At 43.0% G+C, this 57,671-nt stretch carries 50 protein-coding genes and 1 tRNA gene (2 of these 51 running past the window's edge); 20 read left to right on the top strand and 31 right to left on the bottom strand.

What is annotated here, in order from left to right:
- Positions 1-859, bottom strand: the 5' portion of a protein-coding gene (locus ABMY45_RS00825) for an NAD(P)-dependent oxidoreductase (RefSeq protein WP_029215781.1). 29 nt of this gene lie to the left of the window's left edge; 859 of the gene's 888 nt are visible here — the first part of the coding sequence; the start codon lies at positions 857-859; its stop codon lies beyond the left edge, outside the window.
- Between the two features lie 128 nt (positions 860-987).
- On the opposite strand from ABMY45_RS00825, the gene ABMY45_RS00830 reads away from it, so the two are divergent.
- Together ABMY45_RS00830 and ABMY45_RS00835 are read left to right on the top strand one after the other, a co-directional pair.
- Positions 988-1,503 carry a glutathione peroxidase gene (locus ABMY45_RS00830; protein ID WP_010373899.1) on the top strand — a complete coding sequence of 172 codons (516 nt, stop codon included), beginning with the start codon at positions 988-990 and terminating at the stop codon, positions 1,501-1,503.
- Complete coding sequence (locus ABMY45_RS00835; RefSeq protein ID WP_174168710.1) at positions 1,469-2,449, top strand: 2-hydroxyacid dehydrogenase; 981 nt, start codon at positions 1,469-1,471, stop codon at positions 2,447-2,449. The genes ABMY45_RS00830 and ABMY45_RS00835 overlap by 35 nt, the downstream gene beginning before the upstream one ends.
- A 79-nt stretch (positions 2,450-2,528) precedes the next feature.
- Here the strand turns inward: ABMY45_RS00835 and ABMY45_RS00840 are convergent, their stop codons facing one another.
- Both ABMY45_RS00840 and ABMY45_RS00845 read right to left on the bottom strand, forming a co-directional pair.
- The gene (locus ABMY45_RS00840) at positions 2,529-3,116 is read right to left on the bottom strand and encodes an ABC transporter substrate-binding protein (RefSeq protein WP_010373895.1); all 588 of its coding nucleotides are present in this window, start codon (positions 3,114-3,116) and stop codon (positions 2,529-2,531) included.
- Positions 3,117-3,438: 322 nt separating this feature from the next.
- The gene (locus ABMY45_RS00845; protein WP_233525161.1) at positions 3,439-4,419 is read right to left on the bottom strand and encodes a zinc-binding dehydrogenase; all 981 of its coding nucleotides are present in this window, start codon (positions 4,417-4,419) and stop codon (positions 3,439-3,441) included.
- 155 nt (positions 4,420-4,574) lie between these two features.
- Here ABMY45_RS00845 and ABMY45_RS00850 point away from each other — a divergent pair, with 155 nt between their 5' ends.
- On the top strand, positions 4,575-5,546 hold the full coding sequence (locus ABMY45_RS00850) for a LysR substrate-binding domain-containing protein (protein ID WP_010605058.1): 972 nt from the start codon (positions 4,575-4,577) through the stop codon (positions 5,544-5,546).
- A 61-nt stretch (positions 5,547-5,607) separates the two neighbouring features.
- Here the strand turns inward: ABMY45_RS00850 and ABMY45_RS00855 are convergent, their stop codons facing one another.
- Positions 5,608-7,173, bottom strand: a complete 1,566-nt coding sequence (locus tag ABMY45_RS00855; protein WP_248298609.1) for a bifunctional diguanylate cyclase/phosphodiesterase — start codon at positions 7,171-7,173, stop codon at positions 5,608-5,610.
- Positions 7,174-7,362: 189 nt separating this feature from the next.
- Complete coding sequence (locus ABMY45_RS00860; protein ID WP_088530365.1) at positions 7,363-7,605, bottom strand: DUF465 domain-containing protein; 243 nt, start codon at positions 7,603-7,605, stop codon at positions 7,363-7,365.
- A gap of 386 nt (positions 7,606-7,991) precedes the next feature.
- On the opposite strand from ABMY45_RS00860, the gene purM reads away from it, so the two are divergent.
- From purM to ABMY45_RS00875, 3 genes are read left to right on the top strand one after another with little or no spacing between them, the layout of a single operon-like run.
- Positions 7,992-9,044, top strand: a complete 1,053-nt coding sequence (purM, locus tag ABMY45_RS00865) for a phosphoribosylformylglycinamidine cyclo-ligase (protein WP_349288286.1) — start codon at positions 7,992-7,994, stop codon at positions 9,042-9,044.
- The gene (gene purN, locus ABMY45_RS00870; protein WP_349288287.1) at positions 9,044-9,694 is read left to right on the top strand and encodes a phosphoribosylglycinamide formyltransferase; all 651 of its coding nucleotides are present in this window, start codon (positions 9,044-9,046) and stop codon (positions 9,692-9,694) included. Before purM ends, purN begins: the two co-directional genes overlap by 1 nt.
- Positions 9,695-9,707: 13 nt before the next feature.
- The gene (locus ABMY45_RS00875) at positions 9,708-10,403 is read left to right on the top strand and encodes a DUF3108 domain-containing protein (protein ID WP_017219540.1); all 696 of its coding nucleotides are present in this window, start codon (positions 9,708-9,710) and stop codon (positions 10,401-10,403) included.
- A 64-nt stretch (positions 10,404-10,467) separates the two neighbouring features.
- Here ABMY45_RS00875 and ABMY45_RS00880 read toward each other — a convergent pair whose 3' ends face one another.
- The 4 genes from ABMY45_RS00880 to ABMY45_RS00895 all read right to left on the bottom strand — a co-directional run bounded on the left by ABMY45_RS00880 (position 10,468) and on the right by ABMY45_RS00895 (position 13,543).
- Entirely contained in the window at positions 10,468-11,232 is a 765-nt protein-coding gene (locus tag ABMY45_RS00880; RefSeq protein WP_349288288.1) for a class II glutamine amidotransferase, read from the bottom strand.
- Positions 11,233-11,564: 332 nt separating this feature from the next.
- Positions 11,565-12,047 carry a YbaK/EbsC family protein gene (locus ABMY45_RS00885; RefSeq protein WP_349288289.1) on the bottom strand — a complete coding sequence of 161 codons (483 nt, stop codon included), beginning with the start codon at positions 12,045-12,047 and terminating at the stop codon, positions 11,565-11,567.
- 204 nt (positions 12,048-12,251) lie between these two features.
- The gene (locus ABMY45_RS00890; protein ID WP_010605066.1) at positions 12,252-12,536 is read right to left on the bottom strand and encodes a hypothetical protein; all 285 of its coding nucleotides are present in this window, start codon (positions 12,534-12,536) and stop codon (positions 12,252-12,254) included.
- 119 nt (positions 12,537-12,655) lie between these two features.
- Positions 12,656-13,543, bottom strand: coding sequence for a LysR family transcriptional regulator (locus tag ABMY45_RS00895; protein ID WP_010605067.1), 888 nt, complete (start codon positions 13,541-13,543; stop codon positions 12,656-12,658).
- A 147-nt stretch (positions 13,544-13,690) separates the two neighbouring features.
- On the opposite strand from ABMY45_RS00895, the gene ABMY45_RS00900 reads away from it, so the two are divergent.
- Both ABMY45_RS00900 and ABMY45_RS00905 read left to right on the top strand, forming a co-directional pair.
- Positions 13,691-14,407, top strand: a complete 717-nt coding sequence (locus ABMY45_RS00900) for a haloacid dehalogenase type II (protein WP_349288290.1) — start codon at positions 13,691-13,693, stop codon at positions 14,405-14,407.
- A 113-nt stretch (positions 14,408-14,520) separates the two neighbouring features.
- Positions 14,521-15,126 (top strand): sensor histidine kinase, encoded by a 606-nt coding sequence (locus ABMY45_RS00905; RefSeq protein ID WP_211866426.1) that lies wholly within the window; start codon positions 14,521-14,523, stop codon positions 15,124-15,126.
- 61 nt (positions 15,127-15,187) lie between these two features.
- On the opposite strand, the gene ABMY45_RS00910 is transcribed toward ABMY45_RS00905, so the two are convergent.
- Positions 15,188-16,708 carry an aldehyde dehydrogenase family protein gene (locus ABMY45_RS00910; protein WP_010373868.1) on the bottom strand — a complete coding sequence of 507 codons (1,521 nt, stop codon included), beginning with the start codon at positions 16,706-16,708 and terminating at the stop codon, positions 15,188-15,190.
- 158 nt (positions 16,709-16,866) lie between these two features.
- On the opposite strand from ABMY45_RS00910, the gene ABMY45_RS00915 reads away from it, so the two are divergent.
- The gene (locus tag ABMY45_RS00915; protein ID WP_349288291.1) at positions 16,867-17,778 is read left to right on the top strand and encodes an AraC family transcriptional regulator; all 912 of its coding nucleotides are present in this window, start codon (positions 16,867-16,869) and stop codon (positions 17,776-17,778) included.
- Here ABMY45_RS00915 and ABMY45_RS00920 read toward each other — a convergent pair.
- The 3 genes from ABMY45_RS00920 to ABMY45_RS00930 all read right to left on the bottom strand — a co-directional run bounded on the left by ABMY45_RS00920 (position 17,714) and on the right by ABMY45_RS00930 (position 21,834).
- Positions 17,714-19,231 carry a trehalase family glycosidase gene (locus tag ABMY45_RS00920; RefSeq protein ID WP_349288292.1) on the bottom strand — a complete coding sequence of 506 codons (1,518 nt, stop codon included), beginning with the start codon at positions 19,229-19,231 and terminating at the stop codon, positions 17,714-17,716. The two genes, ABMY45_RS00915 and ABMY45_RS00920, sit on opposite strands and share 65 nt — an antisense overlap.
- A gap of 8 nt (positions 19,232-19,239) precedes the next feature.
- Positions 19,240-20,502: an MFS transporter gene (locus tag ABMY45_RS00925; protein WP_349288293.1), complete on the bottom strand. Its 1,263-nt coding sequence runs from the start codon at positions 20,500-20,502 to the stop codon at positions 19,240-19,242.
- A 330-nt stretch (positions 20,503-20,832) separates the two neighbouring features.
- Positions 20,833-21,834 (bottom strand): LacI family DNA-binding transcriptional regulator, encoded by a 1,002-nt coding sequence (locus tag ABMY45_RS00930; protein ID WP_235367662.1) that lies wholly within the window; start codon positions 21,832-21,834, stop codon positions 20,833-20,835.
- Between the two features lie 253 nt (positions 21,835-22,087).
- On the opposite strand from ABMY45_RS00930, the gene ABMY45_RS00935 reads away from it, so the two are divergent.
- Entirely contained in the window at positions 22,088-24,340 is a 2,253-nt protein-coding gene (locus tag ABMY45_RS00935; RefSeq protein ID WP_349288294.1) for a TonB-dependent receptor, read from the top strand.
- 109 nt (positions 24,341-24,449) lie between these two features.
- Here the strand turns inward: ABMY45_RS00935 and ABMY45_RS00940 are convergent, their stop codons facing one another.
- The 9 genes from ABMY45_RS00940 to rlmE all read right to left on the bottom strand — a co-directional run bounded on the left by ABMY45_RS00940 (position 24,450) and on the right by rlmE (position 34,170).
- Positions 24,450-24,854 carry a PaaI family thioesterase gene (locus tag ABMY45_RS00940; RefSeq protein ID WP_010373862.1) on the bottom strand — a complete coding sequence of 135 codons (405 nt, stop codon included), beginning with the start codon at positions 24,852-24,854 and terminating at the stop codon, positions 24,450-24,452.
- Between the two features lie 324 nt (positions 24,855-25,178).
- The gene (locus tag ABMY45_RS00945; protein ID WP_206470975.1) at positions 25,179-27,422 is read right to left on the bottom strand and encodes a TonB-dependent receptor; all 2,244 of its coding nucleotides are present in this window, start codon (positions 27,420-27,422) and stop codon (positions 25,179-25,181) included.
- Between the two features lie 488 nt (positions 27,423-27,910).
- A tRNA-Leu gene (locus ABMY45_RS00950) sits at positions 27,911-27,995 on the bottom strand.
- Between the two features lie 23 nt (positions 27,996-28,018).
- Positions 28,019-28,366: a preprotein translocase subunit SecG gene (gene secG, locus ABMY45_RS00955; RefSeq protein WP_010373860.1), complete on the bottom strand. Its 348-nt coding sequence runs from the start codon at positions 28,364-28,366 to the stop codon at positions 28,019-28,021.
- Between the two features lie 4 nt (positions 28,367-28,370).
- Positions 28,371-29,111 (bottom strand): triose-phosphate isomerase, encoded by a 741-nt coding sequence (gene tpiA, locus ABMY45_RS00960; protein ID WP_206470976.1) that lies wholly within the window; start codon positions 29,109-29,111, stop codon positions 28,371-28,373.
- 79 nt (positions 29,112-29,190) lie between these two features.
- On the bottom strand, positions 29,191-30,531 hold the full coding sequence (gene glmM / locus ABMY45_RS00965; protein WP_010373858.1) for a phosphoglucosamine mutase: 1,341 nt from the start codon (positions 30,529-30,531) through the stop codon (positions 29,191-29,193).
- Positions 30,528-31,373: a dihydropteroate synthase gene (gene folP, locus ABMY45_RS00970; protein WP_045987617.1), complete on the bottom strand. Its 846-nt coding sequence runs from the start codon at positions 31,371-31,373 to the stop codon at positions 30,528-30,530. The genes glmM and folP overlap by 4 nt, the downstream gene beginning before the upstream one ends.
- A 147-nt stretch (positions 31,374-31,520) precedes the next feature.
- The gene (gene ftsH / locus ABMY45_RS00975; protein WP_102057007.1) at positions 31,521-33,473 is read right to left on the bottom strand and encodes an ATP-dependent zinc metalloprotease FtsH; all 1,953 of its coding nucleotides are present in this window, start codon (positions 33,471-33,473) and stop codon (positions 31,521-31,523) included.
- Positions 33,474-33,540: 67 nt separating this feature from the next.
- Positions 33,541-34,170 (bottom strand): 23S rRNA (uridine(2552)-2'-O)-methyltransferase RlmE, encoded by a 630-nt coding sequence (gene rlmE / locus ABMY45_RS00980; RefSeq protein ID WP_010605081.1) that lies wholly within the window; start codon positions 34,168-34,170, stop codon positions 33,541-33,543.
- A gap of 86 nt (positions 34,171-34,256) precedes the next feature.
- On the opposite strand from rlmE, the gene yhbY reads away from it, so the two are divergent.
- On the top strand, positions 34,257-34,553 hold the full coding sequence (gene yhbY / locus ABMY45_RS00985) for a ribosome assembly RNA-binding protein YhbY (protein WP_010373854.1): 297 nt from the start codon (positions 34,257-34,259) through the stop codon (positions 34,551-34,553).
- Here yhbY and ABMY45_RS00990 read toward each other — a convergent pair.
- Positions 34,550-35,797 (bottom strand): serine hydrolase domain-containing protein, encoded by a 1,248-nt coding sequence (locus ABMY45_RS00990; protein WP_010605082.1) that lies wholly within the window; start codon positions 35,795-35,797, stop codon positions 34,550-34,552. The two genes, yhbY and ABMY45_RS00990, sit on opposite strands and share 4 nt — an antisense overlap.
- Positions 35,798-35,895: 98 nt before the next feature.
- On the opposite strand from ABMY45_RS00990, the gene ABMY45_RS00995 reads away from it, so the two are divergent.
- The 4 genes from ABMY45_RS00995 to ABMY45_RS01010 all read left to right on the top strand — a co-directional run bounded on the left by ABMY45_RS00995 (position 35,896) and on the right by ABMY45_RS01010 (position 40,403).
- Positions 35,896-36,699, top strand: coding sequence for a hypothetical protein (locus ABMY45_RS00995; RefSeq protein ID WP_010605083.1), 804 nt, complete (start codon positions 35,896-35,898; stop codon positions 36,697-36,699).
- A 119-nt stretch (positions 36,700-36,818) separates the two neighbouring features.
- Positions 36,819-37,526: a response regulator gene (locus ABMY45_RS01000; RefSeq protein WP_010605084.1), complete on the top strand. Its 708-nt coding sequence runs from the start codon at positions 36,819-36,821 to the stop codon at positions 37,524-37,526.
- A gap of 21 nt (positions 37,527-37,547) precedes the next feature.
- Complete coding sequence (locus tag ABMY45_RS01005) at positions 37,548-38,834, top strand: HAMP domain-containing sensor histidine kinase (RefSeq protein WP_174168691.1); 1,287 nt, start codon at positions 37,548-37,550, stop codon at positions 38,832-38,834.
- Between the two features lie 222 nt (positions 38,835-39,056).
- Positions 39,057-40,403 carry a sodium-dependent transporter gene (locus ABMY45_RS01010; RefSeq protein WP_102057009.1) on the top strand — a complete coding sequence of 449 codons (1,347 nt, stop codon included), beginning with the start codon at positions 39,057-39,059 and terminating at the stop codon, positions 40,401-40,403.
- A 35-nt stretch (positions 40,404-40,438) separates the two neighbouring features.
- Here ABMY45_RS01010 and ABMY45_RS01015 read toward each other — a convergent pair whose 3' ends face one another.
- Both ABMY45_RS01015 and ABMY45_RS01020 read right to left on the bottom strand, forming a co-directional pair.
- Positions 40,439-40,885: a GNAT family N-acetyltransferase gene (locus ABMY45_RS01015; RefSeq protein ID WP_349288396.1), complete on the bottom strand. Its 447-nt coding sequence runs from the start codon at positions 40,883-40,885 to the stop codon at positions 40,439-40,441.
- 106 nt (positions 40,886-40,991) lie between these two features.
- On the bottom strand, positions 40,992-41,735 hold the full coding sequence (locus ABMY45_RS01020) for a sporulation protein (protein ID WP_010605088.1): 744 nt from the start codon (positions 41,733-41,735) through the stop codon (positions 40,992-40,994).
- 131 nt (positions 41,736-41,866) lie between these two features.
- On the opposite strand from ABMY45_RS01020, the gene ABMY45_RS01025 reads away from it, so the two are divergent.
- Together ABMY45_RS01025 and ABMY45_RS01030 are read left to right on the top strand one after the other, a co-directional pair.
- Positions 41,867-43,438: a cation:proton antiporter family protein gene (locus tag ABMY45_RS01025; RefSeq protein ID WP_010605089.1), complete on the top strand. Its 1,572-nt coding sequence runs from the start codon at positions 41,867-41,869 to the stop codon at positions 43,436-43,438.
- Positions 43,439-43,714: 276 nt separating this feature from the next.
- Entirely contained in the window at positions 43,715-44,002 is a 288-nt protein-coding gene (locus ABMY45_RS01030; protein ID WP_088530338.1) for a hypothetical protein, read from the top strand.
- A gap of 149 nt (positions 44,003-44,151) precedes the next feature.
- Here ABMY45_RS01030 and ABMY45_RS01035 read toward each other — a convergent pair whose 3' ends face one another.
- The 6 genes from ABMY45_RS01035 to ilvY all read right to left on the bottom strand — a co-directional run bounded on the left by ABMY45_RS01035 (position 44,152) and on the right by ilvY (position 52,595).
- On the bottom strand, positions 44,152-45,138 hold the full coding sequence (locus ABMY45_RS01035; RefSeq protein WP_349288295.1) for a sterol desaturase family protein: 987 nt from the start codon (positions 45,136-45,138) through the stop codon (positions 44,152-44,154).
- 117 nt (positions 45,139-45,255) lie between these two features.
- Positions 45,256-47,463: a TonB-dependent receptor gene (locus ABMY45_RS01040; protein WP_227387038.1), complete on the bottom strand. Its 2,208-nt coding sequence runs from the start codon at positions 47,461-47,463 to the stop codon at positions 45,256-45,258.
- Positions 47,456-48,724 carry an imelysin family protein gene (locus ABMY45_RS01045; RefSeq protein ID WP_206470982.1) on the bottom strand — a complete coding sequence of 423 codons (1,269 nt, stop codon included), beginning with the start codon at positions 48,722-48,724 and terminating at the stop codon, positions 47,456-47,458. The genes ABMY45_RS01040 and ABMY45_RS01045 overlap by 8 nt, the downstream gene beginning before the upstream one ends.
- Positions 48,725-48,806: 82 nt before the next feature.
- The gene (locus ABMY45_RS01050; protein ID WP_206470983.1) at positions 48,807-50,633 is read right to left on the bottom strand and encodes an Ig-like domain-containing protein; all 1,827 of its coding nucleotides are present in this window, start codon (positions 50,631-50,633) and stop codon (positions 48,807-48,809) included.
- A 309-nt stretch (positions 50,634-50,942) separates the two neighbouring features.
- On the bottom strand, positions 50,943-51,638 hold the full coding sequence (locus tag ABMY45_RS01055; RefSeq protein WP_010373828.1) for a response regulator transcription factor: 696 nt from the start codon (positions 51,636-51,638) through the stop codon (positions 50,943-50,945).
- 63 nt (positions 51,639-51,701) lie between these two features.
- A complete protein-coding gene (gene ilvY / locus ABMY45_RS01060; protein ID WP_010605095.1) occupies positions 51,702-52,595 on the bottom strand; it encodes an HTH-type transcriptional activator IlvY in 894 nt (297 codons plus the stop codon).
- A gap of 105 nt (positions 52,596-52,700) precedes the next feature.
- On the opposite strand from ilvY, the gene ilvC reads away from it, so the two are divergent.
- The 3 genes from ilvC to ABMY45_RS01075 form a co-directional block, all read left to right on the top strand.
- A complete protein-coding gene (gene ilvC / locus ABMY45_RS01065; RefSeq protein ID WP_206470984.1) occupies positions 52,701-54,173 on the top strand; it encodes a ketol-acid reductoisomerase in 1,473 nt (490 codons plus the stop codon).
- A 270-nt stretch (positions 54,174-54,443) separates the two neighbouring features.
- Positions 54,444-56,345, top strand: a complete 1,902-nt coding sequence (locus tag ABMY45_RS01070) for a methyl-accepting chemotaxis protein (RefSeq protein ID WP_211866448.1) — start codon at positions 54,444-54,446, stop codon at positions 56,343-56,345.
- Between the two features lie 195 nt (positions 56,346-56,540).
- On the top strand, positions 56,541-57,671 hold the 5' portion of the coding sequence (locus ABMY45_RS01075) for a tetratricopeptide repeat protein (protein WP_174168680.1). It continues 72 nt past the right edge of the window; only the first 1,131 of its 1,203 coding nucleotides appear in the window; its start codon is at positions 56,541-56,543; its stop codon lies beyond the right edge, outside the window.

A 57,671-nucleotide genomic window follows, 5' to 3' on the forward strand; every position in this document is an offset into this window, starting at 1 on the left:
GCCTAGCCAGTAGACTTGAGGTATCAAAACGGTTGCCGCCAAGCGCTTGAACATCCGCATAATATTGATCCACTAAAGCTGTAAGCGCCAAATTTGCGCCGTTACTTCTTGACTCGTCTAGTGCAATGCCTAAATCTTTTCTCATCCAATCGACTGCAAAACCAAAGTCATATTCGCCTGCCAACATGGTTTTATAACGATTCTCCATTTGCCAAGAGCCAGCTGCACCCTTAGCAATCGTTTCAATTACCTTTTCACCATCAAGACCCGCCTTTTTAGCAAAGTGTAAGCCTTCTGCGAGCCCCTGTACCACACCTGCGATACAAATCTGATTGACCATTTTACAAAGCTGCCCAGCACCCACTTCTCCAATTAATTGGCTAAAGCGAGCAAACGCGGCCATGATTGGTTGTGCTTTTTCAAACGTACTTTCGCCTCCTCCAACCATCACCGTTAACACGCCATTTTCTGCACCAGCCTGACCACCAGATACAGGGGCATCTAAGAATTCAACTTGTAATTTTCTGGCTTCTTGCGCTATTTCACGGGCAACTTTTGCAGATGTTGTCGTATGGTCAACTATCACCGCTCCCGGCTTTACCCCCGCTAACACACCACTCTCGCCATATACGACTGAGCGTAAATCGTCATCATTGCCAACACACATAAACACAAAATCACAGTCAGTCGCTGCATCTTTAGGTGTAACTGCAAAGTTGCCAGCATACTCAGCGGCCCATTTTTCGGCTTTGCTGGTGGTACGATTGTATACCGTGACTTGGTAACCCGCCTTTTGCAAATGCCCAGCCATTGGATACCCCATGACGCCTAATCCTATAAATGCGACTTTCACTGACATATTTCTGTCCTATTTCGTTGTTATCTTAATAAGAATGGAGTTTTTATACCCGACCACCTCTGTCATAGCAAATGAAAAAACCGCTTTGATACCGAATAACATGAATAAATCACACGGAGCCTGAAAGGATGGAGAATATTTATCGTTTTAGTGCACAACTTATTGATGGCCAAGTTTTGCCATTACAGTCTTTAGCGGGAAGACCGCTATTGATCGTTAACATTGCGAGCAAATGTAGCTTTGCTCCGCAACTGTCTGCACTTGAAAAGCTATACAGCAAATACAAACCTTTTGGATTTGAGGTATTGGCCTTTCCTTGTAATCAGTTCGGTCGCAATGAACCACTTGAAGATGAAATGCTTAAAGAGTTTTACAATACACATTTCAATTTAAGCTTTAAGATCTGTACTAAAACACAAGTCAACGGACCTGATGCACATCCATTATTTAGCTATTTAAAATCTCACACCCGTGGTATCGCGCAAAACCGCGCAATTAAATGGAATTTTACCAAGTTTCTAATAAACTCTGAAGGCATGCTAGTATCAAGATATGCCCCAAGAACAAAACCAGAAACGCTTAAGTCAGTGATAGAGAGCCACATTAATCATGAGAATCGCCCTATTCAGTTCGCAAAACTATGAAGTGCCGTTTTTTGAGCAAGCCGTAAATACCTACTCAGAACTTGAAATAAGTTTTATTAGTGAGTCACTCAATGAAAAAACGGTTTCGCTGTGTCAGCACTATGACGCGGTTTGTGTATTTGTAAACGATACTGTAAATGCACAAGTGATTGATAAACTGGCTGACTATGGCGTTAAAACCATCGCCCTACGCTGCGCAGGTTTCAATAACGTTGATATTCAACAGGCAAAACAGCGTGACATAAAGGTTGTCCGTGTTCCAGCCTACAGCCCAGAAGCGGTTGCAGAACACTGTATCGCGTTGATGCTAACGCTCAGCCGCAAGACACATAAGGCCTACAATCGAGTTCGAGAAGATAATTTTGATCTCAACGGCTTACTCGGTTTTAATATTTACAATAAAACGGTTGGTATCATCGGCTGTGGCAAAATTGGCCAAGCCTTAGTCAGTATCTTAAACGGCTTTGGTGCCAATGTCCTAGTTTATGACCCAAACATAGGGGAAGGTCCTTATACCTTGGTCTCTCTAGATATCTTACTGGCGCAATCGGATATTATTAGCCTACACTGTCCGCTTAATGAACATACTCATCATATTATTGATGATGCTGCGTTTGCCAAAATGAAAGCGGGTGCCATGCTTATTAACACTAGTAGAGGCGCCCTGTTAGATAGCAAAGCCTGTATCGCCGCGCTTAAGTCTAAACGACTCGGTTACCTCGGCTTAGATGTATATGAGCAAGAGTCAGAGCTATTTTTTAAAAACCACAGTGAAGAAATAATTCAAGACGATGTTTTCTCGCGTTTGGTTAGCTTCCCCAATGTGCTAGTTACTGGACATCAAGGTTTTTTTACCAAAGAAGCACTAAAACAGATTGCAACAATAACCTGTGAAAACCTCGACGCAGCAAGACTTGAAAGGCCACTGACAAACCAAGTAGTCTGATTTCAGAAACCAAAAAAAGAGCATATCAGCCATGATGTGCTCTTTTGGTTACTTCAAAGTCGGGGGGAAGTAATTTGATTTATGCTTTACTCTTCAATTCAGCCGTAACCTGAGCCAAACCTACTTCTGAGATTCTCATCGTGATTTCTTTTTGCTTAGCGCTCAATAAAGAAATACCCTCAGCAACCATGTCATACACTTTCCAGTCTCCATCTTTGCTTTGACGAAACTTAAAATGCATGTCTATATCTGGTTTTGATTGCTCTCTTATTACCACCTTTACCGTCGCAAAATCAGCACCATCAGAAACTGGTAACTCTTCAAACAATACGTCTTGGCCTTTGTACTGTAAAAGTGCATTAGCGTAGGTAGATACAAGATAGTTATCAACCGCACCAATAAACTCGATGGCTTCGTCTCTTTTTAGCCCTTTAATATGTTTACCAAGCAATTTAAAAGATACAAACTTCACATCGATGTGTGGCATCAAGCGACTACGTACTATGCCCTTCATCTGAGTTTCAGTTGCTTTGCCATCTTGATTAACCGTTTTTATATCAGCAAATAGCTTATCGCCAACTTGGTTAATTAATTCATAAGGTGTGTCATTCGCAAACGCAACACCTGAGAAGATGAGAAAACTGAAAATAACAAGTAACTTTTTCATTGTTTAATCCTTATTAAACTGATGACACTAGTCTATCCAATTTGACGAGTGCAAATAAACATATCAATTCGCACCAAATTGATGCCTCTCCGACATCAATTAACGCAATGTAAAATTTCGCCTTACGATGACAATGACTCTTTATGAAGTCGTAAAGGAAAGGCGTATTCCCTTCATGGCGAGGCCTGGAGGGAAGTATACGGTGTTCAAGCGATGAAAAATGTCAGAAATTGTATCAATTTATTTGGACGCTGAGCCCAGCGAATATTGCCAAGCTCAGTATTGTTGCGTGAAGAGGATAAATTATCGCTACTGATGGGGGCTACAGATTCATATCTGCCGCAAAAAACGTGATGTTATCGTTGTTTTCTAGCTTTTTCAGCGTTTCAATTATCGCATCATGCTGCGGTGAAATTGATTCAAGTTGCTGCAAAGTAATTTCATTTTTTTCAAGCTTTTCAGCCAGAGTATTTCCGATGAATGCCATTCTCTGCTGCGCACAAACACTATTGGAAAGCCAACTACCACACAAAGAAACAATGCCTATGTTTGGCGCTTTCTTCATTAAGAGGTGTTGCTCAATAGCAGGTAATCCCGCTAAGCAACTTACTCGACCACAAAATATCAAATGCGCAATCAATTGTTGGGTATGTGTACCTGTTAAATCTAGTGCGCCTTGCACCTCTGCTGCGCCAAAATGAAGCTGCAGAGCATCGGCTAAGCCGGCAAAGTCAGACTGGGTATACACGAGATCTGCACCTAGCTTTTCAAGCAGCTTTTTATATTTAGACTCGGAACATGCCGCCACCCCAAGCCCCACCTGTTTGGCAAATTGTATTGCCATTTGGCCAACTGGATGATGAGCTGATTCGATTAAAATCGTATCACCTGTATTCAGTTGAAGCTTAAATAGCGCAATCAATGCACACATAGCAGGTGCGATTGCCGCTGAGGCGAGCTTACCATCAACATTTTCTGGTAGTACAGTAAGTGCGTGACTTGGCACCAAGGCAAATTCACTCATCGTGCCTTGCTCTCGAATGTCTCCATGCCAAAAAACCCGCGTACCTGGTTCTGGAAATCCCGTTTTACATGCTTTTTCCACAACACCCACAGCATCCACACCAAACACTCTATTCGGTGTTTCTTCACAGGGACAATTGGCCACTTTGGTATCGATAAAGCTTAAACCAACGTATTCAACTTTGACCAAGACTTGATCATCGGTTGCCTCAGGTAAGTTAATTTCTCCCTGCTCGAAGGTAAGTCCATTTGTGTGATTGAATCGGACTGCTTTCATCATATGCCTTTGCGTTAGGTTAAAAATAAAGTAGTGAGACTAGATTCATTAAACCATTGTTAGCATTTTGCCACAACTTTATTAGTGTAAATATGCCCCTCGCAATTCCAATTGTTTAGTGTCACAATGGCATCAGTCTTAGTGAACTTTCTCGCATTATGGATATTAGCAGCAGATTATTAATCTTTTTAGACGTTGTAGAGCGTGGTTCCTTTGCCAGTGCCGCACAACTGAGAAATATCGATCGCTCTGTCATTTCAAAGCAGATGACCAAGCTGGAAGAGGAACTCGGTGTAAGATTAATGAATCGTACGACTCGTTCCTTCTCGCTCACCTCTGCAGGTTCCGAGATGGTGAAAAAAGCAGAAGAGCTAAGGCTGCTACTAAACGACACTCAGCGCATCGCACAGAATTATCACACCGAGCCTAAAGGTTTGCTTAAAATTGCCAGCTCAACTGTGGTAGGTCGACGCTACGTACAACCTGTTATCAATGACTTTCAAAAACGTTTTCCTCATGTTGAGGTTGAACTTAGGCTTGAAGACAGACTCGTGGACTTAGTGGGTGAAGGCTTTGATTTAGCTTTTCGTGTCGGCGAGCCGAAAGATTCATCACTTATCGCCCGCAGAATTGCACGCAATCGATTGCTCATATTAGCAAGCCCGACGTTCTTAAAAACTCATGGCACGCCAAACTCGCTTGAGGAGCTCAGCGAATTACCTGCAGCAACCTACGCCAGTGATGCGTTAAGGTTTACCAGTATCACCTATCAAGACGAGCAAGGCATCGAGCAGCAAATGCCTGTAAAGAGTATCTTCAGAACCAACGACGGAGATACATTGATGGAAAGTGTGCTGTCTGGTACCTGTTATATTGTTGCACCAGCCTTTCTAGTCGGTAAAGAAATTACTGAAGGCAAATTACAACCGATTTTAACTAACACAAAACTGGTCGATTTTGCTGCGATGTATGCGCTCTATCCTCATCGTGATTTACCAGTCAGAACTAGGCTGTTCCTTGATGCATTCCGTGCATATATCGGTGAAGAAACCCCAATATGGGAAACAGAGATCCCTGGATTTGAACAAATGTACGGTTTTATCCCACCTAAGCCGATGTTAACTTTCTAGTCGACAGCAATTTATTCGTATATCTGGATATCAAGCTTTTTGCAGAGAGAGGTTATAGACCTCATCCGTCTAACCTTTTCATTGCGCCTTTCACCATATTCTGGGAATTAATCCACTTTACGCATTCGCTTAGCGAAAGTGGTTCACATATCTGAAAGCCCTGAATATACGGACAATTCAAGCTATACAAATACTGCAAACAAGCATCGCTTTCAACACCCTCAGCAACAATACTGCAGTTCAATTTACGTGCTAAAAACATACTGGTTTCTACTATGGCTTGATCTTTTTCACTTTCATGACTTAGCCTTACAAACGAACCGTCTATTTTGATCTGCGAAATTGGTAACTCTTTTAAAATAGAAAATGAAGAAAAACCAGTGCCGAAGTCATCAATACTCACTGCAAATCCCATATCTATTAATGTTTCAATTAGGCTTCTCGCTTTTTCCACTTCTTCCATTACGGTGCTTTCTGTAAGCTCAAATACTATATGAGTTGGGTCGACTCGGTGAGTATCCAGTAGCATAGCAAGGGTATTAATTAGATTCTGTTCAGCAAAATCTTGGCAGGAAAGGTTGATATGCACAACTAACTTGTCATCTATTTCAATCAATATTGCAAGGTCTTGGAATACACGGTTAATCACAAATGCACTCAGCTGCCGGATAAGATTATTACGCTCCGCTAACTCAATAAACTGATCTGGCATTATCATTGTACCGTCGGGCTGAGGCCACCTTAGTAGCGCTTCTACTCCATGAATATCACCACTTTGAGAACACACTATCGGTTGATAATAGAGCGCCAATTCACCTCGAGCGAGCGCAACTTTGAGATTAGCTAAAAGTTGGAACTCGGCCTCAATTCCCTCATGAAGCTCTTCATCAAAGATGACGATGCTTTGACGGCTATGCTTGGCCGAATACATGGCGATATCAGCTTGCTTCAAAAGGTCAAACACATCAAGTTGGCGCGATTTAGTCCATAAGCTTGCTCCTGCGCTGTAGGTCACATCCAGTTGTAACTCCTCAATTTCTATCCCAGACTTTAATTCGCTCAGTAGTGCATTGTTTTGAGAGTAAATACAGTTTACGTCTGTAACGTCCATCAGGATAATGAATTCATCGCCGCCCATGCGATATAACTTGCTACGAGGAAGCAGTGCTGCACGCATTTTGTGTGCAAGTTCCACCAACAATTTATCACCAAAGAAGTGCCCTTTTGCATCGTTGATCTGCTTAAAATTATTCAGATCAACCAAGATAACACTAAAGTCGAGCTGCTGATGCTTACGTTCATTAATGGCGTCAATGCAGCGCTGGCGATTCTCTAAATCCGTTAAAAAATCATGTTCAGCGTTATATTTGGCCTGCGTTGCAATTTCATTTAATTCTTGCAGACTTGTTAGACTTAGACAATTCACCACAAAAACAAAAATGGAGCCAAGAAACAGGATTAAACTTAAGCCTTGCTCAATGAAACTAGCGCTATTGTGATCGTACAGAAAGTAGGCAAAGCTCAAGTATCCGAGTTCAAACAGAGCCATAAGAATTAACAACACTCGCCACCCGACCGAAGAGGTTAATCGACATATCTTAAAGGCCGGAGAAAAAGCTAATCCCATGATAAAGCTGCCAGCTAATACTAATATAAGTGCAATCAAAGGAATCGTCGTGGATGGAATACAATGGTTAGAGTATAGATTATAAATCTGCCCTTGCTCGGGACAGGCTAAATTATTCAACAATTGGTGGAGAATATAGCAGCGGACTTGGCAGCCCGCTCACATCGGCCGGTTGGCCTTGATTAACAGTTAATCTGCACTTTTTAGAATTCGGTAAAGTTGATCTTTTAACCACAGCCTCTTTTTCTTCAGTGATTCAAGATACTCATCACTTGAGTGCTCTACACCGTCTTCAATTCGAATAACTTCATTGTCTACTTCATGGTAATCTTTAAATAACTTTGAGAAATGTCCATCAGACAGTTTCAAGTCGTGAATTCTGTCTTTAAATTCTGGGAGTTCTTTAGCTAGGCTGTGGCGTTCAATATTCATCGTTTTATTCCCATAATTAGCTAGGTAATCTGAGTTTAGGTTCAAACCTCAGGTTAAGGCTGAAAATGCATTTGAGTTTTGGGTAGACCCAATCAATGCGCCGTTAGTGACAGTGATTTCGAATACATTTTTTGAAGTTACTGTCTGATTGGGTCTGTATTCATAGTACGCTGCTACCTTCCTTGAATATTGATCTAACGCAAATCACATTCAGTTATAAACAATCAAAGTTTTTGTCGTTTCTTTATACTGTTCGAGATACAAAATCGAGGACCTTTGACCACATTCTTAGGGTTTCTCGCAAAGTCGCTAGCCGCCTAGATGCAATTGTTGTAAAATGTCGGCGTTTCTAAGCAAATCTATCTAGCAACTTTTGAGGAAAACCTGTGAGCGAACAAAAACAGTCTCTTAGTTATAAAGACGCTGGCGTTGACATCGATGCGGGCAACGCATTGGTCGAAAGAATTAAAGGCGTAGTGAAAAAAACTCGTCGCCCAGAAGTAATGGGTGGCATTGGTGGTTTTGGTGCACTATGCGAACTTCCAACTGGATATAAAGAGCCTGTTTTGGTTGCTGGCACTGACGGTGTTGGTACTAAGCTACGCTTAGCTATCGATTTGAAAAAGCACGACACAGTAGGTATTGACCTAGTTGCTATGTGTGTTAACGATCTTATTGTCCAAGGCGCTGAACCCCTATTTTTCTTGGACTACTATGCTACAGGCAAGTTAGACGTTGATGTTGCGGCGGACGTAGTATCTGGTATTGGTAAAGGCTGTGAACTATCTGGTTGTGCGCTTATCGGTGGTGAAACGGCTGAAATGCCAGGCATGTACGAAGGCGATGACTACGATATGGCTGGCTTTTGTACTGGCGTGGTAGAAAAGTCTAAAATCATAGATGGAACTAAAGTTGCGGCTGGCGATCAGCTGGTTGCGTTGGGTTCAAGCGGTCCGCACTCAAACGGCTACTCTCTAATCCGTAAAGTACTAGAAGTATCTGGCGCAGATACTAACGCAGAGTTCGAAGGCAAAACTCTAGGCGAGCACCTGCTAGAGCCAACGCGTATCTACGTGAAGCAAATCTTAGCGCTATTAAAAGAAGTTGATGTTCACGCACTTTCTCACATCACTGGCGGTGGTTTTTGGGAAAACATCCCTCGCGTGCTACCTGAATCTGCAAAAGCGGTGATCAAAGGTGATAGTTGGCAATGGCCTGCAATCTTCAACTGGTTACAAGAGAACGGTAACATTGCAACTCACGAGATGTACCGCACATTCAACTGTGGTGTTGGCATGATCTTAGTTGTTCCTGCTGACAAGCTTGAGCAAAGCCTTGACATCCTGAAAGCACAAGGCGAGAACGCTTGGCACATCGGTGAAATTCAAGACGCTCAGGCTGGTGAAGAGCAAGTTGAGATCTTAGGTGGTGCCGAGTAATGGCACCCACTCGCCTTGTTGTTCTGATCTCTGGTAGTGGTTCAAATTTGCAAGCAATCATTGATGCTTGCAAATCTGGCTATATTCAAGGTGAAATTGCTGCCGTTATTAGTAATAAAGCGGACGCATACGGCCTAACCAGAGCGCAAGAGGCTGGTATAGCAACATCTGTTTTAGACCATAAACAATATGCTTCTCGTGAAGAGTATGACGTTGCGCTTGGTCAACTAATTGATAGCTTTACACCAGATTTGGTTGTATTAGCTGGATTTATGCGTATTCTAACTCCAAACTTGGTGCAAAAATTTAGAGGAAAAATGTTGAACATTCATCCTTCTTTGTTGCCTAAGTATCAAGGGCTGAACACCCACCAAAGAGCAATCGATGCAAACGATGCAGAACATGGTGCTAGCGTTCACTTTGTCACAGAAGAGTTAGATGGTGGTCCTGTGGTCTGTCAGGCCAAGGTCGCTGTTCTTCCAGATGATACGGCAGAGTCACTGGCGCAACGTGTGCATAAGCAAGAACACATTCTTTATCCTTTGGTGGTCAAATGGTTCAGCGAACAAAGACTAACAATGGAAGCAGACTATGCTGTTTTTGATAACAAAACCTTACCAGTTCAAGGTGCGCCGTACCCAGAAAAATAAAAAATGGAGCGCTGTGCTAATTGGTATTAGCGCTCTACTTTCCACTTCGACATTTGCGAACTCTCTCACTGAATATCACGCCGAATACCAAGTTTCACGCAAAGGTAAGGTTCATGGTAGTGCCACGCGAGACCTCACAAAAATAGCCGATGCAACATACGCTGTACGTTACAAAAGCGATATCGAATGGATGATTTTTTCAGACGTAAGAACTGAGGAATCATTGTTTAAAGTCGCTGAACATACCGTCAGCCCACTACATTACAGTATGACCCGTGAAGGGACTGGTCCAGATAAAAGCTACAAAATTAAGTTTGATCATCAAAACCAAGCAATTACCTCCAGTGAAGAAAAGTATCCACTGAAAGTGAAGTGGCTTGAGAATCAGCAAGATTTAATTAGTTATCAAGTACAGCTGCGAGAGGATTTAAAGGCGGGAAAGACCAAGTTTAGCTATCCTATCATAGACAAAAAAGGCGACCAGCGAAGCTATGATTTTGAGGTGGCTGGCGAGGAAATGATCACTCTACCTTTTGGCAACGTCAAAACCATCAAAGTTAAACGCGTTTATGATGATAGCGATCGTCAAGCCATTGCTTGGTTTGCACCAAGTTATGATCATATGCTGGTTAAAATGTACAAAGGTAAAGATGGTATGGAGCAGTTTCAGATAGAGCTTAAAACCTACCAACCCAAATCAGAGATTTGATAGCAACATCGTTGATTCATCAAGGCGGCTCAACTAAGCCGCCTTTGCTTACAAAAACTCAGAACTACACCTTCTCACCTAATTTGAATAAAGCAAACTCGCCGGACTCAAGTTTCTGCCACTGTTCATCGTTGGTCAGCGGTCGAGTTGCAATAACAGTGACAACATCATCTGGTGTGGTTTCCTTTTGAAAATCCACCACCATATCCGCATCAATTAAGGTAGCCTTACCAAATGGGGCTCTACGGGTTATCCAATGTAGATTATTGGTGCAATACGCCAACACATAAATACCATCGGTTATCAACATGTTGAATACCCCTTTGTCTCTCAATGTGTGCGCTAGCTTTGCGATATACCTGAAAACTGAGACCATGTTTGACGGACGACTTGGGTATTTTTCTCGTACTTTGTCCAAAATCCAACAAAAAGCAAGTTCACTGTCTGTATTCCCAACTGGTCGGTAGAAATCAGTTTTTAAGTCTTTATAGTCCGAAAGCTGGCCATTATGGGCGTACGTGATCTCCCGACCCCATAATTCTCGAGTGAATGGGTGGGTATTTTCAAGACAAGTTCGTCCCCTATTTCCCTGTCGAATATGACTTATTACGGACACGCTTTTAATCGGATATGCTTTGACTAATTTAGCAATTTCAGACTGACAGCTAGGCTCTGGATCTTTAAAGGTTCTACATCCTTTCCCCTCGTAAAAGGTGATACCCCAGCCATCTTTATGAGGACCCGTATTGCCACCGCGCTCCAACAAACCAGAAAAGCTAAAACAAATATCCGTCGGTACGTTCGCCGACATCCCCAAAAGCTCACACATAAATCACTTAAACCCTAAATATCATAAAGTTATGATTAAAATACAAATCACAAATATCAAAAGGTCACACGTTTGGTCACACTTATGACTAGTAGCTCGATTATCTTAGATAGTCATACTACTGAATTATTGGCGGTAAGTTTATCATGTATCTCTGTGTCTTTACTTTTTTAAATTCAACTACCTTGAGAGCGGTATTAATACGATTATTTTGAATGACTATCGGGCTGTTCTCATCTAGAAAGCACTTTATTGGTTGAAAACCTTAATGACCACCCCAAGTTGACTGATAGATGGATCACATAGACACAAGGTCGATTACGAACTGAGGATTACTTCGCAATATCTATCCAAGTGCCACCCGTAAGCGTATCTAGATCATGCGCTTTTAACTCAAAAACCGAGTTGGGCGTGCCTGCAGCAGCCCAAATACGATCGTATTGCTTTAAATCTTTATCAATTATCGTCAACACAGAGTCAGTGTGCGCCACAGGAGGCACACCGCCAATGGCAAAACCGGTTTTTTCCCGTACAAAGTTTGCGTTCGCTTTTTCGAGCTTTACATTAATTGCTGCTTCCACTTTTTTCACGGACACTTGGTTGCTACCAGAAGCAATTATCAAGACCGCCTTTTCAGTATTGCTATCTTTAAATATCAGAGACTTGGCGATTTGAGACTCAGTGCAACCAATCGCATTTGCAGCATCTTTCGCGGTACGAGTAGAGTCTGCAAGCTCTGTAACGGTGAAGTTATGCCCATGACTGGCTAGGAACTCTTGAACACGTATTGATGAGGATTTTAACGGCTGTGACATTCAATTGCTCTTCCATGCTATGGTAGTTAAAACCAATCTAACAGCTAGTGAGCGGATTTTAAACATCATGTATGTTTTATACTATTTGTGATATCAGGCTAACCCTATCTCGGGGGTAGCATTGAAAAATATCCGAGTATCCCATTAAGAGAAACTCGGATCATGGCTGTATATAAACACTCAAGATATTAAGTTCAGTAAAGTCTATATTGTTACCACATGCCATTGATACGCAAGGCTAGCGCCAGCCAATGAGCATGCTAATAAAAAGTTCATTACCTCTTTTGAGCTAAGTGAACGAGACTCCCGAGAAAAATGCTTAGCATGTAATCTCATACCTAGTGGTTGCAATTCTTTTTCATGTTTTGGCAATGCTATCAATCCAGCAAGTAGCATGACTAAACAAAGCATATAACTACCTTGCACGATAAAGAATAGAGTAAGTGAAAATGCGGTGACAGAAAAAATCCAAGAAATGAATTTGAACATAGCAGCTCCGTTTGCTATCTGTGTTACCAGTTCGATTTTACAATCATCAAGCTGGCTAGTTTCTAATTTTAATACGGAGTTTAGAGTTATTAGTTTAAAAGCACAAGCAGACTAAAGTATTAGCCCTTATTTTCGAACAATGCCTTCATAAATTCATAGAATGCCTCTGCCTTGCGTGTCTTCAGCGAGTGCTGAGGCCTGACAAACCAAATAGGTGCGTCGTCACTTTCGAGACAACCTGGAATTATAGGCACTAACTCACCTCTTTTTAGGTTATCTCTGATGGCAATGTGAGATTTAACTGCAATACCATGCCCAGCTAGGGCAGCAGAAGTCATATTGTCTGAGTTTGAAATCGTAAAACGAGTTTTTGCGTTAAAGTGTACAATTCTACCGTTTGGTTCTTTTAACTTAAATTCTCGTTGCCAAGGTAAGCATACAAAAAAGTGGTTTTGTAATTCGCTGATATTATCAGGCATGCCATAGCGGTCAATATAGCTCGGCGCTGCACATAATATCCGATGGTTATCGCATAGTTTTCTCGCCAACAACCCAGAATCAGCCAATTGTCCAACGCGTATCGCTACATCTTGAGCACCTTCAACTATGTTTACAAACTGATCGTTGATCAGGAAATCGAGTGCTAATTGCGGATGCGCTTGCTCAAATTGACTTAGATTTGGCATCACAAATTGTGAAAACACCCAAGGCGGCATAGTGACACGAAGTAACCCGCTCACCGCTGAGCCCCTTGCACCTATTTCGTGCTCAGCATCATAAAGCGCCTCTAATATATGCTCCACCCGCTCTCTAAAAGTACTTCCGGCTGGGGACAATGTTAGCGTACGACTATCTCTAAACAGCAAAGTCATGCCTAAATGTTGCTCTAACTTGTTAAGACGATGACTAACTGTCGCAGGCGAGAGTCTCAATTGCTTCGCAGCATTAACCACTCCTTGATGTTTAATAATAGCTAAGAATGTTTCGAGTTCAGCGATTGAATACATGTCGATTTAGTTTTTTCGAATCTTGCTTTCGAATATGCGCGCTTTGTTTAAATTTATCAAATAAATATACTGCTTCTCATCGCAACTAAATTGGAATTATCAATGAAACGCACCTTAATTAGTCTATTCGTTATGTTAGGAGGCCTAATGCCGAATATTAGCCAAGCCAACTCAAAGGTTGAACGCCCGGAAGTTATTTTCTTCGATGTCAATGAAACCTTACTTGATTTAGAGTCAATGAATAAGCCGGTTAGCCAAGTTTTAGGTGGCGATGAGTCCCTATTACCCCTTTGGTTTTCCACTATGCTACATCACTCGTTAGTGACTACAGTAAGTGGTAATTATCAAGATTTTGGCAAGATAGGCGTTGCCGCGCTACAAATGGTTGCAAAGAACAAAGGCCTAACGATAACTGACTCACAAGCTAAACAAGCAATCGTGCCCGCCCTGCTCTCTTTGCCCCCGCATAAAGACGTCATTCCCGCGCTAAAACGGCTCAAGCAAGCTGGGTTTAAACTCGTGAGTTTAACCAATTCATCGAATGCGGGGGTTAAAGCGCAGTTTGAAAATGCCGGTCTAATTACCTATTTTGACCAACGCTTGAGTATTGAAGACATCAAAGTGTATAAGCCCGACCTTAGAGCCTACGAATGGGCGTTACAGCAATTAAATATTCGTCCAGACCAAGCGCTAATGGTGGCGGCTCACGGCTGGGATGTTGCCGGCGCTAAAGCCGCGGGCATGCACACAGCATTTATTGCAAGACCACAAAAGCAACTCTACCCACTGGCAAAGACACCAGATTACGTGCTACCTGACTTAACAAGTTTGGCTGACGAGCTCATCACTTCTCGAAACAAGTAACATTGGAAAGTATCAGCTGGCACCTTGATACCAGCTGATAAAAATGCTCAGCATGCTTTATCTACATAATAAATGTACTAGATTTAAGGAGGTGAATCGAAGGAATAGCCTCCATGAATATAAATAAAAACACCCACATTGTGATCTGGATAATCATAGGTGTTAGCTTAACTATCCACGGCGCATCCCTTTTACTGAGCAATACGCTTCTTAATAATATAACTTGGCCGCTGATAGAAGCGCATGCAGTGGTTGAAACCTTCGGCTCTGCTGTCGCCCTTTTCATTGCATTGGCGTTGTTATTTTTTGAAAAGTACAACACCGGTACAAGTTTTAATATCGAAATCGCCACGACCTATCCCGGTGTTATTTTTCAGATCATTTCGAATTTAGTCGCAAATTCCATTGCACATGGCTTTAAAGAGTCGGAACAAGGTGAGATCACCATTGAATTCTTTAAACATGATGAACACATTGAGCTTATTTATAAAGACAATGGTAAAGGCATGTCGGAGCTTGAATTAAGTAAGTTATTCGAGCCATTTTATACCACCAAAAGAGGAAGTGGCGGTATGGGACTTGGCGCTTATATTATCTATAACTTGGTGACTCAAGGGCTAGATGGAGATGTACACACCGTCAGCGAGCCCGGCAAAGGACTCGAATATAGGATAGCATTTGCTAATAAACAAGCGACGCCATTAAAAGTTGTTTCTTAACCGGATGACTGATTGAGTACTGCCACAATGGTCAGTACTCAATACTTCTATAATAATTAAATTAGAAAAATCCTAGAGGACTGGTGCTATAGCTCACTAAGAGGTTCTTGGTTTGTTGGTAATGATCCAGCGCTTTTTTGTGAGTTTCTCTGCCAATACCTGATTTTTTATAACCACCAAATGCCGCGTGTGCAGGATACATATGATAACAGTTAGTCCACACGCGACCCGCTTCGATTTGGCGACCAAATTGATATGCGCGATTCATATCTCTAGTCCACACCCCAGCACCTAAACCAAACTCAGAGCTATTCGCCAATTCCAACGCCTCCGCTTCATCTTTAAAAGTACATAAAGAGATCACCGGACCAAATATTTCCTCTTGGAATACCCGCATTTGGTTATGCCCTTTTAACAGCGTCGGCTGAATATAAAAGCCTTTATGATAACCCTCGCCAAGCTCTGCGACTTCGCCACCGATTAATACTTCAGCCCCTTCCTTCTTGCCAATATCAATATAGCTAAGAATTTTATCAAATTGAGCTTGTGAGGCTTGTGCACCAACCATGGTTTCTGTATCAAGCGGATTGCCGCGTTTAATCGCCTTAGTGCGTTCGATGACTTTGGCTATAAAGTCATCGTATATATCTTCTTGCACGAGCAATCGCGATGGACAAGTACATACTTCTCCTTGGTTAAAGTAGGCCAGCACAGCGCCTTCAATACACTTACTTAGGTAATCATCGTCAGCTTGCATCACATCACTAAAGTAGATATTAGGCGACTTACCCCCTAGCTCCACCGTTGAGGGAATGATATTTTCAGCAGCACATTTTAGGATGTGAGAACCCACAGGAGTCGATCCTGTAAACGCAATTTTTGCGATACGTGTACTCGTAGCAAGCGCTTCACCAGCCTCTTTCCCGAAACCATTTACAACATTAACCACACCATTTGGTAATAAATCAGCGATTAATTCCATCAACAACAAAATAGACGCAGGCGTTTGCTCCGCAGGTTTTAGCACTACGCAGTTTCCAGCTGCGAGAGCGGGTGCCAGTTTCCAAGCGGCCATAAGTAATGGGAAGTTCCATGGGATGATCTGCCCCACAACGCCCAGAGGCTCATGAAAATGATAGGCCACGGTTGACTCGTCAATTTCACCTATGGCTCCTTCTTGAGCACGAATGCAACCTGCAAAATAGCGGAAATGATCAGCAGCAAGCGGAACATCAGCGGCTAGCGTTTCACGTACAGCTTTACCATTATCCCATGTTTCGGCTACCGCTAGGTATTCAAGGTTTGCTTCTATTCGGTCTGCGATTTTGAGTAATATATTGCTTCGTTCAGTGACCGAAGTTTTACCCCACGCCGCCTTTGCAGCATGGGCGGCGTCAAGCGCCAGTTCAATGTCTGCATTATTTGAACGCGGGATCTGACAAAACACTTCGCCATTAACAGGACTAATATTGTCGAAGTACTGGCCGTCAACGGGTGGCGTCCATTCACCGCCAATAAAGTTTTGATATTGCGACTTAAAGCTGACGATCGCACCTTCAGTATTTGGATTTGCGTATATCATTTTTACCTCTGCAACTTGTGTTATTTATTTGGGCTTCATTCGTCCCAGTTTTGTTTTTACTAATATTTGACATTAGCCAAATTCACCTTTAAAAACTTAACTTAGGGTCTCGGAATGTATACGCACAGTCCAAAAGTAACCGAGAAGGAGTGCATTGTTTGCAGATCTCTAAACATCGCAGTCGTGTCGAACGCTTAGTTGAAAACAAAATAAGTTTTGCCGCCAATCACGTAGAGCTAAGCGTCTATGACACATACGAAAGTACCAACAGAGTCAAACTCGCCTCTAATGAAGTGTTGTTTTGTGCGATGATCACTGGCAAAAAAGTGATGCACGTAGACAGTTGTGACTATCATCAGCCCTTTTTACCTCATCAAAGCTTCGTATTGGCACCAGAACAAACCGTATTTATAGACTTTCCCGACGCCAGCTTATCCGCTCCCACCACCTGTTTAGCAATTGAGATCAGTCGAGAGAAAATTAATACCGTGAGCGAGAAGTTAGCGCTTTCGCTTCCTAGTGATTTTAATTATCAAAAGCAGCTGGTTCACACCGAGCATAACTGGCAAACCCAGCACTGCTTGGGGCGATTGCTCCATCTATTCAGTGAGAATGAGGCTGAGCGGGGGTACTTTATCGATTTGGCAATGGACGAACTAATTGCAAGACTACTACAGCAACAAAGCCGAGATCTGCTGTTAGGCGCAGTAAAACAAACGCCTGATCAAAACGGTTTGTATCAAGCGGTGCATTATTTGGAGACTCATTTAGACGAGCCATTAGATGTAGAGAAACTTTGTAAACTTAGCTGCATGAGTAGAAGTCGCTTTTTCAATCAATTTAAAAAGTCATTTTCGACGACGCCACAGCAGTGGCTCCAAGCACGGAGACTCACTGAAGCAAAGGCAAAACTAAAAGCAGGAATTCAGATCACCGCAATTAGTTTTGCACTCGGCTTTAAGCATCCAAGTCAATTCAGTCGAGCGTTTAAACAAGCCTTTAATATCACGCCGAAGGACTATCAACTTCAGGCACTAAAAGCCGATAAAAACGACTGGTTACTCCGTTAGTCCAGCCAAAACCCTGTTGCACCACGTATTCTCCGCCACTAGCCTGTTTATCCGGTTCAACCACATTGTACTTCTCAAGCAAACAGCCGGTTTGCTCAAAGCCGGTTTCAACAGCATAAAGCCATGCTTGCATAATCTTATTCGCGAGTTGATTTTGACCATATGCCCTTAAACCTGACACCGCAAACCACTGCAGTGGTGCCCAGCCATTAGGACTGTCCCACTGCTGTGAAGTAGTGACTAAGGTACTAACCAATCCACCTTGCTGCAAAAACTCTGCCTCGAGTTTTTTGCCAATATGCTCTGCCTGCTCAGGTGTAACCAGCTCTGCAAACATAGGCACAACGCCCGCTAGAGATTCAACGGAGGTACGCGCATAATCATTAAGATCTACATCGTAAAACCAGCCTTTTTTATCACACCAACAATATTTCTGTATCAGTGCACTGCGATTTGACGCTAAATTGGCATAGTACTGCGCTTGCGTTAGCTCGTTTAATTTCTCAAAACAACGTGCGATTTGCGACTCAAGCAATACTAGTAGTGCATTTAAATCCACAGGGATAATGTCTGTTGTACGAATGCTCGCTAAATCGTCAGCGTTTGCTAACCAACGGCTACTAAAGTCCCACCCCGACTCACAAGCCGCACGAATGTGCTGATAAAACGTTTCGCTGTCCGTAACCGCTGCGGCTAATTCTATATCCTCAATAAAAGACTCTGGGCGCGGCGCTGCAAGCGGATCCCAGTAGCGATTCAGTTTGCCCCCACATGGCATGTTGACGACTCGGTAATGCGCTTTTTTATCCGTGCAACTCAAATCCTCTCCGGTCTGCCAAAACTGATGCTCTTTCAGTAATGCCTGAGTAACTCGCGACAGCCACTGCTTATCATGAGATTTTTCCTGCCACAGTAAATCAACCATTAATGCCGTTACAGGTGGCTGGGAGCGACTTTGGTAATAATCTCGATTGCCATTAGGTACATGTCCAATACGATCAATAAGACTCACAAAGTTATCTAACATTCCCGCAACGAGATCGCCTCTGTTCGCATCCAAAAGCCCGAGTGCCGTAAAGTAGCTATCCCAGTAATAAATCTCATTAAAACGTCCACCCGGTACAACATACGGATGGGGTAAAGGTAGCAAGGAGCCCTTAGCAACGGTGCTCGGCTTTCTAGATAAACGCGACCACAGCGCACTGATATACTGCTGTGCACTAGGAAAATCGGGTAAGGCATCTAATTCTTTGTTGGCAACAAAGTCAAAATGCGCATGCACAAATCTAAGTAATGCCTCTCCCGTCGGCTTTTGCATCACATACTGGTTTTCTATCTCTGCGAGCGGAATTTTTGCGATGGCATCTGCAAAAACCTTACTGTCTGAAAACAGGCCAGCGCTTTGCACCGCCTTAAAAATCTCTGTGGAATAAAAGTTTGATTGGTACTGCATGTAAAACCTCAGCTCACCTTTTGTTGGCTTGGTGTGTGAGCATGATTTGATTGACTAGACTCACTCATCGATTTAAAGAAATATAAACACACAGCAATCACCAGCATGGGAATAAGTGCCCCATAAAACGCTTGTTGACCACCAAAATGTTGAAATACCAAACCTGTGATCATAGAGCCCGTGCTACCACCCAGCGCTGAAAATACAACGATTAGCCCTGTCATCGAAGCGTGCTGTGTAGTGGGTAAACTACTTAGCATTACCGAATTAATCACTGGATAAATAGGCGCCATAAAAAGACCGATCAGCGGCATGAGAAAAGCCACAAGGGGTGCGTCAAATAACGAAGAAATAAGCGTTTTCTCAATACCCTCAGTCATCGGTAACGTTAAAATCACTAATCCTGCCATAGCGGCAAGGCAAACATTTAACACCACATACCAATGTACTTTGGTGAGCACAACGCCGGCACCGAGCCGACCGAATGCTAAGCAAGCAGCAAAAACACTGGTAATTTGCACGCTAATATTCACCGGTAATGACAAGATCTCATTATTAAAAGTAGGCAGCCAAGTGCCTATACTCTGCTCTATCAATACGTATAAAAATGCGGAAATCACAAATACCAGCACAAGGGGCTTAGCCACAAGCTTTAACATCGCTATAAATGCAGAGACACTAGACTCGGTGGCTTGCGTTGGCTCTGGCTTTGCAATTGGGGAGATCCAAACAATAAATGCGGTGAAAGCGCTCAGCACAGCTAACACGAAATAGACGTTTAACCAGCCAAGAGAGTTATCGCCGCTGTCAATAAACGCCGCAAAAATCCAATAACCGCCGAGGACCCCTAACATAAACACGCCCTCAATAAAATTAAGCAGGCTTGAATGTTGGTTGCTTCCTTCAGTGACTTGGCCAACTAGCGCATAAACCGACACTTTGACCACCGCAAATGCCGCACCCACGCAAGCAAATACTAGTTTAAGAATCCAAAACTCAGCGACCATAGGTGTGATACTGCAAATCAATGCCACGCCCGCGAGCACTGCGGTCAAAGCGATTTTAAATCCGACCCTAGGGATAACCGACGCAACCAGAAATGAAACGACGGCGATGGGAAGATCTTTAAATGCCTCTAAGGTGGCGGCCTGCGCTTTTGTAATGCCAAAGCTATGAATAGACTGCAAGATGACCGTCCCTACACTATTGAGCAAAATAGCAAATAGGAAGTAACTAACGGCCATGGCAAGTATGATACGTGCTCGATTCATTGTTATTCTCGTTAAAACACTGTGATTCCTTTTTAGTCTAGACAGACTTTTTTATTTTTGCAATCGTTTGCATTTCAAATCACATCAAAACAATTTAAGCTAATGATTGTTATCGCATATTGTGCTGCGTTAACTAACCTGAACTCGGGATAAGAATTTAGTTAATCAACTAAAATATCTAAGCTCAAAAGCGTAATATCACTCTAGCCAGAAGTTATTTCTTAATACAAGGCAAATTTGTGCGTCAATAGCTGGCCTATTGCAAGCAAATTTAACGCAGTAGCATGGGATAGCAGCTGCTAGAGAACAAGTTGTTATCCCGTATTCAGGTTAACTAGACTGTCTGATCACTAATAATGACGGCACCTCTTGAGAAGCACATGTTTCACCACTTAGCTGAGAGAGCAGCTTTTCCACCAATAACTGTGCCGCTGCATTGGTGTCTTGTTTAATCGTAGATAGCGCAGGGAAGCTGATCTGTGCCATGGCTATGTCGTCAAATCCGACTATTCGTACGTCATTTGGTACGCTAACGTAACGCTCTTTTAGCGCTTTTAATGCTCCAAGCGCGACCATATCACTACATGCAAAGATCCCATCAAAGGTTAATCCTTGTGCTCGCAACAAAGCGTTTATACTCGCGTAGGCAGCCTCTGAAGTAATGTCGATTTTAATCATTTGCGCTTCTACCTTGGCTTTTTCCACCGCATGGCAAAATCCGCGATAGCGCTCACCGAGTTCGGCATGACCCGGATCGCCCAAAAATAGAAGTTTAGACGCTCCCTTGGTAATTAAGTGCTCCGTTGCGCTAAGGCCACCAATAAAATTGTCACTCCCAACGATAGGATAATTTGCAGAAGTTTTAGGGTCGCCCCATACCACGATCGGCGTGCCAGCTCTTGCAGCACGTTCAATTCGTGCTTGCTCCTTGCCTTGCCCGACAACGATAACTCCATCGGCTCGACGGCCAGAAATAAAATAACCATGCCAGTCTTCCCCTGCCATATAAGAATTAGAGAGTAATAACTCGTACCCTTTTCGGTTCACCGCACGATTAATATCGCTCACTACTTTAAGTAAAAATGGGTCGTCGACGGATTGTTTGGTTTCGGCTTCGAGATTGATAATAACGGCAATGACTTTGGTTTTTTGCATCCGTAAGCGACTAGCCGCCGCGTTAACGCTAAAGTGATGCTCTTTTGCAAGCGCCTGAATGCGCTCTCGAGTTTCCTTTTTTATCAGAGGGTTATCATTGAGTGCACGGGAAGCTGTGGAGGTAGAGACTCCAGCTAGCCTTGCTAGATCCGATAGCTTTAATTGTGTTGTTCCCATCGCAAACCCCTTCTTAGCACACGTTATTACATCGCTATTCTTACAATTTTTTGATACTTAAACCATAACTAATTGAATCTCCTACCCTAACCAAGCAGAAAAGATAAGCAATCACTGTAAATTTGTAACGCCTTCCATCATTTTATGACAAATTTTTAAACAACATCATTGCAAACGTTTGCATTAAGATCTATTTTAAAAAATAGACAGTCGTTAAATACCAGTCTATGACAACAACAAGAGGGCTTTAGCCGTGATAAAAACTAACTCCTTAAGCTTGATCGCTGCAGCTATAACGCTTGCGTTAAGCGCATCAGCTCAGGCTGAACAACAACCGAACAATAACAAAGAAAAAGTAGAAACCATCATTGTCTCAGGTACACCTGGTGGCGCAGGGATCAGAAAAATTGATGCAAGCTTTGCTGTGACTAACATCGATGCCGTGCAAATTGATAAGCTCGCCCCCAAAAGTACCGCTGACTTGCTTAAAGCGGTGCCTGGGATCTGGGTTGAAAGTTCAGGAGGTGAATCCGGTGCCAACGTTTTTGTTCGCGGCTTTCCAGGCGGTGGGGATGCACCATTCTTAACGGTTAGTTTGCAAGGCAGTCCTATATATCCCGCGCCAACGCTCTCATTTTTAGAAAACACCTCGATTTTCAGACTCGATGAAACCATCAGTATGATGGAAGGCCTGCGTGGTGGACCAAACCCCGTGGTGTCTAATGGTCAGCCGGGCTTAACAACTAACTTTCAACTTAAACGCGGCCAAGCCGACACCGAAGGGACGTTTAAATATACCACCACAGACTATGGTCTTAACCGCATTGACGGCGTGTTAAGTGGTGAGATCTCCAATAATCTTTACTACATGGTTGGCGGCTATATCAAACGCTCTTCTGGGATCCGTGATGCGGGCTTTACCTCAGAAAAAGGCCATCAATTTACCATAAACCTAACCAAAGAGTTTGCTGATGGTGAATTTAACCTTTATACCCGTCAAACTGATGACAGAGGCGCATGGTATCTGCCAACCCCACTTAATGTTGAGGGTGTGGATGCGGGCTTTACTCAGCTGGGAACGAATAATCGCAAAGCCATTATTTATGTCGGTGATGAAAATGCACCGATGAGCGTAGATATGGGTGATGGTCGCGGCTGGAAAGGCCATGTTTCTGGAGGTAGCTTAAAAGTAGAATTCAAAAATGGTTGGCAGTTAAATGACCGCTTTAGCTTAACGCAAGGCGATGCAAATACACTAGGCCTTGTGCCTGCTGGCAGTGCCATGCGTTTAAGTGAAGTGGCGGACAATGGTGAAACCGCAACAGGTAGCGTCACGGGCGATGAATACGCGGGTGATACCATGGTACAACAATATGGTCGCTGGGTTGTATTAAAAGATATCGAAGCTTTCACCAATGACTTAGCCTTAAGCAAAACCTTTGGTGATTGGTCAAGTGCCTTTGGTATTTATACAGCAACTACTTCTGCAAAAGACTGGTGGAGCTTAGGCAATACCGCCTACCACGTTTTGGAACAAGGTGGCGAAGCATTGAATGGTATCGCGTGTAATAGCGATGTTGCCGGTTGCGCCTTCAACTACGACATTAACAGTTCTGGTGATGCCACGACATGGGCAGTTTATACCACTCATAGTTACCAAGCTACTGAAGCGCTTAAATTAGACTTAGGCCTGCGTAGTGAGCAGCACGAGGTAGAATACTCTGTAGATGAAGATTTAGACGGAGTGATCACAAAAGCGGTTGACTATGATGAGCGCAAGACTTCATGGACCTTAGGCGCTGACTATAGTTTGAGCTTAGATTCAGGTGTTTTTGTGCGTATGAACAAAGGCTACAAAATGCCTTATTTCGACGACTTCAGAGACAACTATAGCACCTATGAATCGGGCGAGTCGCTGATTAAAGAAGTCACACAAGCTGAGCTTGGCTATAAATATATGGGTGAAACCGGCGACCTCTTTGTTACTTTATTTACCAACGAAGTAAAAGGCGACACGTTTGTAAGACGCCCTGGTATACCTGCGGAAATTCTAACCAATGAAGCAACCGGTGTAGAACTTGATTACAGCTACAACCATGAATCGGGTTTATCGATAAACTTGAATGCCACTTGGCAAGACACTGAAATTACTGAAAGCCCAACAAATGAGGGAAATAAAGCACAGCGCCAACCAGATTGGATGCTGCGCGTTACACCAAGCTACGACTTTGAAATGTCAGGTATGTATGCCACCTTGTATGGCACACTCTCAGCTGTAGATGACCGTTTTGGCGATAATGAAAACACTGTCGTGTTAGAGGGCTACGAAAAGCTTGATATTGGCCTTATCGTAGAGCCAACAGAGGGCGTAAAATTACAACTAGCGGTAGATAATCTTACTGATAAACAAGGGATCACCGAGGGGGATCCACGTAACCCAGATTCACCTAACGGCCGCTATATCATGCCAAGGAGTGTAAAGTTTAGCGTTGCGTATACGTTCTAGTTGCTGTAACTAAGCGTTTAACATAGCGCTGCCCGCTTATATCAAATACCTGAGGCTGGTAGCGCTAAAAAGACCTAATCAAATACACTTCAGAACACCGCCTGCTACCCTAAACCTTAGTTATTGTGCCAAGAGAAACCGCCACCAACTTTTCTTCGTCACCGCTTTGCGCATATACCTTACATTCGCATGTCGCCTGACGTTTACCCGAATACAACACGGTTGACTTCGCAATTAGCTTATCGCCAATAGCGGGTCTAACATAATTCACTTTATACTCTGAGGTAACACAGCTGCCCAGCACCGATGCACCAGCAAAAGTAATACAATTATCAGCTAGATAGCTAACCACGCCGCCATGTGCAAAACCATAGTTTTGTTTAAGATCATCCCGAATAGCGAGACTTAACTCAGCAACGCCAACCTCAAACACCTCCAACTCAGCGCCCAACAACAAACTAAAAGACTGCTGTGCTAGGATCTCCTTTCCTTCCTCTAACATAGTATTGCTCAACTTCTTCTCCTTAATTATATTTAAAATATCAACGCTCAAATAGACTCGACGTCGCGAATAGTCTTCACGTTATAGTAAACAATCATAGTTAATTAAAACCGCGATATGATTAGCTCAACACGACTAAAAACTGGGCTAGAAATACCGCCTATCACTAAACTCCCATAGGTCAACTACAATGTAAACAAGCAGCTATATCAATTATTTTACGTATTCTGAATGAGTTTGATATGTTGCCACATAATTTAGGACGGGGTAGCTACAATAAAAAAGCCGCTTAGCTAAAAACTAAACGGCTTTTTCTATATTCAAGCTAGGGTTGGATTAATCTAACCAGAACTCTTTTTTGAACTTAATACCAAACTCACTGCGGTCATTGCTGCGCATGACACCAACAAAGCCACTTTGCTGTAGACGACCTACATCGTACACTTCGTTTAGCACGTTTTCACCGTATAGCGTTACTTCCATATCACCTTCAGCGTTGGTGTATGAGATGTTAAAGCCTAACAATTCGCGAGAATCAATATGCTCGCTTGCTCGTGTTACAGACTGACCTTGCATGTCTGAGCGGTACGAGTAGCTTGCGTTAACTGCAATCGTTGCACCATGCTCTAAGTCATGGAAGTAAGATGGTGCGACCATCACAGTCCATCGAGGTGTGAGTGCTGGCGCATCGCCTTTACCAATACCAATAACACCTTCATCAACATGGGTAATTTCTGAGTCTAGGTAACCGATTGAGCTGCGTACTGAGAAATCATCAGTAATTGCGATTGTCGTTTCAAGTTCAATACCTTGTGCTTTCGACTCACCTGCATTTTCCACGATAGTGACGAAACCACCGCCAGCAGTCGGGTCGTTGAAAGGTAGCGCCAGATCGGTGTAATCCGTTACAAATGCAGCAACCATCATAGATACGTTGTCATGCACTTGGCCTTTGAAACCGATTTCGTAGTTAATCGCTTTAGTTTCATCAAACGCAGCGAATTGATCTGGACCACCAAATGGACGTGGTGGGAAGCCGCCACTTTGGTACCCTTTTTGGACCTGCGCGTAAACATTGATGTCACGAGTTAACTGGTATGACGCATTCACGTCCCACGTCACTTCGTCAAAGTCTGCGCTTACATATTTACGAGCACCAAAGCTTGGGAATAGTGCGTTTGCCTCTTTTTTGTCTTCAGAGTAACGTAAACCACCACCTATGCTGAACAGCTCAGTCACGTCAAAGCTTGCATTGATGTAAGCCGCATAGGCATCGGTTTCTTGGTTGATATCAAAGTAACCGTAGTCACCAAAAGAAGCTGTCTGACCATCGTTTAATAAGCCATTTGGCGTGTTCCACGGGCTAAATACGAACGGACCAGAGCTGGTAAAACCGTCTTCGTTAAAGTAATAAAGACCCGATACAAAATCCCAAGAGTCATAAGTACCGTTTAGTTGTAGTTCAAATGAGTACTGATCTGCACCGCCCTCTTCTGGGAATTCAGATAGATTAAGTGCTACCGCATCGTCATCTAGGCCACCGGTATATTCAGAACTACGCTTGCTTGCGATAAATTTAACAGAGTAAACATCACTTGCTTGCCAATCAGCAGTCACTGACCCACCCCAACCAGAATAATCTGTGCTTTCAATGCCAGCAACCGTTGTTGCCAAATCATCAGGATTGTTTGGCAACATAGATTCATCTAGCAATGGGAAGTCACCATTGAAAGGGTCATTTGAGTCAAGTGGATCTGTTAATTCGATAGTATACGGTGATTGACCAGACTCGTTCTCAACGCCGTCAAATGCAGCGGTGACAACTAAATCATTCGTTGCTTGCCATCTAAGTGCTAAACGGCCACTAAACTCTTGCTCTTCGCCGATTTCCTTTTCAGGATTTGCTAAGTTGATTGCTTTACCTACACCGTCGCGCTCTTTATAAGAAGCACTTGCAGAAAAGCTCAGTGTGTCTGTTAACGTCTGGCTGGTATAAAGATCAGTCGCTAAACGACCGCGAGAACCTATTTTAGCTTCAACGCGTGCAACTTCTTCAGCGCCAGGTTGTTTAGTGATCACATTTACCGCACCGCCTAATGTGTTACGGCCGTACAGTGTACCTTGTGGACCACGTAGCACTTCTACGCGTTCAACATTGGGCAGTGAAAGGTTAGAACCCATCTGACGGCCAAGGTATACGCCATCAACGTAAACACCAACACCTGGGTCCGTTGTGATCACATGGTCTTGTAGACCAATACCACGGATAAATACAGAAGCATGTGCAGCGTTACCTACACCATAGCGAGTAATATTTAAGTTTGGAACGAACTTACCAATATCGTCTAGATTACTGATATTGGCTTTATCAATATCGCTAGCACCGATAGAAGTAATTGCAGTAGGCGTTTCGAACAAGCTTTCAGTACGTTTACGAGCAGTCACTTCTATTTTTTCAAAAACTTGTTTTTCTTGCTCTACATTAGCTTGTTCAGCCAATGCTGTACTAGGAAGGGCTACTGCTGCTAACACTGCAGCTGAAATCGCAGATAAACCAAGGCGAGGTAAAACTGTAATCATATAATCTCCAAAGGAATCACCGTGTGTGTGCTAGTTGCGAGAGGTCGCAACTAGAGAAGTAACAAGCTAAGTGTCATTACCTCTAGCCCAGTAATCCGTTAAATCTAAATAGACTTAAACACTACAAATTTTGGGCATAAAAAAAGATGCACTAGGGGCATCTCTTTCCTCTGGAGGGGTATTATAGTCACAACCAGAGTAAATTGAAATATTTATTTAATAAAAATTACTTTTAGGGTTTTTGTAACCATAATAAAACCAATATTAGAAAATTAATTTTAATAAAAAATCGTTACAGAACAATTGATTATACTAGATAGCAGGATTATATGTTACTAAAGTGAAACTTCAGCCTAGGTTTTTGCCGTGGTTTTAGTGTGTTTGAAATAGCTTCTATTAGCGAAGCTGTGAATGATAAGACTAATTGGTATTAGGCTTAGTGGCAAACGGCAGACGAAAAAAAACCAGCCTAAGCTGGTTTTTTTATTTGGTGCGAATGGGGGGACTTGAACCCCCACGGCCGAAGCCACCACCCCCTCAAGATGGCGTGTCTACCAATTCCACCACATTCGCAAATTCGGTGTATTTCCTAATGATTAATTAGGTACGTCAGAAGCTGGATTTTCTTCTGTCGCTGGCACATCATTTGTTGCTGGAACTGTTGTTGCAGCAGCTGGTGCCTCTAAGTTTTCCCACTCATTAGTCTTTTTAATCTGACCCGTAGTTAGGTTACCTAGAACAATACTTAGTACAAAGAATATCGTTGCTAAGATTGTTGTTGTCTTGGTCATAAAGTTACCTGCGCCTGATGAGCCGAAAACTGTCGCCGATGCACCTGCACCAAACGAAGAGCCCATATCTGCGCCTTTACCTTGTTGAATTAACACCATACCAATTAATGCTAATGCCACAATTAAGTAAACAACCATTAGAATTTCGTACATTTACTTATCCTTTTGCACTTCTGCATATAGCTGCGAAACTCTCAGGTTTTAGGCTTGCGCCACCTATAAGTCCACCGTCTATATCGTCTTGTGCGAATAACAATTCACTGTTCTGTTCATTAACACTGCCACCGTAAAGGAGCTGCAGTGATTGTGCAATTTGCTTGTCATTGTCTGAAAGCAAATCACGTATAAATTTGTGTACTGCTTGCGCTTGCTCAGGAGATGCTGTTTTACCAGTACCAATAGCCCAAACAGGTTCGTATGCTATCACAGAGTTTGTTAGCGCTGCTACACCTAATTTGGTGATAACTGCGTTTATTTGCCTAGCAACCACTTGCTCTGTCTGCCCATTTTCTCTTTCTTCTTCGGTTTCACCAACACATAAGATTGGTGTCAAACCTTGTTCTTGAGCATGTGCAAATTTGTTCGCAACATCTTCATCGCTTTCGCCGTAAATAGCTCGCCGCTCTGAGTGACCAACTAAGGTATATGTTGCACCTAGCGATTTTGCTAGGGACGCCTGAATTTCTCCAGTATATGCGCCTTCTTTATATTCCGAAACAGTTTGAGTTCCGACAGTAAGCCCTTTACTTGCTGCTTGCTCAATGAGCATGGCAGGAGGAAAAACAATTACATCTGCTTGAAATGTTTGATTGCTTACTGCTTCTGATATTTGGTCAACAAGGGCTTTAGAGCCATTCATTTTCCAGTTACCAGCAACAATTTGCTTTCTAGTTGTCATACGATACTCCGCAGTAGAAAGCGGGTGAGATACTAACTCTACTCACCCGAAGTTACAAGAAATAAATTTAACTTTTGGTTTAATTGCTCACAGATTCAACAACTTCAGCGATTTTTTGGGCAAAATCGATAACTTGCTTCTGTTGCTGAGCTTCAACCATGACGCGAACCACAGGCTCTGTACCAGATTTACGCAATAGCACTCTGCCCTTTCCGGCAAGCTGAGTTTCAACTTCAGCGACAACCGCTTTAACAGCGTCTTGCTCGGTTGGATCATCTTTAGTGCTATAGCGCACATTAATCATCTTCATTGGGTATTTGCTAAAACCTTCACCCAAATCTTTTAATGTTTTATTCTGCGCAACCATGGCAGCAAGCACTTGTAAGCTAGAGACAATGCCATCACCGGTGCTGATCAGATCCAGATTTAAAACGTGACCTGAACTTTCGCCGCCGATTTTCCAGCCTTTCTCACCAAGAAGCTCCATTACATAGCGGTCACCGACCTTACTACGCTCAAACGCAATTCCGCGTGATTTAAGGGCGTTTTCGAGCCCCATGTTAGACATTACCGTACCTACAACACCGCCACCTAATGTGCCATCGGCATGAGCTTGACAAGCGATAATATAGACGATGTCATCACCATCAAATACATGACCGTCGTGATCGACCATCATGACTCGGTCACCATCACCATCATAAGCAATACCAACATCCGCTTGATGTTCAAGCACGGCTTTTTTCAACGCTTCGACATGCGTTGCACCGCATTTTTCGTTGATGTTGACACCATTAGGTTCACATGCGGTTGTGATCACATCCGCACCAAGTTCACGCATGACACTTGGTGCAATGTGATAAGTCGCGCCATTTGCGCAGTCCAACACCACTTTCAACCCTTCAAGCGATAGCTCTTTAGGAAACTGGCCTTTACAAAATTCGATATAGCGACCATCCGCACTCTCTAGACGCTTAGCTTTACCGAGTTTTTCGGACGCGACACACGTCATCGGTTCATCCAGCTTTGCTTCTATTGCAAGTTCCACCTCGTCAGGGAGCTTTTTACCATCGCCACCAAAAAACTTGATGCCATTGTCGTGGTATGGATTATGAGATGCGCTGATCACAATACCAGCCTCAGCTCTGAACGTTTGCGTCAAGTAAGCAACAGCAGGTGTCGGCATAGGCCCCAATAAAATCACATTGATCCCCGCGGCAATTAACCCAGCCTCTAACGCGGTTTCAAGAAGGTAGCCAGAAATGCGGGTATCTTTGCCAATAATTACCTTTTTGGTACCACGCTCAGACAGCACTTTTCCAGCCGCCCAGCCTAGTTTCATTGCAAATTCAGGCGTAATTGGGAACTCGCCCACCATGCCCCTTACACCATCCGTACCGAAGTACTTTCTTGTTGTCATTGAGTAACTCCATTGACCGACGCTAGCCATACATTAAGCGCGTCGCTTGTTTCTTTTACGTCATGAACACGAATTATGTGCGCGCCTTTCTGCGCACATATCAATGCACCAGCTAGACTCGCAGCTACGCGCTCATGCGTTTCCCGAGTGAGTAGTTGTCCAAACATGGACTTTCTAGAGAGGCCTGTCAGAATAGGCAAATTGAAAGCGTGAAACTTATCCAACCCACCTAATATCTGAAAGTTATGCTCTAGAGATTTACCGAAGCCAAAACCAGGATCTAAAATCAGCCGATTGGTATCAATCCCGGCTTGCTTGCACGCACTGATCCTAGCTTCGAAAAACTGACTGATGTCTGAAAATAAGTCATCATAGTGAGGGTTATTTTGCATTGAGCGAGGTTGACCTTGCATATGCATTAAACAAATTGGTACATCACTGTATTGAGCTGCGACTTCAAGCGCGCCAGGCTCTTGCAACGCTCGAACATCATTAATGATATCAGCGCCAGCCTCTATTGCTTGTTTCATCACCTCAGCTTTACTGGTATCTACCGAAATCACACAGTTAGAGTGTGTGCGAATTGCTTTAATAATCGGTATTACGCGCTGTAATTCTTCTTCTAATTGTACGTCTGGCGCGCCGGGACGAGTGGACTCTCCACCTATGTCTAAGATGGTAGCGCCTTGTGAAAGCATTAAATTTGCTTGCTCGATTGCGCTATCAAGGTGAGTAAAATGTCCACCATCAGAAAATGAGTCGGGAGTAACATTTAAAATCCCCATTACCTGAGGCTTATCTAAACTAAGGGTGCGCCCTTTGGGTAAACGTAACTCGTACATTCTATACCTATTTTCTGTAGTCTAAGTTTGGTGATAACGAAAGGCTTATAGCAGTTGATTTAAGTTCTCGCATCGAATGTCATAAAACTTATATCAACTGATACAAAAAAGCCCCGATTGCTCGGGGCTGTCGTATTCTACCTAATCTTACGATTTGTCATCAAGCTCTGAGTTTGATGATGTGTCGTTTGACTGCTCTTCTGCTGGTTTTTCAGCTTTAGGCTCAGGTTTTATTTCTGTTACTTTCGCAGATTCTGCTTTTTTCTCTGGCTTAATGTCATGGGCATCCCTTGGTGGACGAACATCACGACGCTCCATTAGATCATCAATCTGCAATGCATCAATCGTTTCGTATTTCATCAACGCATCTTTCATCGTGTGAAGAATATCCATATTATCTTTCAGGATTTGCTCCGCACGTTGGTAGTTGCGATCAATGAAATCTTTAATTTCAGCATCAATAAGCTTAGCGGTTTCATCTGACATACCTGACATGCGGTGAGAACCACCACCCATGTACATCTCGCCTTGCTCTTCTAAGTACATCTGTGGGCCAAGTTTCGGACTTAAGCCCCACTGAGTAACCATTTTCTTAGCAATATCGGTTGCGCGCTCAATATCGTTGCTCGCGCCTGTCGTTACCTTGTCATCGCCGTAAATCAGCGCTTCAGCGATACGACCACCGTATAAACTCGAAAGCATAGATTCTAGGTGTTGCTTAGAATGACTTACACGGTCTTGCTCCGGTAAATACATTGTTACACCTAATGCGCGACCACGTGGAATAATCGACACTTTATATACAGGATCATGTTCAGGCACTAAACGACCAACAATCGCGTGACCGGCTTCGTGATAAGCCGTCATTTCCTTCTCTTGCTCGCTCATCACCATGGACTTACGCTCAGCACCCATCATGATTTTATCTTTCGCGGCGTCAAATTCCGCCATACTTACCTTACGCTTGTTGCCACGAGCGGCAAACAGTGCAGCTTCATTCACAAGGTTAGCTAAGTCAGCACCAGAAAAACCCGGCGTACCACGTGCAATCACAGACGCTTCAACATTATCGTCTAAAGGCACTTTACGCATGTGAACGTTTAAGATTTGTTCACGGCCACGAATATCCGGAAGACCAACCACGACTTGGCGATCGAAACGACCAGGACGTAATAATGCAGGGTCTAGTACATCAGGACGGTTAGTAGCAGCAATAACGATAATACCTTCGTTACCCTCAAAGCCATCCATTTCTACAAGCATTTGGTTAAGTGTTTGCTCACGCTCGTCGTGACCACCGCCCATACCTGCGCCACGTTTACGGCCTACCGCATCGATTTCATCGATAAAGATGATACAAGGCGCAGCTTTCTTTGCCTGTTCAAACATGTCACGAACACGAGATGCACCAACACCAACAAACATTTCTACGAAGTCAGAACCGGAAATGGTAAAGAATGGTACTTTTGCTTCGCCAGCAACGGCTTTAGCAAGTAGGGTTTTACCCGTACCTGGAGGACCAACCATCAACACGCCTTTCGGAATGCTACCGCCCAACTTTTGGAACTTTGACGGGTCACGCAAGAAATCTACTAGCTCAGTAACATCTTCTTTCGCTTCGTCACAACCAGCAACGTCCGCAAATGTTGTCTTAACTTGGTCTTCGCTCATTAATCGAGCTTTACTTTTACCAAACGACATTGCGCCTTTGCCGCCACCGCCTTGCATTTGGCGCATGAAGAAAATCCATACCCCGATAAGCAATAGCATTGGGAACCAAGAAATAAAGATATTCGCAAGGAAAGATTGCTCTTCCGGTGCAACACCTTTGATATTTACGTCGTTCTTAAGTAAGTCATTAACCAAATCCAAATCAGTTAATGGAATTACTGTTTGAAAACGATCTCCACTCGAACGAACGCCACTAATCACGCCGGTTTGACGATCAATACTGACTTCTCTTACAGAGCCATTGCGCACATCCTTTACAAATTGTGTGTAACTCGTTTGGCGATCATACTGTTCGCCACCGTTAAAGCTCTGGAACACAGTCATTAGCACTACTGCAATCACTAACCAGAGTATTAGATTTTTAGCCATATCGCTCAAGGAGTTAACCTCTTGTATCCAAAAAAATTCAAATTCAACTTGATGCTTTCCAACTGTACTACAGTTTGTAGCCCGTCGCCACTACATATACTTCGCGTGAACGAGGGCGAGACGCTTTTGGTTTACGGATCTTTACGACCTTAAAACAATTACGTACCTCTTGTACAAATTGATCAAAGCCTTCTCCTTGGAAAACTTTAACCGCAAATGCACCGTTTGGTTTTAGCACTTGATGGCACATATCTAATGCTAGCTCGACCAGATACATACTGCCAGATTGATCGGTTGACATATTTCCGCTCATATTTGGTGCCATATCAGAAAAAACTACATCAACATTCTTGCCGTTTATTCTATCCAATAATGCATTTAATACCGCTTCTTCTCTGAAGTCTCCCTGAAGGAAATCGACACCCGCTAATGAGTCCATCGGTAAGATATCACAAGCAATAACTTGTCCGCCAATATCTACCTGCTCTGCGAGATACTGCGACCAGCTCCCCGGAGCAGCCCCTAAATCAACTACCGTCATTCCTTTACGGATCAATTTATCCTTTTGCTGGACTTCTTCCAGCTTAAAAACCGCTCGTGAACGATAGCCACGTTTTTGGGCTTCATGCACATACGGGTCTTCTACGTGTTCTTTTAACCAACGTTTCGAACTGGCGGAATGTTTTTTATTTGCCATATTAACTACAACTCATTAGTAATATTGTCTAGATGGCGTTAGAATATCGATAATTCAAGCCTTTTAATAAATAAGATTGTATCAATATGACCTTATCAAATAAACAAAAGCAGTTCCTAAAAGGGCTAGCTCATTCTTTAAACCCAGTTGTTCTTCTAGGCGCAAACGGCCTAACCGAAGGCGTCATGGCTGAAATTGAGCAAAACCTGAACATTCACGAACTTATCAAGGTAAAAGTACCAACCAATGATCGTGAAACTAAGAAACTGATTTTTGAAGCAATTGTTCGTGAAACAAATGCACATAAAGTACAAACCATTGGCCATATCATTGTGTTGTACCGCCAAAGCGAAGACAAAAAGATCCAGTTACCTCGTAACTAACCTTTGTTGTCTGCGACGTTTTCACCAGAAGACGTCGCAATCTCTTGTAATAAACTCGCTTCTTCTGCTTTTACTTTCTTAATTTCCTGCTCACTCACCTGAGGCAGTAATTTCTTCTCAAGCGCCAATGCGTCAACAATAAAGTCGTTTGTTAACTGATTAATAATGCCACTCTCTGCATTTAACAGTAGGCTAAACCCAATACCAAGCTCTGGAATAATCACCACATCGGTACGATAACCTTGCACCCAGCCACTATGATAATAGAGCAATTTGCCATCGTAACGATAAATTCGCCAGCCAAGTCCATAATAGGCTTCTTCTACATGACCACGCCAAACGCGTCTGCGTAGCTCTCGTTTCGTTAACGTATACGGCACTGATTGCTTACTCAGAGCATCCGGTGATAGAACACTTGGATACAGACCTAATTGTGCTTTTAACCACTGCGCCATATCAGCAGCACTAGCGTTTACACCAGCTGCGGGGAGTACTTTATAGTAATGCGGCTTTAATTTAGCGGTATGCCAACGCTTTCGCCCTCTGACATGCGGCCACGCAAAATTATCATTTTTTGTCATTTGCTCGTAGCCAAGGCCGGCGTCATGCATATTAAGTGGCGCGAAAACAAACTCTTCCATCCAAGTTTTGTAACTGATATTCGTCGCCTGCTCGATAACATCTCCAATCAAGCTAAACATGACATTTTGATAACCATAACACTCACCGGGCTGACATAACGCTTTGACTTGCAGTAAGCGCTCAACAATTTGTGGGTAGTCCATGCGAGACTCGATTAAATTATCGTAGGCATTGGGCACTAAGCCACTCGAGTGACTTAACAAATGATAGAGCTTAAGTTGGCTATAATCACCTTTGGCGACTTGCGGCAAGTAGCTGGCCACTCGATCGTCAATATTAAAATACCCTTCGCTCGCTAATTTAGCCGTTAGACTTCCTGCAAACGTTTTTGAAACCGATGCCAAGCGAAAGCGAGTTTGTTCGTTGACCACACTTCCTTGTCGACTTTTTGTCTTGCCAAAACCTTCTGCGTAGCTGCCGTGCTCGACATGCACGACGGATAAAGCAGCACCGGGCACCGATTTTTCTTTTAGTTTGCGCTCGACTTGCTTAGAATAGCTCTTTAAAAATTGTGACCATTGCTGGTTTGGGGTTTTTGCAATCGTTATTTTTGGATAACTAATGCAAAAAAAACAAACTAATGTGAGAATTAGCGACTTCATAATGACTCATTTCATTAACACTCGCCCGCCATACTAACATGATGAATTGGCGGAACTCACTAAATATAAGAAAATAACTGTTTAATTGAGGTATTTTAATGCGTTTAGTGCTAGCAGCTCTATGTACAAGTCTACTTTTTGGATGTGTCACCACAGCGCCATTAGCGCCAAAGTTAGATGTACCTAAGAAGCCACTACTAAAAAAGTCTGTTTATCAAATCAGCTATAGTACCGAACTTAATTCTGCACGAATTAAATCAGTGCAATTGCCCGCTCACCCACTTGCTCAAGGTGACACAGTCTACATCAATGCCGATAAGGTAAGCTTGACTGATACACTGAGAAAGCAGATTGTTGCTTTACTTGAGAAAAAAGGCCTGAAAGTTGTTGCAGCTAAAAACGCAAACTACACGCTAACAATTCATCAACTTGATTTGGAATTTGCAGCCAATAAAACGTACGCACTGGATAGGCCAAGAAACCCACATCCACATATTGCTGAACTTGCTCAAAATTCGCCAGCATTTCAATGCACTAATATTGTGGCTTCAGTCAGTATGCGCCTAGCACACCAAGCTTCGTCAGATGTTGTCTGGTTTGCCAAATCATCAGTAGATAGCGCTGGATTTCAAGGGATCCCTTTACAATTCACATTTACTGAAGTGGAAAAAATAGAAAACGAGCACGATGTACTGTCGTTTATTGTGGCCCAAAATACCGACGAGGCGCGCCGTCAACGTGGCGAAAAGCCCGTTGATATTCCTCCTTACAAGGTAACTAAAACGGTTTCGCCGCTCGAGAAAACCGCTGGTGCATGTACCCAAACCGAAGTATCAGCGCTAACAGCGGATATGCAAAAACACTTGGCCGAGAGTTTAATTGAAAAGCTAAACGTTAAGTAACATAAGTACTCGCCAGTTTGACAGAGGTCAACTGCAGGCTGGCGCTACACTTATTTACAGACAATGACGCTTTTAGAATTATACTCGACGCAGAAAAATAAAAAGTTCGGAGTAAAGACATGGAGCAATACGGCACAATCTTATTGGTTGAAGATGACACTTCATTAGCGCAATGGGTCGCTGAATATCTTGATAATCAAGGTTACAAAACACATTGCTGCTACCGCGGTGATGAAGTCGTTGAACGTGTTAAGTCACTAGACCCCGACCTTGTTTTACTTGACCTTATGCTCCCCGGTAAGGACGGTATCAGCGTATGCCGTGACTTACGTCAGTTTTATAGCAAGCCTGTTATTATGCTCACAGCCAAAGATGAAGAAATGGATGAAGTCATCGGTTTGGAAGTTGGCGCTAGCGATTATGTAATCAAGCCTGTGCGTCCTCGCGCCTTACTCGCTCGTATAAAAGCGAATGTTCGCGCTGCACAAGAAAAACCACAAGATCATCAAGCTGCCAATCACGAACTCGTGGTGGGACATTTATGTATCGACACTCAAGCTCGCAAAGTCAGTGTTGCAGGTCAAGAAGTCATCGTCTCTAGTGCCGAATACCTACTACTGCAATTTTTAGCCAGTCACGCTGGTGAAGTTGTCTCTCGCGATGCGGTTTTTAAAGCGACAAAAGGGAGAGAATATGACGGCCTCGACAGAAGCGTCGATGTGCTCATTTCTGCCCTACGTAAAAAGTTTAATGATGATCCTCAAAACCCAGAAAAAATTAAAACGGTGTGGGGTAAAGGGTATCTACTCGTACCATCAGCTTGGTAATGAAGGTCGCAAGCTAATATCGTGAAAAAACTCTATATCTACTTACTCGCTGGTGCGTTAATTTCGATCTTCGCTCTGGGTTGGGTGATCGACACCTATAATCAGCAAACCGCTCCCTTAGAAGATAGTTTTGAGTGGCAAAGCAAACTGATTACAGGTCTTGCCAAGCAAGTTGCAGATATTGAACAGGGAAAACGAGAAGACGCAACGGCTTTGATTGCCAAACAATTTGACATCAACATTAGCTATAAAGATGGCGAAACGCTAGCCATGCCGCTCGAGTTAAAGCAACGGATGTTACAACCTGATGGGTTAGTAATAGAAAACGAGAATGTATACCTTCTAAAAACAACCCCTAAAATGGCGCCTGACTACGTTGAACTTGAATGGCAACCTCAGGTTGAACAGGCTGATTACGACGTATTGCTAACATTATTTTTCTACGGTGGAATTTGCGCAATATTATGGTTCATTCTCTCTCCGTTAGTTAAACGTTTGATCGTTCTCAATACTGCAGCAAAGCACTTTGCCAGCGGTAACCTAAGCGCGCGCATCGCCCCCAATCATTTCACCTATATCCGCGACTTGGAAAATACCTTTAATCGAATGGCAAGCCAAATAGAGAAGTTGATGGCTGAGAATAAGCTAATGGCCTCCAGTCTTTCTCATGACATTCGGACACCTGTTGCGTGTTTAAGGTTTGGCTTAGATGCAGCTTTAGATGAAAGTGATATCGATGCCATTCACGATTATTTAGCACGCATGGAAAAAGATTTAGATCAAATGGAGGACATGCTCTCGAGCTATCTATCTTTTGCGACGCTTGAACAAAAGTCTCATTTACTCAAACATGAAGTAACGACTCTATCTCGCTATGGTCAAGATCTAATGCAGCAAATGCAACCAAAGCTACAAAAGAACCAGTTGTCTGGTCGCGTAGAAATTCCTGAACAATTAATGATCCATGGCGACTTACATTGGCTTGCAAGAGCGATAAGTAATTTGATCAGCAATGCCTGTGACTTTGCCACTGCCAGTGTGTTATTAAGTGCACACCATACCGAGCATTGGCTCATTATTACCGTTGAAGACGATGGCCCTGGGATCGCGAGACAAAATTGGGATAAAGTCTTTAGTCCTTTCTTTCAAGAGCAAACTCACCGCAACCGTGCAGGTAAAAGCTACGGCTTAGGCCTTGCAATCGTTGCAAAAGTCATGGATTGGCATCATGGTACAGCCACCGTAAACCAGTCAGAGCGATTAGGTGGCGCAAAATTTGTGCTTTCGCTACCCTGTAAAGAAAAATAATTATTGTAAATAAGTCGCTACACGGTGACTTATCTCATATAGAAATAATCGTGAAAACATTAGCTTATAAGCTAAGCTTTGATTTTTGAGTGCAACAACTTAATTACGGCTAAATATCAGGCTAAAACTTGCGCTAAATCAAGGTAATTTACTCTTTTTATTTCTTTTTAATTACAGTAGATTGTCAGCGCCGTTAGAAATTTTTAGAGAAGTATAATAATTATGAGCAATGTCCGAGGAGAGTTCAGCTCTCGCTTTGGTTTTATTATGGCCGCCGCAGGGTCGGCGGTAGGTTTGGGAAACATTTGGGGCTTTCCAACACAAACGGCATCCAATGGTGGTGCTGCGTTTGTTTTAGTTTATCTGGTTTTGGCTTTTTGTCTTGCCTATCCAGCACTAATGGCAGAACTCGTCATTGGTCGTCACGGCCAAGCAAATGCCGTATCTTCACTGCGCAAACTAACAAATACAGCATGGCAAAGTAAACTTGCTTTTGTTGTCGGGTTCGGCGGTATAATTTGTGCGGGTCTTATTTTAAGTTTTTATGCAATCGTGGCAGGGTGGATGTTTAGCGCAACACTTGAGCCCATCGCGGAAGTTGCCTCAATGACTCAAGTGCAATCTTGGCTTGCTGATTCCTCTATGTCACGCAACATCGTCTTTACAGCCGCCTTTATTGCACTCACCGTGCTCATTATTAGTAAAGGCGTAGAAAACGGGATAGAAAAGTGGTCAAAGCGTTTGATGCCCGCACTTATCGGTATTTTATTCTCGTTAATTGCGTATGTATTAACCCAAGAAGGTGCTGTTGAAGGTCTTAAGGTGTATCTTGTTCCTGACTTTTCTTCTGTGCTTAATCCACAGTTACTCGTTGATGCTCTAGGACAAGCATTTTTCTCGCTTTCGCTTGGTACCAGCGTGATGATCATTTACGGCTCATACATTAGTAAAAAAGAGAATTTAGTTTCACTTGGCGCAATGGTTACCTTAATCGACGTTTTTATCGCTTTCGTTGCCGGCTTACTTATCATTCCCGCCATGTATGTCGCGCAAGCGCAAGGCGTAGAGATTTTTGCAGCTGACGGCTCACTGCTAAATGAAGACACCTTAGTGTTTCAGGTATTGCCAGCATTGTTTGATAGCATGGGTAGCATTGGCCTGGTGGTAAGCTTCGCTTTCTTTGCTCTGATGAGTATTGCCGCACTCACCTCGTCTATTTCGATGTTAGAAGCGCCTGTTTCCTATGCTGTTGAACGTTTTGCACTGGGCAGAGTACAGGCCACCTGGATCATCGGCACCTTGGTAACAGCCGTGAGCTTCACCATTTTGGTAAACATCGAGACGCTGTTCGGTTTTATTGTTAGCCTGACAACGAAGTTTGGTCAGCCACTACTTGGCATGCTGTGCTGTGTATTTGTCGGTTGGATTTGGCACAGAGCAAAACTGCTTAAAGAAATTGAATCAGGATGCCCGGAAGTTGGCAGTAGTTTCTTCTGGAAAGTATGGCCTTGGTACATCCGCTTCGTTTGTCCAATTGCCATTGCTGCGGTATTTTTAAATTCACTATAATTTCGCTCATAAAAAGAGGCTACGCATAGCCTCTTTTACTTTTTCACAAATAACATATCCTGATGCGGGATCCCATCTTCTAGATAATCTTCACCTTGCTTCACAAAGCCGAGCCCCGTATAAAACTTGTCTAGATAACACTGCGCAGAAATAACTAGATTCTCATGAGTAATCTCCGTATCACAACAAGCAATCGCGCGATGCATAAGGTCATGTGCAACGCCCTGCCCTCGCAGCGTTGACGAAACAATAACACGGCCAATGGATGCAGTAGTTGCGGATTTTCTATAACAACGTGCATACGCTAAAATTTGTTCATCTTTGACCAAAAACAGATGTTGAGTTTCAGGCGCCCTATCGGTATCGTCAATTTCTGGATAGGGACATGCCTGTTCTACAACGAATACATCAACCCTTAGCTTTAAAATCTCAAAAAGCTCATCTTTAGTGAGCGCATCATAACTTTTAAGTTGCCAATTCATATTTTTCTCTGTCATACCAATTAGCTTTATTAAGACTGATTGGTATCGTTATGCTTAAAACAAAAACGCCCAGACAAAGCTGGGCGTTTTAGAGTAAATTAAGTGATTATGAGAACAGCCGCTCCAACTGATCGCACAATTGAGAGATATTGACGTGATCGTGCTCAATTGTGAGATCGACGTATCCATCCCCTCGAAACGCTCTGTCCAACTCTATCAGTACATGAGTTCGATGTGCTTCAGGTACAAACGAAAGCTCAACTTCTTGTAGTCCAAATAATGCACGTGAGTTTGGTCGGTATTCTAGTTCTTGGTAACAACCAGAAACAGACTGAAACTCGGACGCTCGTAAATAGCCCTTTTCTACATCCGCTTTCACTAAATGGAAGCCTAAACGCTCCATCGCTGTCATACATGCTTTCACTGCTTCATTTGGATAAATGTGTAAAGCATCTTTGTCTGATGGGTCGATGGCTAAATCAATGTCTAAGCCTGTTTCAATCCAAACATGACAACGGTTGAAGCCCGCATTTATTTCTGTGATTGGTGTTTCTGAATGAAGTCGAGCTTCAAAAGGAATAACTTTTTCTTCGCCTGGGCCTATCGTGAAATTATTACCTACACGCCAACGGTCAATAACATGATTACTAAAATATTCTCCGTCTTCCCCTTCAACCTTAACTCTTGTCATTAGCGCAAGTTCTAAACCTGTTACTTCTTGGCTAACGTCACCGCCTTTTACTACAATTTGCGCTTGAAATTTCTGTCCCGGGTGCAAATGCTCTGTTTCCAATACAGTGTCTACTTTTGCCGCACCGATACCGACAGATGCTAGGATCTTCTTAAACATTACGTCTCCTGTCCGGTATGTCCTTACCTGCATCATAACCATATTTTTTCCAACTTGTCAGCGAAAATTTATAATTTATATATCAGGAGGTTTTGGTACACTGCTCATATCTTGGATAAAAATTTAAAGTTATGGAACTGCTCTATTTTGCTGTCGCATTTGCATGCGGATTTTCTGTTTATCAATTAAAGCTTCCTCCTTTGATTGGTTTTTTGATGGCGGGCTTTGTCTTAAATCTACTTGGCCATAAAACCACAGACTTACTTACTCAACTTGCAGATCTTGGTGTAACGCTGCTGCTTTTTAGCATAGGTTTAAAATTACGAGTTGGTAACCTGATAAAGCCTCAGGTTTGGGCACCAGCGAGTATGCATATTATTACCAGTACAGCGTTTTTCGCTAGCCTGTTATTGATGCTAGGGGCGATGAGCCTACCTTTATTTACTGACCTAGACTGGCAAAGCGCTTTATTGGTTGGTTTTGCATTTAGCTTTTCCAGTACCGTTTTTGCGGTAAAAGTGCTGGAAGAACGTGGTGAAATGGCAAGTCTTCACGGTAAAATCTCAATCGGTATTTTGGTTATGCAAGATATCTTTGCGGTTATCTTTCTCGCCGTCAGTACGGGCAAAGTACCCAATATTTGGGCACTGGCACTGCTTGTGGTGCTACCGCTTGTACGTCCAGCTATGTTTTGGGTATTAAGCCGCTCAAAGCATGGTGAGCTACTCCCTCTTTTTGGCTTCTTTTTTGCGTTAGTCGCAGGTTATCATGCCTTTGAATTTGCGGGCCTAAAAGGTGATCTCGGTGCGCTGATCATGGGTATGATTTTCGCCCCACATAAAAAAGCCGGTGAGTTATCAAAATCACTATTGAATGTAAAAGACATCTTGCTTGTTGGTTTTTTCTTGAATATTGGTCTGAATGCCACGATTACACTGGACGCACTTTTAATAGCGATTCTACTGGTAATTGTTCTACCGATTAAAGTCTCACTTTATTATCTCTTCACCAATATGTTCAAATTGCGTGCTCGTACATCGCTATTGAGCGCTTTCACACTCACTAACTATAGCGAGTTTGGTCTTATCGTGTGTGCCGTTGCATCTGCTTCTGGTGCGGTTGCTCCTGACTGGCTAGCAGTAGTTGCTATTGCTGTTTCTATTACTTTTGTGATCGCGTCTCCGCTCAACAAACGCTCGAACGAGGTCTACGTTAAATTAGAGCCTTGGTTATTAAAGTTTGAGAACCAAGACCGTTTAGAAGAAGAGCTTCCGGTAAATCTTACCGACACCAAGATCGTTATATTTGGTATGGGAAGGATTGGAACGGGTGCTTACGAAACAATACAGGCCAGCTTCCCAGATACCGTTGCTGGTGTAGATATTAAGCCTGAAGTAGTTGAAAAACATGTTTCCCGAGGGCGCAGGGTATTAACTGCTGACGCAACCGACCCTGATTTTTGGCAGCGTGTAAATCATTCTGAAGTAGAAATGGTTATGCTCGCGATGCCTAAACATATGCAGAATATTTATGCACTCGAGCAGCTCAAAGCATCAGGCTACAACGGCCAAGTTACCGCCATTGCAAACTACCCAGATCAACAGAAAGAATTAGAAGAAATGGGTGTGAATTCTACCTACAACTTCTATTTAGAAGCGGGTAGTGGCTTTGCAGAACACGTAAAAGAGAAATTATTTACTTAAATTAGTATTGGTTCTCAGTATCATAATTGGTACTGAGAACTATTTTCATATTCAGATCATCGTGTTACATCTAGACGTCCATCTTATTATTTCATTCCACTCATTATTCGATTTACAAAGCTTTACATCCAAGATGGTAATTTGCCCTCACTTCAGAGTAAACTGATCACATCGGACATGGCGTAAGTATCTATTTTATGAACAAAAAATTGATACCAAATGCCTTTTGAACATCGTGTCACTGGATTGTGAACAAGCTATACCTTTGGGGGTTTTATGATTAAGAATAAATCTAATGGTCAATTTTCTGCAGTAGTGGATGACGTCAAGGCTGCGCCTTTTTCAGACCTCCAAGAAAGGCTGGATGCAATTCAGGACGGTGGTATGACAGCGTTGGCAATTCGCAATATCCTATTTCATAAAATGCTCGATATGCATTCCGTACCAAACGATCACTATTTAAGGGATGAAGAAACCCCGAACCGGTTGGACGATCCAAAACTAATTGAAAAGTTAAATGAACTAGGCTTTTTCCGCAGCAAGCCTTCATCACAACTACACTAGTAAAGATTTAGGGAGCCTACTCTCCCACATAGGCTGACAATGCCCGTCGTCAGCCTATTTTCCCCTTCCAAGCACGAGCTTCACCTTTGAAAAACTCTCCCATACCGAAATTAATTCATTGCAAATATGTAGTTCTGAATAGTGAAGATCTAGTCACCCTGAGATGATTTAAGTGGTGGGTTACTTTTTTTCTTCGGTAATAAGGTTTTCCAAGCCTGCCTGAATGGCTTCAAGTAAATCGCGGTAAGTGAATCATGTCCCGCATCATATTGCCCAACTCCAATGGTAATTTGACCCACACTCGAGGCTTTAATAAGCGAGCCATACATACGATCCCAAATGGCAAGTGCTGAGCCTAAATTGGTATCAAAATGGATTGGATTGTCACTGTGATGTACTTGGTGCTGTGCAGGACTAATAAACCAATCTTCTAGCTTGTCACCCCAACTCAGCCATATATGTGAATGCCTTAAATTGGCCCCAAAAATATTAAACAAAAAGACAAACGCATTCGCCCCCAGAATATCGTACATGCTCAAGCTGCTGCCAAATACATAATACCCTACTCCAACCACAATTCCTTGAGTTAATGCCATACGACAGGCGTACAGGTAGCTTTCAACGGGATGTGAGCGATAAATGGTAAAGGGGGTCAGGACTTTTGCAGAATGGTGAACCTTGTGAAACTCCCAAAAGAATGGGATTTTATGTAGGATCAGATGCAGCAGGAATCGAGTGAGGTCATCGACTATAAACAAAAATAACGTAAATAGTCCAATCACTACCCATTCTGGCGCTTCTAGATATAACGCAGGACCAAAGAGCGCTTCAAGTCCACCGGATAATCCTAGCGCCACCGGTACCATAGTCAACACGATAGGCGTAAACGTCGCCGCCTTTATCAACCGATTTGTGATCAATAAACAGTAATCGAGCTTGGCGCTTTTGCACCACCAGACTTGCTTGGGAAACAGAAACTTTAAAAAACCTTTACCAGAGCGCGCTTTTTCTGTGGCGATATAAACAGGAACAGCCATCAAAATGGCACTAAACAAGTATGGCAAATACACTCTTTTATTGGCATCGAACAAGTAGCCTGGGAGTTCAGTAATGCTTTGCCATAGTTGCTCTAACATAGTCATTTCCATCAAAAAGAAATAATGAATTCACATATCTTTGGAACAGCTCCATAGCTCTAGCAACAAGCCGCCATGAAGCTGCGGCTCTTACTCAAGAGCCGCATAGACAATCAGTTAAAACTGGTATTTATAACCTAAACTAAATTGTCTTGGTTTGCCTGGGCGCGCGCCATACGGACGACGACTAACAATTTCTGCTTCATCGAACAAGTTGTCGATTTTAGCATAGACTTGACCATACTGGCCTAGCTCGTAACTCGCGGATACATCAACGATCGTTGTGCTGGGCACCTTTGCGCCTTCAAGGACAAGCTCAAAGTCTTCAGTGCTCCTGCCAGCAGCTTCGCTCATCTCACTGATGTATTTAATGGCTACGTTAACTTTCCAATCACTTGCTGCAAGGCCGATGTTAAAAGTGGCTTGATGAGATGGTAAATACGGAAGCTCATCACCATTTTTAATATACCCCCATTGTGCGAACGTTGTCGCACGCTCATTCTGGAATTCACCTTTCGTATAGGTGTAGGTGAGACTATAAGGGATATCCAGTTGAAGATTCAAAGGATAACGTTGTGCAAACTGCATCTCTAGACCGTAAACATCCACCTCACCGCCACTGAACTGCTGGTCTTGTTGGTCATTGACACCACAGTTAGACTGACCACAGCTTTCGTTCAGATTCTCATAGTCATTGAAAAAGCTCACAATCTCAAACTGCGTCACACCATCATTAAAACGTCCACCGAATTCGTAGTTAACACTCTTCTCAAGCTCTATATCTGGATCCTGTTGTGGTGAAGAAGGTACAAAACCTTGATGCACGCCAAATAAGAGACCAGCATCATCAGAAAGCTGATAGAAACCACTTAGGCTTGGCAGCCAAATACGGGTGGTTTTATCAATCCAAACATCGGCATCTTTATTATCTTGGTAAGACATATCCATCAGCTCGCCACGAAGACCAAGGCCCAAAGTCAACGCATCAAGCTGTACCTTATCTTCTAGATATACCGACCACGCTTTAGTATTTTCAGTATTCAGCGAGGTAAACTGCTTTGAACCCTCTAGCAACACAGGTGAACCACCTTCCATTGCATATGCTTGCTCAAAATGTTTGCGCTCAATTTCATCTTCATGAAAACGCACGCCAACAGCAATATCATGGGTTAAGTTAAACAGGCTAAAGCTCGTATTGGCATCGACTTGAAGACCTTGTGAGAAATACTCACGGTCATTAGTCCCCATATTCAAAAAGATATTTGAACCTGCAACGACAGAGTCACGTGCCCCTGTGATCACAGCGTACTCATTTGCGAAAGCCTCTGGGTTTGCCATGATTTTTGAAAGGGATGGTCCACTTTTACTACCTAGACTATTAAGCTTAAGCCAAGCTCGCTCATAGTCATTACGGTACAGCCTTGTCGTAACGTTAAAGTCTTTGCCATCAAGTACATGGGATAACATTACCTGAGTGTGCTTGGTATCCATCTCTGCAGGCTGAGACGCTGCGTATCGACGATACGGATTTTCAGCAAAATCTGCATCCGTTAAACCAAGGTAAGTTTCATCGGACAACTCGTCGGCATAGCTGAGCTTTAAGCCAAACGTATGGTTTAGCTCGCCTTGTGACAGTTTATAATTAAACTTGGCTAAGATATCGTTCTTCTCAAACCCCGTATCACCACCGCCATCAAGCTCTTTAAAACCATCAGCTTGTAGATTTACCGCTTCGAATAAGAAGCCAACATTATTTACTACTGAACCGTAGTAACCGTGTGCTTTGGAATAACCGTCACTGCCAGCCGCAACATCAATACCGCCTTCTGTAAACTCTGGCACTTGGCGAGTCACTAAGTTAAGCGCACCAGCAACTGTTTGCGGACCATGCTTGATAGCCGCTGGTCCTTTAAATACCTCAACCGCAGTCATACGAGTCGTAACCGGGAAATAATAAGCAGCCGGCGCAGAATAAGGAGCTGGGCCAATAAGCACACCGTCTTCCATTATGGTGATTTTTTTGCTTCGCTCAGGTGTTACACCACGAAAACCAATGTTTGGTCGCAGGCCATAACCATCTTCTTCCCGAATATTAACACCAGGTACATTAGAAAGAATACGGTGAATATCATCGTATTCGTATTCTGCCAACTGCGCTTCTGACAACAAGGTTGCAGAGCCGGCTTCTTTTCGCAATTTATCGTGATGGCTGATAATAGAGATATGCTCAATATCTTGATTGTCATCCGCAGCTTGCGCTTGAGGTAGTGCAAAAATTACCGCTACCGCTAATAAAGATTTCTTCATGTTCATGCGCTTAATCATTGTCACCTGCCGAAGTTTGTGGAAGTTCTAGGGCGAGCTTTTCGATAAACTCAGTCTTTAAATCATCCGTCACTTTTTTAACGTCTGTATGCGTTTGCGTCACTTGCTCTGCAGAACCCGCAAGCTCAGCTTTCAGGCTCGCATTCATCGCAAGAAGTGTAGCTTCTGCATCCGCAAGCCCTGCAAGCATGCGCTCTTTTACATCACTACCATTCTCAGCATCTAAAAAGTCATCAAAGCCCAATGTATTCTCAGCATCTTGGCCATTACCAGTGAAGATGTTTCTAAACGCTCTGATATTAGCAAGTAAATTCTCTTTAGAATGTTCTGCAATTGGCGACTCCACCGCTTCTGGGCAAGCTTCTAAACCACATGCGTTCGGAAAACCTAGGCCTAACGGCGTCGCTATTTTGCCGTCTTTTAACTCTTCGGTCATGTAAAATAACGCCTTTGATATTTCATTAAGCGCTAAGTGGGGCGTGTCAAACGGAGAGCCTGGTTGTCCTGCATTAACGAGTTTAGCTGCGTAGCCATTTTCTCCAGTCCATTGAGACAAGAGTATATTGCTCTGTGCTTCAATGTCTTTAGCCACTTCCATCGCAAACTCACAACGCGCGACCGCTCTTTCCTGAGTTGAACGGCTATTCCATGGTGCCAACGCATCATTCACTGACGAGCAGTTGTGGTCAAGATTGGCATTGAATAGAAGGTGCTCTAAGGCAGTTAAGCCTTTACGGTTTGCAGTACGCTCAGAGATATTATAAGGATTGCTAGCATTGCCATTAATAACGCCATCTTCAAAATACACTACATCCAAGTCGATATCACATAAAGAGCCTGTAGCGGGCCAAACATAAATGTTGTTTTTAAGCTCTTTACTATTGGCAGTAAGTGGACCCATTTGCATCAATTCAACATACTGCCACCCAATCATAGCGTTGCGCCAACTTTGTTGAGCATTTTGCTTTAACGCGGCGGTATTTTCAGCCTGTACTTTTTCAGCGCTACAATAACTCGCAACTTCAAGTTGCTGTGTTACCGCGAGTTCATTGAATTGCTCAATTGCAGGGGTAAGCACATTATTCACAAGGTTACTTACCAAGGCCGCTTCATCAAATTGCGTGGGTAGAGTTGGGTTATCCGTTCCAGAGTTATTATCTTTCACTCCAGATCCTTGGCTGCTTGAAGTACTTTCACCACAACCAGACAATACCAAAGCCACAGCGACGGCAGCAGCACTTAAACGTTTAGATACTCTCATTTGCATTCTCTATTATCTATATACAACAAAAGGTTAGCAGAATTAACGGCTAACCTTTTAACGTTATAAACGAAAATTTAGATTACCAGTTGGCAACATTCTCAGCATCGAAACCATATGCATTGGCAATGATTTCTCGCGCTTCCAATAAAGCAGTCTTATAAGCTTCCACTTTATCTGCCGCGAATTCAGGCTTGTCACCCATCAGGTTATGGATTTCAGCAAAAGCAGTATCTGAGACAGGAGAAAACGGATTAAACTGGAAGTTTAACGCGAAACCTTTCATTTCTGACCAGTGTTTTGCTACCGCATAGAATTGATCGGCATCAAAATCACCTGATGCAATATCGTCTAAATCGCCGTCATCATGTGAGATTGTATCATTGATATAATGCACAACGGTTGCAGCGATAGACTTTTCCCATGCTAGCAACGCTTGATTACGCAATGTTTCTAAGCGTGCTTTGTCCTCATCTGACCACTGCGCAACATTAGTACCAACATTAGCGTTGATAAGTTTACGTGCTTCAATAAACGCTAATTGTGCTTCAGCGCTGAAGTCCGTTGGGTTAGCGTTAGATTTAGTACCACGGTCACGCTTTGCTGCATTTGTTGAGTTACCAAAGTTAAATTCAGATAGTAGATCGATTTTGCCGTTATTATCCAAATCATGATAACCACTTGCATACGCTTCACGGCCACCTTTAGCTGAAAGTTCATCATCTGTATAGTCTAGATAATCAACAGCAGCACCGAAATAGCCATAGCCTTCATCAAACTTGTGTTCAAGTTCCGTGTAGCTTTTGCCATCCGCTAATGTCGCGTTATCAGCTGACTTTTCACCAATGAGTAAATCATCTAGATAATCGTCCGCACCTTGAGAAAGCGACACTGCACCGTTTAAATGTTTTTGCATTAGCTGGGCAAGATCAAGGCCTTCCGGTGTTACATATAGTTTGTTCAGCGTGATAGCTGTGCCATTATGCTCTGCTTTGATTGTTGAGCCATTTTCAAACTGCTGAAGTTGCGCTTGTAGCAGGTCTAAATAGTGTAGGGCTAAACCTTCAGGTGTTTTTGGCTGTGTACCAAAGTTAACCCAACCAGCCATGACCCCATCCTCTTCCCATGCTTTATGCATATTAGAGGTATCACGTCCCGCAATTTTACCACCTTCGCCAGCAACGTTTTTCAGTGAACTTGAAATTTGTCCTAATGTGGTTTGTGCAGCGTTTGCGGCAACAGCGAAATCAAGGGTTTCATCCAAGACCACTGTGTCTGTCGGCATCAAGAAGGTTTTAATCTCAGTGATTGCCGCTTCAGCTGTTTTTTGCTCCGCCGCATTACCCACAGTTTCATTATTAAGCTTACCCATTAGGCTCTTAATATGAACCATAGCTGCGTGACGTGCGATTTGGCCAGAATAAGAAACTGAAGATTCACCTTGTGTGTTATTAAAGGCATAGCGGTTTACACCCGCTTTGTTTTCTTCAGCAATTTGTTGAACAGCAATTTCAGCTTCAACTTCTGTTTTCTCGCCTTTGCTGTCAGTTGCCGTGATAGTTACCGATACTTTACCGCCTTCAACCTGTTCGAAGTTTAGTGCGTTTGCAGCTTTGAGCTTAACCGCACCGTCAACAATTTCAAAACGGTTGTCAGAGATGGTTAGTGTCAATGCACTTACTTCATCGCTATCGTCAGAAAAAGAGATATTTGCAACCGCAGCACCAAGCGTATCCTCAGATACTGATGCACTGTCTACGGTAATAGTAGGTGCAGCATTGGTGGCTGGAGGTGGTGTTGTGTTGTTATCATCGTTGTCATTTGAGTTGCTGCTAGAGCCACCACATGCGGTGAGGCCTAAAGTTGCAGCGAGAATAGCAGTCGTTAACAGAGACTTTTTAAGTGCCATTGAATTGTTCCTTTGAGACTAATTATGTTTATATTTTCATAACTAGGCGTAAAGTATACACACACCTAAATAGCAATCAATATTATTTGCATTGTATAAATAACAATTTTTTTAAAAATGCTACGTAACAGCTAACTACTCCAGCGCTATCACTTGTTAAAAGGAGTAAAGATACTCCATATAAAACAAAGGGATAACACCATATAGCTGGCATTATCCCTTTGTGTCAGAAACCTGTTTCACAGATTTCTCCGAATTGAGCATTCGAAAAATTCGAAGTATCTTTGTGTTAAATCAAATTGTTACTTTTTAGTTCCAAACATCGGTAACAAATAGGTAACCTTGACGCCAAATCGTTTTGATCTTCTCTGGACGACTCGGATTATCGTGTAGCTTTTTACGCAAGCGAGAGATGCGAACGTCTATTGTCCGAGTGTCTGGGCGATAATATTTGCCAAGGATCTGCTCGTATACAAAGTCACGTTTCACTACTTTGCCGCCATTGCTCGCAAGTAACCACAGCAACTCAAACTCATGGGTTGTGAGGTCAATGCGCTCCTGCCCATAACTCACGCGCCTGGTGTTTTTGTCGATATGCAGCTGCCCAAAGGTTAATTGTTCAGGCTCATCGTCAAACTGCGAGTTTGCAGCTTGCCTTCTTAACACTGCATCGAGTCGAGCTCGCCATAGTCTAGGCTTTGCATCTTTGGAAATAACTTCGTCAGCACCGAGCTCTAAAAACAGGCTGTGAACATCCTCGTCATCGCTGTCAAGACTGACGATCACGGGAGCTTTGAATCTTTGTCTAAATTGGCTGATTGAATCGCAGGTTGGTACGGATGCGATAGCTTGATCAAGCACGATACCGTTAATGGATTTCCCTGAAAAACCGTTCAATTGACCTAATTCCCTCAACAACTCAACAGTGTAGCCTTGCTCTTCAAGCATTTTTTGTTGTGATGTCAATATATTGTTATTGCTTTGTGCAACCAAGATAGTGGACACGGACGCACCTCATTCATTCAACATGGATGAACACAGTGTAGTCACGCAACCTGAATGGATGCTTTACAGCGTAAATAATCCTTTTGCCGTATCCCAAAGTGCTTTAACAACTGGGTCATATAACCGTTTATTCTTAGTTACAAGTCCAATTTCAATCTCGTCCGATCTAAGCTGCAAAAGCTGAACTTGATTCTTAAATGGACTTTGACTAATTACTATCTCGGGGACACACGCAATACCAAACCCTAAACTCGCAAGCGCAACCATAGCTTCATGGCCCGAAACATGCGCATAGACTTTAGGAACAAAATTGTGTTTTTTGCAAAAGTTATCGATTCGATCTTTTAACACACCTTGCTCTGGCATAATAAAAGACAGCCTCTGCCACGGCATTTCACTATGACTGTATTCATCAATAATAGACTTAAGCGGACAGTCCATCGTTGGACCAATGAACACCAATCTCGAACGGCCTATTGGCAAATACTCTATACCGTTCGGTAGATGTTTTGGCTTCACCGCGACCGCAACATCTTCCTTACCACTAGCCACTTCTGCTATTGAATGCGCGGGATCACCAGTAATAAGATTTAACTCTACTTGCGGGTATAGGTGGCGAAACTTGGAAAAAAGATCATAAATAAAACTGTAAGTCGCGGTCACTGAACAAAATAAACTCAACTCACCGGTCAAAGGCTTATCATCGTCAACACATTCGCTCTTAAACTGCCGCCAGCTTGCCAACGTCGCTTGCGCGTAATGAACAAACGCTTTGCCTTGCTGAGTCAGCTCAACGGTGCGATTATCTCGTAGGAATAAAGGCGCGCCAACTTCCTCTTCTAACTGTTTGATTTGACGACTTAATGTCGGAGGACTTACAAAACAGCGCTCACTCGCTCGGGAAAAGTGCAGCGTATCTGCAAGTGCCAAAAAATATTTAAGTTGTTTGTGATTCATAGTATTTCACCTTTTGAAACACTATAGTTCAAATATATCATTTTACGCAATCAAAAGTTCGCCCTACTCTGACTTCAATCTATTTCTACAGAATCAGGAAATATCATGTCGAATTACTTTAATACTTTATCTTTACGTGAGCAATTAGCTCAGCTTTCTCAATGTGAATTCATGGATCCAAAAGAATTCGAACAAGGTGTCGACGTTCTGATTGGTAAAAAACTGGTCATTGTTGGTTGCGGTGCACAAGGCTTGAACCAAGGTCTAAACTTAAGAGATTCTGGCTTGAACGTCAGTTACGCACTACGTCCTTCAGCAATTGAAGAAAAACGTCAGTCGTTTCTTAATGCATCTGAAAACGGCTTTATTGTTGGCACTTATGAAGAACTCATTCCTGAAGCGGATTTGGTCCTAAACTTAACGCCTGACAAACAACATACTTCAGTTGTAAACGCAGTAATGCCGTTAATGAAAAAAGGCGCAACACTTGCTTATTCTCACGGCTTTAATATCGTCGAAGAAGGTATGCAAGTGCGTGAAGACATCACCGTAATCATGGTTGCACCAAAATGTCCTGGCACAGAAGTACGTGAAGAGTACAAGCGCGGCTTTGGTGTACCTACGCTGATTGCAGTTCACCCTGAAAACGACCCTGAGGGTAAAGGTCTCGCGCAAGCTAAAGCATATGCGGCGGGAACCGGTGGTCATCGTGCTGGCGTATTGCAGTCATCATTTATTGCTGAGGTAAAATCAGATCTAATGGGTGAGCAAACCATCCTATGTGGTATGTTGCAAACTGGCTCACTTCTATGCTTTGACAAAATGGTAGAAGAAGGCATTGAACCTGGATATGCATCAAAACTCGTACAGTATGGCTGGGAGATCATCACTGAAGCGCTAAAACACGGTGGTATCACCAATATGATGGACAGACTGTCTAACCCCGCTAAGTTACGCGCATTTGAACTGAGCGAGCAACTAAAAGACATTATGCGCCCGCTTTATAACAAGCATATGGACGACATCATCAGTGGTGAGTTTTCAGAAGGTATGATGGCTGATTGGACTGAAAACGACAATAAATTGCTTACATGGCGTGCAGAAACCGCACAAACCGCGTTTGAAAAGCAAGCGAATACGGATGCTGAAATTTCAGAGCAGACTTTCTTCGACCAAGGTATTCTAATGGTTGCTATGGTTAAAGCCGGTGTTGAGCTGGCGTTCGAAACCATGACAGCAGCTGGCATTATTGATGAATCTGCTTACTACGAATCACTACACGAAACGCCGCTAATCGCGAACACCATTGCGCGCAAAAAGCTGTTCGAGATGAACCGTACTATTTCAGACACCGCAGAATATGGTTGCTACCTGTATAATCACGCATGTCTACCACTATTGAAGCCATTTATGGAATCAATCACAAAACGTGAGATTGGTGAAGGCTTGTTAGACAGTGACAATTATGCTGACAACCAAAAGCTCATCGCTGTAAACCGTGCGATCCGTAACCATCCGGTAGAAAAAATAGGTGAAATCCTTCGCGGTTACATGTCAGATATGAAAAAGATTGTTTAGTAAGTAGAAATAAATTTGCGTCAATAATATAGCAAACTAGTTCGCTTGTTAGTAACCAAGGCCACTTTCCACCCTGAGATTGTGGCCTTTTATCTCTATTTCTCAACATAACCACCCATTTAACTCAAATACAGTTAACACTAAATACTGAGATTAACTTTATTTTATAAACCAAAATTATTTTTTTGTGACTTGGATTGTTACTTGTTCCGAGCTGGTTATTTACTATGCTAGAATAATCGGTTCCACGGGATTACACACACAAATCGAATGCAAAACACAGGTTTAACAATTACTCAAAGAATTACCCTTTTGGGTAGTCTCATTGCGATTGCTGTCGCTTGTTTAATCGGGTTTACCTCGCTTTACAGCGCCAAAACGCTCATTAATGAACGCATGATGCAATCTGAATTGCCAAGCAAGATAGAAAGTATCAATAAATCATTAAGCAAGCAGATAGACACGTTGAAAAATGCAGCCGAGCAGCTTTCAAGCAATTTATTAATCACCCAAAGTGCCAAGCAAAATACTTTGGACGAAAAACTTCTTGTCAACGAACTCAAGCGTATTGCGGCGCAGTATGACTTAGTTACGGCTTCTTGGGCTAACCGCGAAACCAATCAATATTGGAATCAAAACGGCTTTCTGCGAGTACTAAATAGAGAGCAAGATGGTTGGTTTTTCGGCTTTACCACTAGTGGCTCGCCATACTCTATTAGTATCTATCAAGAAGCGCCGGGCGATGTAAAAATGTTTGTAAACCATCAACAACTAAGCGGTCTTGGTTTAGCTGGACTTGCGAAAAGTATTGATGATATGCAGGCGATGCTTGCTAATATGAAAATCGAGCAAAGTGGCTTTGTTTTCGTCATTAACAGGCAAGGTACCGTGCAATTGCACCCAGATGCAAGCAAAGTTGCAAAGTCCTCAATTGAAGATTTTTACGGCCAGCACAGTCGCGATTTTACCTCCACACGTGGATTTATCGTTAAAGAGTTGGAAGTAGATGGCGAAACTAATTTAGTTGCAGCGAGCCCAATTCCAAACACAGATTTGCTTGTTATTGCCCAAGTGCCAACCAGTGAAATCAATAGTGGGATCACTTCTTTGCAGTGGCAAATCATTGGTTTTTCGATAGTGATTGCGCTAGTGGCGAGCTTTTTTAGTATGCTACTGGCTAAGAACTTAAGCGCGCCACTTAAAAAGATGGCAGATTTATTTGAACAGCTTGGTAGCGGCGACGCAAAACTCAATTATCGTTTACCAGACTCAGCACAACCTGAACTTCATGCTTTGGCTGGCGGCTTCAACCAGTTTATGGCTAAGATCGAAGAAGCTATCCACATGGTTGCGGAAGAGAGCCGTTCAATTCGCGTGACGAGCGAAGCCGTGTTTAAACAGAGCCAGCAAAACTCTCAGTCTCTGGATGAACAAAAGTCTCAAACCATGTCTGTTGCCGCGGCAATCAATGAAATGGGTGCGACAGTACAAGAGATAGCGAGCAGCGCGACCAACACGGCAAAATTGACAGAAGAAAGTAAAGCGTCAACCAAGCGCAGCCGTCAAGGTGTGCAAGAAAGCCAAGAAACACTTCACTTGCTTGCAGGTGACATCGAAAATATGGCAGGTCAAGTCGCTACGTTGGCCGATAAAACCCAGTCAATTGCCAATATCGTTGATGTGATCAGAGGCATATCTGAACAAACCAACTTGCTTGCACTCAATGCAGCGATTGAGTCTGCGCGAGCGGGTGAGCACGGTCGTGGGTTTGCCGTTGTTGCAGATGAGGTGAGAGCACTTGCGAGTCGTACATCACAATCTACCGACGAGATCCAAGCAACGATATCTGAATTAACTCAGGTGTCTGGCGCTGTCGTAAACCAAATCCAACAATCCAGTGAACAAGCAGAGCAAAGTGTTCAAACGATGCAATCGTCAGTGGAGTTAATGTTGGAAATCTCGGAAACCGCAAATCAAATAAATGACATGACCGCGCTTATCGCAACAGCGACAGAAGAGCAAAGTAATGTCGTTGCGGACGTCGGCCGCAACATCGAGCAAATTAGCGAAATTAGCGATGCCGTGATGAACGAGCAACTTGACACGGAACAAGCAATTCAGCGTCTTGCTGCATCAGCAAAAGCGCTTGATGATCTCGTCGCGAGCTTTTAACCTCTGCTCAACTCTAAAGTAAGCTTGCATGTTTCCTTGTAGGCTTACCCTTTCAAATTGTCTCTTTGTTACATGGTGTAACAATCACACCGCGCAAATTTTGCAATTATGGTCTAAATTCAATAATAGTAAGGGTCAAAGGTAAGCAATTAAGCCATAACTAAAAGTCAGCCGAATGCCCAATCTGGAGGTTGTATGAAGATAGTAATTCAGTTCTCTATTATTGTGCTTAGCATTATTTTACTTAGTGCTTGTAATAGCACTCCCAAAGCGACGATTGATAGATCAATTCTTAATGCAAATCACCAATTTACTGTTCACAAAGTTGAGTCGTATTCTGACGTCTTTCAACTCAATAACCAAATTCGCATTAAATTAGAACAATACTTTCACAACGGAGAGATAGGCCTTAAACGTGCTAAAATGCTGATGAGATTTTTGGTAAGTAGTGGAGATGATTCACTTTCTTACCTTTCAGGTGCAAATTTAACTGCAAATCAAGCATTTAATAATATGAACGCGAACTGCTTGTCCTTGTCTATACTAACTCACGCTATTGCTAAGCAGCTAGGCTTACGCAGCCAATTTCAACAAGTACACATACCTGAATATTGGGATGAGAGCCAAGGCTATAGCCTGCTAACAGGCCACGTCAACATCAAAATTTTTGAAGTAGATAACACACAGGACTCAGTTAAAACTTTATATGTTAAACCAACTGCGGTCACTGTTGATTTTGATCCTAATAGCCGCTCTCAACACTTTAGTACTTCACCAATTAGTACAAATACTATCTTATCTATGTTCTATAACAACAAAGGAGCAATGGAAATGATTAGTGGTAACTTAGATATGGCATATAGCTACTACAAGGCAGCCGTAGAAAGTGATCCCTATCATGACGGCGCCTGGGGGAACCTCGGTATTTTATACCGTATAACAAACCAGTACGACCTCGCCGAGCGAGCCTATAATCAGGCCATTGCCATTAACCACGATAATCGAAATGCACTAAGTAACCTTGCTAAACTCTACCACCTGACGGAACGAGATCATGAAGCTGGCATTATTGAAGCAAATATCCATAATTTGAGAAAAAGCAACCCTTATTACATGTTGGTATTAGGGAACGAAGCCTTTAAACAAGGAGAGTTAAATCGCGCTAAGCATTTTTATCAAAAAGCTTATCAACTTGATCGCAACGTTCATGGTAGCTACTTTGGGCTGGCAAAAGTTGCCTATGAGCAAGGCGATAGAAAAAAAGCGGAGTATTACCTCAACAAGGCATACAAAGCTTCTGTCTTCGAACACGACAAAGCGCGCTAC

Origin of the sequence: Pseudoalteromonas sp. XMcav11-Q, from assembly GCF_040104525.1 — a bacterium.
Taxonomy (GTDB): Bacteria; Pseudomonadota; Gammaproteobacteria; order Enterobacterales; family Alteromonadaceae; genus Pseudoalteromonas.

Excerpts from the sequence above, each read along its gene's own strand:
- ABMY45_RS00830 (WP_010373899.1), top strand. The coding sequence starts at position 988 with ATGGAGAATATTTATCGTTTTAGTGCACAACTTATTGATGGCCAAGTT.
- ABMY45_RS00835 (WP_174168710.1), top strand. The coding sequence starts at position 1,469 with ATGAGAATCGCCCTATTCAGTTCGCAAAACTATGAAGTGCCGTTTTTT.
- ABMY45_RS00840 (WP_010373895.1), bottom strand. The coding sequence starts at position 3,116 with ATGAAAAAGTTACTTGTTATTTTCAGTTTTCTCATCTTCTCAGGTGTT.
- ABMY45_RS00845 (WP_233525161.1), bottom strand. The coding sequence starts at position 4,419 with ATGATGAAAGCAGTCCGATTCAATCACACAAATGGACTTACCTTCGAG.
- ABMY45_RS00850 (WP_010605058.1), top strand. The coding sequence starts at position 4,575 with ATGGATATTAGCAGCAGATTATTAATCTTTTTAGACGTTGTAGAGCGT.
- ABMY45_RS00855 (WP_248298609.1), bottom strand. The coding sequence starts at position 7,173 with ATGGGATTAGCTTTTTCTCCGGCCTTTAAGATATGTCGATTAACCTCT.
- ABMY45_RS00860 (WP_088530365.1), bottom strand. The coding sequence starts at position 7,605 with ATGAATATTGAACGCCACAGCCTAGCTAAAGAACTCCCAGAATTTAAA.
- purN (WP_349288287.1), top strand. The coding sequence starts at position 9,044 with ATGGCACCCACTCGCCTTGTTGTTCTGATCTCTGGTAGTGGTTCAAAT.
- ABMY45_RS00880 (WP_349288288.1), bottom strand. The coding sequence starts at position 11,232 with ATGTGTGAGCTTTTGGGGATGTCGGCGAACGTACCGACGGATATTTGT.
- ABMY45_RS00885 (WP_349288289.1), bottom strand. The coding sequence starts at position 12,047 with ATGTCACAGCCGTTAAAATCCTCATCAATACGTGTTCAAGAGTTCCTA.
- ABMY45_RS00890 (WP_010605066.1), bottom strand. The coding sequence starts at position 12,536 with ATGTTCAAATTCATTTCTTGGATTTTTTCTGTCACCGCATTTTCACTT.
- ABMY45_RS00895 (WP_010605067.1), bottom strand. The coding sequence starts at position 13,543 with ATGTATTCAATCGCTGAACTCGAAACATTCTTAGCTATTATTAAACAT.
- ABMY45_RS00900 (WP_349288290.1), top strand. The coding sequence starts at position 13,691 with ATGCCGAATATTAGCCAAGCCAACTCAAAGGTTGAACGCCCGGAAGTT.
- ABMY45_RS00905 (WP_211866426.1), top strand. The coding sequence starts at position 14,521 with ATGAATATAAATAAAAACACCCACATTGTGATCTGGATAATCATAGGT.
- ABMY45_RS00910 (WP_010373868.1), bottom strand. The coding sequence starts at position 16,708 with ATGATATACGCAAATCCAAATACTGAAGGTGCGATCGTCAGCTTTAAG.
- ABMY45_RS00920 (WP_349288292.1), bottom strand. The coding sequence starts at position 19,231 with ATGCAGTACCAATCAAACTTTTATTCCACAGAGATTTTTAAGGCGGTG.
- ABMY45_RS00925 (WP_349288293.1), bottom strand. The coding sequence starts at position 20,502 with ATGAATCGAGCACGTATCATACTTGCCATGGCCGTTAGTTACTTCCTA.
- ABMY45_RS00930 (WP_235367662.1), bottom strand. The coding sequence starts at position 21,834 with ATGGGAACAACACAATTAAAGCTATCGGATCTAGCAAGGCTAGCTGGA.
- ABMY45_RS00945 (WP_206470975.1), bottom strand. The coding sequence starts at position 27,422 with ATGATTACAGTTTTACCTCGCCTTGGTTTATCTGCGATTTCAGCTGCA.
- secG (WP_010373860.1), bottom strand. The coding sequence starts at position 28,366 with ATGTACGAAATTCTAATGGTTGTTTACTTAATTGTGGCATTAGCATTA.
- tpiA (WP_206470976.1), bottom strand. The coding sequence starts at position 29,111 with ATGACAACTAGAAAGCAAATTGTTGCTGGTAACTGGAAAATGAATGGC.
- glmM (WP_010373858.1), bottom strand. The coding sequence starts at position 30,531 with ATGACAACAAGAAAGTACTTCGGTACGGATGGTGTAAGGGGCATGGTG.
- folP (WP_045987617.1), bottom strand. The coding sequence starts at position 31,373 with ATGTACGAGTTACGTTTACCCAAAGGGCGCACCCTTAGTTTAGATAAG.
- ftsH (WP_102057007.1), bottom strand. The coding sequence starts at position 33,473 with ATGGCTAAAAATCTAATACTCTGGTTAGTGATTGCAGTAGTGCTAATG.
- rlmE (WP_010605081.1), bottom strand. The coding sequence starts at position 34,170 with ATGGCAAATAAAAAACATTCCGCCAGTTCGAAACGTTGGTTAAAAGAA.
- yhbY (WP_010373854.1), top strand. The coding sequence starts at position 34,257 with ATGACCTTATCAAATAAACAAAAGCAGTTCCTAAAAGGGCTAGCTCAT.
- ABMY45_RS00990 (WP_010605082.1), bottom strand. The coding sequence starts at position 35,797 with ATGAAGTCGCTAATTCTCACATTAGTTTGTTTTTTTTGCATTAGTTAT.
- ABMY45_RS00995 (WP_010605083.1), top strand. The coding sequence starts at position 35,896 with ATGCGTTTAGTGCTAGCAGCTCTATGTACAAGTCTACTTTTTGGATGT.
- ABMY45_RS01000 (WP_010605084.1), top strand. The coding sequence starts at position 36,819 with ATGGAGCAATACGGCACAATCTTATTGGTTGAAGATGACACTTCATTA.
- ABMY45_RS01010 (WP_102057009.1), top strand. The coding sequence starts at position 39,057 with ATGAGCAATGTCCGAGGAGAGTTCAGCTCTCGCTTTGGTTTTATTATG.
- ABMY45_RS01015 (WP_349288396.1), bottom strand. The coding sequence starts at position 40,885 with ATGAATTGGCAACTTAAAAGTTATGATGCGCTCACTAAAGATGAGCTT.
- ABMY45_RS01020 (WP_010605088.1), bottom strand. The coding sequence starts at position 41,735 with ATGTTTAAGAAGATCCTAGCATCTGTCGGTATCGGTGCGGCAAAAGTA.
- ABMY45_RS01025 (WP_010605089.1), top strand. The coding sequence starts at position 41,867 with ATGGAACTGCTCTATTTTGCTGTCGCATTTGCATGCGGATTTTCTGTT.
- ABMY45_RS01030 (WP_088530338.1), top strand. The coding sequence starts at position 43,715 with ATGATTAAGAATAAATCTAATGGTCAATTTTCTGCAGTAGTGGATGAC.
- ABMY45_RS01035 (WP_349288295.1), bottom strand. The coding sequence starts at position 45,138 with ATGTTAGAGCAACTATGGCAAAGCATTACTGAACTCCCAGGCTACTTG.
- ABMY45_RS01040 (WP_227387038.1), bottom strand. The coding sequence starts at position 47,463 with ATGATTAAGCGCATGAACATGAAGAAATCTTTATTAGCGGTAGCGGTA.
- ABMY45_RS01045 (WP_206470982.1), bottom strand. The coding sequence starts at position 48,724 with ATGAGAGTATCTAAACGTTTAAGTGCTGCTGCCGTCGCTGTGGCTTTG.
- ABMY45_RS01050 (WP_206470983.1), bottom strand. The coding sequence starts at position 50,633 with ATGGCACTTAAAAAGTCTCTGTTAACGACTGCTATTCTCGCTGCAACT.
- ilvY (WP_010605095.1), bottom strand. The coding sequence starts at position 52,595 with ATGAATCACAAACAACTTAAATATTTTTTGGCACTTGCAGATACGCTG.
- ilvC (WP_206470984.1), top strand. The coding sequence starts at position 52,701 with ATGTCGAATTACTTTAATACTTTATCTTTACGTGAGCAATTAGCTCAG.
- ABMY45_RS01070 (WP_211866448.1), top strand. The coding sequence starts at position 54,444 with ATGCAAAACACAGGTTTAACAATTACTCAAAGAATTACCCTTTTGGGT.